Origin of the sequence: Mycobacterium talmoniae (assembly GCF_001854525.1) — a bacterium.
Taxonomy (GTDB): Bacteria; Actinomycetota; Actinomycetes; order Mycobacteriales; family Mycobacteriaceae; genus Mycobacterium; species Mycobacterium talmoniae.
Genome location: NZ_MLQM01000001.1, coordinates 1 through 57,671 on the forward strand (window position 1 = coordinate 1; position 57,671 = coordinate 57,671).

At 63.7% G+C, this 57,671-nt stretch carries 51 protein-coding genes and 2 pseudogenes (1 of these 53 running past the window's edge); 13 read left to right on the forward strand and 40 right to left on the reverse strand.

What is annotated here, in order from left to right:
- From BKN37_RS00005 to BKN37_RS30310, 3 genes and pseudogenes are all read right to left on the reverse strand, one after another.
- Positions 1 to 383: ABC transporter ATP-binding protein (locus BKN37_RS00005; RefSeq protein ID WP_131823496.1), on the reverse strand; the 383-nt coding region annotated here is incomplete at its 3' end.
- A gap of 358 nt (positions 384 to 741) precedes the next feature.
- Complete coding sequence (locus BKN37_RS30305) at positions 742 to 1,263, reverse strand: WS/DGAT domain-containing protein (protein ID WP_423212748.1); 522 nt, start codon at positions 1,261 to 1,263, stop codon at positions 742 to 744.
- Between the two features lie 132 nt (positions 1,264 to 1,395).
- Positions 1,396 to 2,179 (reverse strand): annotated as a pseudogene (locus BKN37_RS30310) (wax ester/triacylglycerol synthase domain-containing protein); the annotation flags it as partial.
- Between the two features lie 206 nt (positions 2,180 to 2,385).
- Here BKN37_RS30310 and BKN37_RS00015 point away from each other — a divergent pair.
- Positions 2,386 to 3,549, forward strand: a complete 1,164-nt coding sequence (locus BKN37_RS00015) for an acyl-CoA dehydrogenase family protein (RefSeq protein ID WP_071019484.1) — start codon at positions 2,386 to 2,388, stop codon at positions 3,547 to 3,549.
- 23 nt (positions 3,550 to 3,572) lie between these two features.
- On the opposite strand, the gene BKN37_RS00020 is transcribed toward BKN37_RS00015, so the two are convergent.
- Both BKN37_RS00020 and BKN37_RS00025 read right to left on the reverse strand, forming a co-directional pair.
- Positions 3,573 to 4,709, reverse strand: a complete 1,137-nt coding sequence (locus BKN37_RS00020) for an acetyl-CoA hydrolase/transferase C-terminal domain-containing protein (RefSeq protein WP_071019206.1) — start codon at positions 4,707 to 4,709, stop codon at positions 3,573 to 3,575.
- Between the two features lie 89 nt (positions 4,710 to 4,798).
- Positions 4,799 to 6,439 (reverse strand): FAD-dependent oxidoreductase, encoded by a 1,641-nt coding sequence (locus tag BKN37_RS00025; protein WP_071019210.1) that lies wholly within the window; start codon positions 6,437 to 6,439, stop codon positions 4,799 to 4,801.
- 396 nt (positions 6,440 to 6,835) lie between these two features.
- On the opposite strand from BKN37_RS00025, the pseudogene BKN37_RS00035 reads away from it, so the two are divergent.
- A pseudogene (locus BKN37_RS00035) lies at positions 6,836 to 8,301 on the forward strand (WS/DGAT/MGAT family O-acyltransferase).
- Positions 8,298 to 9,557, forward strand: a complete 1,260-nt coding sequence (locus BKN37_RS00040) for an alpha/beta hydrolase (protein WP_071019220.1) — start codon at positions 8,298 to 8,300, stop codon at positions 9,555 to 9,557. Before BKN37_RS00035 ends, BKN37_RS00040 begins: the two are co-directional and overlap by 4 nt.
- A 523-nt stretch (positions 9,558 to 10,080) precedes the next feature.
- Here the strand turns inward: BKN37_RS00040 and BKN37_RS29675 are convergent.
- From BKN37_RS29675 to BKN37_RS00075, 7 genes are all read right to left on the reverse strand, one after another.
- On the reverse strand, positions 10,081 to 10,410 hold the full coding sequence (locus tag BKN37_RS29675) for a hypothetical protein (protein WP_105369010.1): 330 nt from the start codon (positions 10,408 to 10,410) through the stop codon (positions 10,081 to 10,083).
- A 321-nt stretch (positions 10,411 to 10,731) separates the two neighbouring features.
- The gene (locus BKN37_RS00050) at positions 10,732 to 10,923 is read right to left on the reverse strand and encodes a ferredoxin (protein ID WP_071019224.1); all 192 of its coding nucleotides are present in this window, start codon (positions 10,921 to 10,923) and stop codon (positions 10,732 to 10,734) included.
- A complete protein-coding gene (locus BKN37_RS00055; protein WP_071019227.1) occupies positions 10,923 to 12,311 on the reverse strand; it encodes an aldehyde dehydrogenase family protein in 1,389 nt (462 codons plus the stop codon). The genes BKN37_RS00050 and BKN37_RS00055 overlap by 1 nt, the downstream gene beginning before the upstream one ends.
- 72 nt (positions 12,312 to 12,383) lie before the next feature.
- Positions 12,384 to 13,175: a coniferyl-alcohol dehydrogenase gene (locus BKN37_RS00060; RefSeq protein WP_071019231.1), complete on the reverse strand. Its 792-nt coding sequence runs from the start codon at positions 13,173 to 13,175 to the stop codon at positions 12,384 to 12,386.
- A gap of 7 nt (positions 13,176 to 13,182) precedes the next feature.
- Positions 13,183 to 14,445 carry a cytochrome P450 gene (locus BKN37_RS00065; RefSeq protein WP_071019234.1) on the reverse strand — a complete coding sequence of 421 codons (1,263 nt, stop codon included), beginning with the start codon at positions 14,443 to 14,445 and terminating at the stop codon, positions 13,183 to 13,185.
- Entirely contained in the window at positions 14,442 to 15,980 is a 1,539-nt protein-coding gene (locus tag BKN37_RS00070; RefSeq protein ID WP_071019237.1) for an acyl-CoA synthetase, read from the reverse strand. The genes BKN37_RS00065 and BKN37_RS00070 overlap by 4 nt, the downstream gene beginning before the upstream one ends.
- Positions 15,981 to 15,985: 5 nt before the next feature.
- Positions 15,986 to 16,399, reverse strand: a complete 414-nt coding sequence (locus tag BKN37_RS00075) for an SCP2 sterol-binding domain-containing protein (RefSeq protein WP_071019240.1) — start codon at positions 16,397 to 16,399, stop codon at positions 15,986 to 15,988.
- A 518-nt stretch (positions 16,400 to 16,917) separates the two neighbouring features.
- On the opposite strand from BKN37_RS00075, the gene BKN37_RS00080 reads away from it, so the two are divergent.
- Positions 16,918 to 18,651 (forward strand): phytoene desaturase family protein, encoded by a 1,734-nt coding sequence (locus tag BKN37_RS00080; protein ID WP_095406953.1) that lies wholly within the window; start codon positions 16,918 to 16,920, stop codon positions 18,649 to 18,651.
- Positions 18,652 to 18,984: 333 nt separating this feature from the next.
- Here the strand turns inward: BKN37_RS00080 and BKN37_RS00085 are convergent, their stop codons facing one another.
- From BKN37_RS00085 to BKN37_RS30125, 4 genes are all read right to left on the reverse strand, one after another.
- Positions 18,985 to 20,130, reverse strand: coding sequence for a lytic transglycosylase domain-containing protein (locus tag BKN37_RS00085; RefSeq protein WP_083341489.1), 1,146 nt, complete (start codon positions 20,128 to 20,130; stop codon positions 18,985 to 18,987).
- A 280-nt stretch (positions 20,131 to 20,410) separates the two neighbouring features.
- Positions 20,411 to 21,550: an alpha/beta hydrolase gene (locus BKN37_RS00090; RefSeq protein WP_083341478.1), complete on the reverse strand. Its 1,140-nt coding sequence runs from the start codon at positions 21,548 to 21,550 to the stop codon at positions 20,411 to 20,413.
- The gene (locus BKN37_RS00095; RefSeq protein WP_071019243.1) at positions 21,547 to 21,861 is read right to left on the reverse strand and encodes a hypothetical protein; all 315 of its coding nucleotides are present in this window, start codon (positions 21,859 to 21,861) and stop codon (positions 21,547 to 21,549) included. Before BKN37_RS00095 ends, BKN37_RS00090 begins: the two co-directional genes overlap by 4 nt.
- 5 nt (positions 21,862 to 21,866) lie before the next feature.
- Positions 21,867 to 21,998 carry a hypothetical protein gene (locus BKN37_RS30125; RefSeq protein ID WP_278184921.1) on the reverse strand — a complete coding sequence of 44 codons (132 nt, stop codon included), beginning with the start codon at positions 21,996 to 21,998 and terminating at the stop codon, positions 21,867 to 21,869.
- Positions 21,999 to 22,820: 822 nt separating this feature from the next.
- Here BKN37_RS30125 and BKN37_RS00105 point away from each other — a divergent pair.
- Positions 22,821 to 23,435, forward strand: coding sequence for a TetR/AcrR family transcriptional regulator (locus BKN37_RS00105; protein WP_071019490.1), 615 nt, complete (start codon positions 22,821 to 22,823; stop codon positions 23,433 to 23,435).
- A gap of 241 nt (positions 23,436 to 23,676) precedes the next feature.
- On the opposite strand, the gene BKN37_RS00110 is transcribed toward BKN37_RS00105, so the two are convergent.
- From BKN37_RS00110 to BKN37_RS00120, 3 genes are all read right to left on the reverse strand, one after another.
- Complete coding sequence (locus BKN37_RS00110) at positions 23,677 to 24,291, reverse strand: TetR/AcrR family transcriptional regulator (RefSeq protein WP_071019250.1); 615 nt, start codon at positions 24,289 to 24,291, stop codon at positions 23,677 to 23,679.
- A gap of 62 nt (positions 24,292 to 24,353) precedes the next feature.
- The gene (locus BKN37_RS00115; RefSeq protein WP_071019252.1) at positions 24,354 to 27,227 is read right to left on the reverse strand and encodes an MMPL/RND family transporter; all 2,874 of its coding nucleotides are present in this window, start codon (positions 27,225 to 27,227) and stop codon (positions 24,354 to 24,356) included.
- A complete protein-coding gene (locus BKN37_RS00120; protein ID WP_095406954.1) occupies positions 27,224 to 27,661 on the reverse strand; it encodes an MmpS family transport accessory protein in 438 nt (145 codons plus the stop codon). Before BKN37_RS00120 ends, BKN37_RS00115 begins: the two co-directional genes overlap by 4 nt.
- A gap of 566 nt (positions 27,662 to 28,227) precedes the next feature.
- Here BKN37_RS00120 and BKN37_RS00125 point away from each other — a divergent pair.
- Positions 28,228 to 29,169 (forward strand): hotdog family protein, encoded by a 942-nt coding sequence (locus tag BKN37_RS00125; protein ID WP_071019497.1) that lies wholly within the window; start codon positions 28,228 to 28,230, stop codon positions 29,167 to 29,169.
- Positions 29,170 to 29,345: 176 nt separating this feature from the next.
- Here the strand turns inward: BKN37_RS00125 and BKN37_RS00130 are convergent, their stop codons facing one another.
- From BKN37_RS00130 to BKN37_RS28575, 5 genes are all read right to left on the reverse strand, one after another.
- Entirely contained in the window at positions 29,346 to 30,140 is a 795-nt protein-coding gene (locus tag BKN37_RS00130; RefSeq protein ID WP_242657014.1) for an HpcH/HpaI aldolase/citrate lyase family protein, read from the reverse strand.
- A gap of 226 nt (positions 30,141 to 30,366) precedes the next feature.
- On the reverse strand, positions 30,367 to 31,023 hold the full coding sequence (locus BKN37_RS00135; RefSeq protein ID WP_071019501.1) for an HAD family hydrolase: 657 nt from the start codon (positions 31,021 to 31,023) through the stop codon (positions 30,367 to 30,369).
- Positions 31,024 to 31,163: 140 nt separating this feature from the next.
- Complete coding sequence (locus BKN37_RS00140; RefSeq protein ID WP_105369015.1) at positions 31,164 to 32,084, reverse strand: DUF7065 domain-containing protein; 921 nt, start codon at positions 32,082 to 32,084, stop codon at positions 31,164 to 31,166.
- Positions 32,081 to 33,202: a TIGR03857 family LLM class F420-dependent oxidoreductase gene (locus BKN37_RS00145; protein WP_071019261.1), complete on the reverse strand. Its 1,122-nt coding sequence runs from the start codon at positions 33,200 to 33,202 to the stop codon at positions 32,081 to 32,083. The genes BKN37_RS00140 and BKN37_RS00145 overlap by 4 nt, the downstream gene beginning before the upstream one ends.
- A 169-nt stretch (positions 33,203 to 33,371) precedes the next feature.
- Entirely contained in the window at positions 33,372 to 33,785 is a 414-nt protein-coding gene (locus BKN37_RS28575) for a TetR/AcrR family transcriptional regulator C-terminal domain-containing protein (protein ID WP_108772694.1), read from the reverse strand.
- 170 nt (positions 33,786 to 33,955) lie between these two features.
- Here BKN37_RS28575 and BKN37_RS00150 point away from each other — a divergent pair, with 170 nt between their 5' ends.
- The 5 genes from BKN37_RS00150 (at position 33,956) to BKN37_RS00170 (ending at position 39,223) form a co-directional block, all read left to right on the forward strand.
- The gene (locus BKN37_RS00150; protein ID WP_131823497.1) at positions 33,956 to 35,020 is read left to right on the forward strand and encodes an NAD(P)H-dependent amine dehydrogenase family protein; all 1,065 of its coding nucleotides are present in this window, start codon (positions 33,956 to 33,958) and stop codon (positions 35,018 to 35,020) included.
- Between the two features lie 90 nt (positions 35,021 to 35,110).
- Positions 35,111 to 35,569, forward strand: coding sequence for a limonene-1,2-epoxide hydrolase family protein (locus BKN37_RS00155; RefSeq protein ID WP_242657015.1), 459 nt, complete (start codon positions 35,111 to 35,113; stop codon positions 35,567 to 35,569).
- A gap of 57 nt (positions 35,570 to 35,626) precedes the next feature.
- Entirely contained in the window at positions 35,627 to 36,058 is a 432-nt protein-coding gene (locus BKN37_RS00160) for a limonene-1,2-epoxide hydrolase family protein (protein WP_071019267.1), read from the forward strand.
- A 13-nt stretch (positions 36,059 to 36,071) separates the two neighbouring features.
- Complete coding sequence (locus tag BKN37_RS00165) at positions 36,072 to 37,301, forward strand: cytochrome P450 (protein ID WP_242657016.1); 1,230 nt, start codon at positions 36,072 to 36,074, stop codon at positions 37,299 to 37,301.
- Positions 37,298 to 39,223 carry an oxidoreductase gene (locus tag BKN37_RS00170; protein ID WP_083341481.1) on the forward strand — a complete coding sequence of 642 codons (1,926 nt, stop codon included), beginning with the start codon at positions 37,298 to 37,300 and terminating at the stop codon, positions 39,221 to 39,223. Before BKN37_RS00165 ends, BKN37_RS00170 begins: the two co-directional genes overlap by 4 nt.
- A gap of 46 nt (positions 39,224 to 39,269) precedes the next feature.
- On the opposite strand, the gene BKN37_RS00175 is transcribed toward BKN37_RS00170, so the two are convergent.
- The 16 genes from BKN37_RS00175 to BKN37_RS00245 all read right to left on the reverse strand — a co-directional run bounded on the left by BKN37_RS00175 (position 39,270) and on the right by BKN37_RS00245 (position 54,752).
- Positions 39,270 to 40,400, reverse strand: coding sequence for a 3,4-dihydroxy-2-butanone-4-phosphate synthase (locus BKN37_RS00175; protein ID WP_071019275.1), 1,131 nt, complete (start codon positions 40,398 to 40,400; stop codon positions 39,270 to 39,272).
- A 79-nt stretch (positions 40,401 to 40,479) separates the two neighbouring features.
- Entirely contained in the window at positions 40,480 to 41,136 is a 657-nt protein-coding gene (locus tag BKN37_RS00180; RefSeq protein WP_071019279.1) for a TetR family transcriptional regulator, read from the reverse strand.
- Positions 41,137 to 41,193: 57 nt separating this feature from the next.
- On the reverse strand, positions 41,194 to 42,045 hold the full coding sequence (locus BKN37_RS00185; RefSeq protein ID WP_071019284.1) for an alpha/beta fold hydrolase: 852 nt from the start codon (positions 42,043 to 42,045) through the stop codon (positions 41,194 to 41,196).
- Positions 42,042 to 43,631, reverse strand: a complete 1,590-nt coding sequence (locus BKN37_RS00190; RefSeq protein WP_071019288.1) for a class I adenylate-forming enzyme family protein — start codon at positions 43,629 to 43,631, stop codon at positions 42,042 to 42,044. The genes BKN37_RS00185 and BKN37_RS00190 overlap by 4 nt, the downstream gene beginning before the upstream one ends.
- 17 nt (positions 43,632 to 43,648) lie before the next feature.
- Entirely contained in the window at positions 43,649 to 44,686 is a 1,038-nt protein-coding gene (locus tag BKN37_RS00195; RefSeq protein WP_071019292.1) for an LLM class flavin-dependent oxidoreductase, read from the reverse strand.
- A gap of 81 nt (positions 44,687 to 44,767) precedes the next feature.
- Complete coding sequence (locus BKN37_RS00200; protein WP_071019295.1) at positions 44,768 to 45,964, reverse strand: alpha/beta hydrolase family protein; 1,197 nt, start codon at positions 45,962 to 45,964, stop codon at positions 44,768 to 44,770.
- A 212-nt stretch (positions 45,965 to 46,176) separates the two neighbouring features.
- Positions 46,177 to 47,370 (reverse strand): cytochrome P450, encoded by a 1,194-nt coding sequence (locus BKN37_RS00205; protein WP_071019512.1) that lies wholly within the window; start codon positions 47,368 to 47,370, stop codon positions 46,177 to 46,179.
- A gap of 88 nt (positions 47,371 to 47,458) precedes the next feature.
- On the reverse strand, positions 47,459 to 48,568 hold the full coding sequence (locus BKN37_RS00210) for an NDMA-dependent alcohol dehydrogenase (protein WP_071019299.1): 1,110 nt from the start codon (positions 48,566 to 48,568) through the stop codon (positions 47,459 to 47,461).
- 82 nt (positions 48,569 to 48,650) lie between these two features.
- Positions 48,651 to 49,865, reverse strand: coding sequence for a cytochrome P450 (locus BKN37_RS00215; protein WP_071019515.1), 1,215 nt, complete (start codon positions 49,863 to 49,865; stop codon positions 48,651 to 48,653).
- 254 nt (positions 49,866 to 50,119) lie between these two features.
- A complete protein-coding gene (locus tag BKN37_RS00220) occupies positions 50,120 to 50,326 on the reverse strand; it encodes a nuclear transport factor 2 family protein (RefSeq protein WP_071019304.1) in 207 nt (68 codons plus the stop codon).
- Entirely contained in the window at positions 50,326 to 51,105 is a 780-nt protein-coding gene (locus tag BKN37_RS00225; protein ID WP_071019307.1) for an LLM class flavin-dependent oxidoreductase, read from the reverse strand. The genes BKN37_RS00220 and BKN37_RS00225 overlap by 1 nt, the downstream gene beginning before the upstream one ends.
- A 34-nt stretch (positions 51,106 to 51,139) precedes the next feature.
- Positions 51,140 to 52,192 carry a phosphotransferase gene (locus tag BKN37_RS00230; RefSeq protein ID WP_083341483.1) on the reverse strand — a complete coding sequence of 351 codons (1,053 nt, stop codon included), beginning with the start codon at positions 52,190 to 52,192 and terminating at the stop codon, positions 51,140 to 51,142.
- A gap of 73 nt (positions 52,193 to 52,265) precedes the next feature.
- Positions 52,266 to 52,913: an SDR family NAD(P)-dependent oxidoreductase gene (locus BKN37_RS00235; protein ID WP_341271920.1), complete on the reverse strand. Its 648-nt coding sequence runs from the start codon at positions 52,911 to 52,913 to the stop codon at positions 52,266 to 52,268.
- Positions 52,817 to 53,032 (reverse strand): SDR family NAD(P)-dependent oxidoreductase, encoded by a 216-nt coding sequence (locus tag BKN37_RS30255; RefSeq protein WP_341271919.1) that lies wholly within the window; start codon positions 53,030 to 53,032, stop codon positions 52,817 to 52,819. The genes BKN37_RS00235 and BKN37_RS30255 overlap by 97 nt, the downstream gene beginning before the upstream one ends.
- Before the next feature lie 5 nt (positions 53,033 to 53,037).
- Complete coding sequence (locus tag BKN37_RS00240) at positions 53,038 to 54,150, reverse strand: TIGR03857 family LLM class F420-dependent oxidoreductase (RefSeq protein WP_071019310.1); 1,113 nt, start codon at positions 54,148 to 54,150, stop codon at positions 53,038 to 53,040.
- Positions 54,147 to 54,752, reverse strand: a complete 606-nt coding sequence (locus tag BKN37_RS00245) for a TetR/AcrR family transcriptional regulator (protein WP_158260322.1) — start codon at positions 54,750 to 54,752, stop codon at positions 54,147 to 54,149. The genes BKN37_RS00240 and BKN37_RS00245 overlap by 4 nt, the downstream gene beginning before the upstream one ends.
- Before the next feature lie 310 nt (positions 54,753 to 55,062).
- Between BKN37_RS00245 and BKN37_RS00250 the strand changes: the two genes are divergently transcribed.
- Entirely contained in the window at positions 55,063 to 56,280 is a 1,218-nt protein-coding gene (locus BKN37_RS00250; RefSeq protein ID WP_071019313.1) for a cytochrome P450, read from the forward strand.
- On the forward strand, positions 56,277 to 57,671 hold the 5' portion of the coding sequence (locus BKN37_RS00255) for an oxidoreductase (protein WP_071019315.1). Its footprint extends 621 nt past the window's final position; 1,395 of the gene's 2,016 nt are visible here — the first part of the coding sequence; the start codon lies at positions 56,277 to 56,279; its stop codon lies beyond the right edge, outside the window. Before BKN37_RS00250 ends, BKN37_RS00255 begins: the two co-directional genes overlap by 4 nt.

Consider the following 57,671-nt stretch of genomic DNA (forward strand, 5'->3'; position numbering starts at 1 on the left):
ACCAGGGCGAGCTTCTCCATGACGATGTCACGGATCTCGCTCTCCTTCTTCTTGGTGTGCTCGCGCAGCGGGAACGCGGTGTTGTCGAACAGGTTCATCGACCCGAACAGCGCACCGTCCTGGAACAGCACCCCGAACAGGGTGCGGATCTCGTAGAGCTCCTTGGCCGAGCATTCGATGATGTCGGTGCCGTCGATCAGGATCGAGCCGCGCTCGGGGCGCAACAGACCGATCAGCGACTTCAAAAACACCGATTTGCCGGTACCCGACGGGCCCAGCAACACGCTGACCTCACCCGAGGGAATCGTCATCGTGACGTCTTCCCAGATTCGCGCAGAACCGAAGGACTTAGTCAGTCCTTCTACCTCGATGGCGACACCCATGGCAGATCCTTCCATCGTTCCGTTGTTGGCCTGGAACGCAATCGCCCCCCGGCACAGGATCCGCGCATGACAGTGCTGCAGCGACGGGATACCGGTCAGTGTGAAGCCAACTTCCGTGGCGTCCCGTTCGGCCGCGGAGGCTGTTGGCGGTCAGTCGATACAGCAGGCGTTCGCTCTCGTCGAAATTTTCTACCCTAGATTAGAAGCAGTCGCTACGGAGCGCAAGGCGATCTCACCGATAGCAGAGACTCACGCCACCGCGCTTTGCTTCAACAGCCAGCGGCACTTGGCCCACACTCGCGCCGACAACATGGCACCGGCAGCAGCACGGTCGGCGAACTCGACAGGTCATGGCCAGTCATGCCAGAAGGACCGGCTTCGCCGACCCGCTAGCCAGCCCCAAAACCTCGGCGAATCCGTCGCCTAAGCACGACGCGTAGAGTGCAGGGTCGGTTACGGCTGCAGCGTCCAGATTCGCTCCGATACAGCACACGCCCCGATACGTGTGCAAGCTGATCATCGCCGCGCATCCAGGCAGCGGCGCAAAGGGATAGATGCGTTCGATCCGCGCTCCAGCCAAGTAGAGATCGTCCTTAACGCCCGGGACGTTGCTGGCTTGCAGATCGTTTCCCGCCGTTGTGGCACCAGCGAGCCGGACCAGAACAGACGCGGGGAGTCGCGCCATCAAGGGGGCGACAAGTTCGGCACTCTTCAGCGCCGGTTCGCTGCGGGCCTTACGCACAAGGTCGCCAATCTCTTTGATCCTGACTGCCGGGTCGGGCAAACCGACCGGGGCCGCCAGCCGAGCCGGTGCGAAATGATTACCACCGGCTCGATCATCGTCACGGCGGACCGACACCGGTATCGACACCGGCATCATCACATCTGGACTCAATGGAGCCCCCAGCTTCTCGTGGTAGAGCCGGAAACTGGCGAGCAGCGCCGCCAGGAATGCGTCGTTGAGCGACCCACCGGCCGCCTTCGCCGCACTACGGAGATCAGCGAAGTTCACATCCAACGCGACGAACCGCCAGGATGCTCCGCGGCGGGAAAGCAGGGGCAACCCTGGCACACCCGGGGGCGACAGCACGCGTTGCGCCGAATCCAGATACCGAAGGGCGCCGCGGGCCCATCCGACCGGGCTGGGAAGGGCTTTGAGGGCCGTGGCCGCGCCGACGCGCATCAGGGTCGACACCTCACCAAGGTCGTGTCGAAGTTGCCGCGAAAGGTGCTCTACGGCAGGGCGCTCAGTACAGCGAACCGCGGCAGGTTGAGGTTTGTCGGGCTGGTGGGCTCGCTGTCGAGAGTGGATCTGCGACAGCAATTGAGTCAGCCCCACACCATCGCTGAGAACGTGGTGCAGCTTCAGCAGATATGCCGCCTTACCGCCCGGAAGGCCCTCGACCAGCAGAGCCTCCCAAGGCGGACGCGCGATCGAACGGTGTCATCGCATACTGCCCGGCCGCGGTAAGCAGCTCCGGCAACCCGCCATCGCCGCCCAAGCGCAGTCGTCGCAGGTGATAGTGCAGATCTAGACATTGGCCCCTTGCCCACACCGGCGCTCCCAGGAGACCCAGCGGTTCAATCACCCGATCCCGGAATCGCGGCACCATCCGGCTAGCCCATTCATGTGCGGCCAGCAGCCGATTCCAGTCGGGCTCGGTGTCAAGCAATTCCATCGCCATCACCGTCGACCGCATCATCGGGTCGACGTCCGCGCGCCACATGACCGTCTCCAACGGGGTCAGCTCGCCGGAGGTACCCCAACCCAAAGGGCCCTCGTCTTCGGCACTCATTGCCTGTAGGCACCTCCGTCCGAGCCGATTTCTAATTGATATTAACTTATGTTGCGCACGGCCCCAAGCGGGACCTGTGCCCACCGGGATCGCTGCACCGGAGCGTGCGGTTGTGTGGTCGACACCGCGAACCTCCGCAACCGGCGCCGCCGACGTACGCTACTATAGTTTTTATCGTGCATTAAAAATGTTGAGAGGTGGTCCGGGTGAGCTTCCACTTGAACGAGGAAGAGGCGCTGCTGGTCGACACGGTGCGGGCTTTCATCGACCGTGATGTGAAGCCTGCGGTTCGCGAGGTTGAGCACGCCAACCAATACCCGGAACAGTGGATTGACCAGATGAAACGAATCGGCATCTACGGCCTGGCGATCCCCGAGGAATACGGCGGCTCACCGGTGTCGATGCCGTGCTACGTGGACGTCACCCAGGAATTGGCCCGGGGCTGGATGAGCCTAGCCGGCGCGATGGGCGGCCATACCGTCGTAGCCAAACTCCTCACCCTGTTTGGCACCGAAGAGCAGAAACAGAAGTACCTGCCTGCCATGGCGACCGGGCAGATGCGCGCAACGATGGCGCTGACCGAGCCCGGTGGAGGGTCAGATCTGCAGAACATGAGCACGACAGCTCTGCCGGACGGCGCCAACACGTCTGAGCTCGTAATCAACGGGTCCAAGACGTGGATCAGCAATGCCCGCCGATCCGGCCTGATCGCGCTGCTGTGCAAGACCAACCCGGCAGCGACGCCGAAGCATAAGGGCATTTCCATAGTGCTGTGCGAACATGGCCAGGGACTGACGGTGTCGCGAGACCTACCCAAGCTCGGGTATAAGGGTGTGGAAACTTGCGAACTGTCGTTCGATGACTGCCGAGTACCCACATCGGCCGTGCTCGGCGCCGAACCAGGCAAGGGATTCGCGCAGATGATGAAAGGCCTTGAAACCGGCCGTATCCAAGTGGCCTCCCGAGCACTCGGGGTGGCGACCGCGGCACTGGAGGACGCACTCAAGTACGCCCAGGAGCGAGAAAGCTTCGGCAAGCCCATCTGGAAGCACCAGTCGGTGGCCAATTACCTGGCTGACATGGCCACCAAGCTCACCGCCGCCCGCCAGCTCACCCGCTACGCCGCCGAACGCTACGACAGCGGCGAGCGTGCCGATATGGAGGCTGGAATGGCCAAGCTGTTCGCCTCGGAGGTGGCGATGGAGATCGCGTTGGACGCTGTTCGCATCCATGGCGGTTACGGCTACTCCACTGAGTTCGATGTCGAACGCTACTTCCGCGACGCCCCGCTCATGATCGTCGGGGAGGGTACCAACGAGATCCAGCGCAATGTCATCGCCAGACAGCTCGTCGCCCGCGGCGGTATCTGAGAAACCAGCACCGCTTGCCGGCCTCAGTCGACGCTGCCGAAGAGTTCGCCGATGAGCTGGCGACGCTGCGACCAGCTGGCCCCGCGGAGGTCGGCATGCCCGGCCTCGGTCACGATCAGATCGACGTCGTGTGCGGGGGTCGAGGCCGGTCGGCTCAGCTGCGCCACCAGCGGTGAACGCCCATTGAAGCTGGACGGAACCGCGACGATTGACAGCCCGCCCCGGCTCATTCGCCCAGCCACACAGAAGTCGGGATGACCGCCGATGCCGCCCACAACCCGGTCGCCCACTCCCTCAACGTTGATCTGACCGGCCGGGTCGATCTCGATCGCGGTGTTAACGGCGACGAATGGCTCGCCGCGGGACAGCCGAATCAGATCGTGGGTGTAGTCGATGCCGCGCAGAATACGCCGGCCCTCACTCCACTCGTAGAGCACCTCACTGCCGATCAAATAGGTCGCGGCCGGCTCACCAACCAGCAGGCCACGTTGATCCAGTTCCACCACCGCGTCGGTCAGCAGGCCGGTGTCAATGCGCAGCGGCACCTGCACCTGACGTAACAGTGCGGTGCCAAGTTGGCCGGGCCCATACTGCAGCCGTGCTCCCGCCGGGACAAAGCGCAGTACACGCTCGGCCAACGCGTTGTGTACCGGTGCGGGCTCTTTCGGCAGCAGCGCAATTGGACCGTCATCGGTCCGCCCCACCACGCGCACCCGTCCCGGATCCAATGGCGCCTCGGCACTGGCCGCGGGCGCGACGGTGTCAATGAATGCGAGTACGGGCACACCGGCGTCGATGACCTCTCGCTGCCAGGACACCTCTGTGCCGAAATACAGCAGCCCGTCCCGCTCCACCAACCGGGTGATCAATACGCTTGGACGTAGTGGACCAGCGAGCAGAGCCGGGATGCTTGCCAGACTGGTGGGCACGAACCGCGCCTTCGGGCTCCGCAACACATCACGCATACCCCAGCCGGGCATGAGTGCGACGATGTCGGCGAAGGCAGCGGTGTCGAGACCTTCGAGCACACCGGGCAGCCACCCGAGAATCAGCCCGATCGACCCGACGTCCGCCGCGACCCTGCTGATCGCCGAACATATCGGGACCCCGTCGTCAAGACAGCGCACGGCGCCGACACCGTCGCCCAGGGCCACTGTCATCCCACGCTGGAGGAACGACCGTAGGATCGACACGAGGTCGTGCTCAGGTGCGACAAGAAGCTGCGATGACGGTAAGCGATCCATTGAAGTCAGCGGTTGGCGGCAGCCAGCATCTCGCTAATGCCGACGAACTTCACCCGCGGTCGTGATACCTCGGCACCCCTGGTACGTTCGACGTCGTCGATAGCGAGCCAGCCCTGCCAGTCGACGGGTTGGACACCGCGGTCGGCGAGCAGTTCACCCACCGCGGACCGGTGCCCCACATTGCGGGTCAGCAAGCCCGCATCGAAGTCCACCCACAGCCGGGCTACGGTCTCTTGGGCGCAGCTCCGGTTGGTTCCGATGACCCCCGACGGGCCGCGCTTAATCCAGCCCGTCACGTACACCCCGGGCACAGGTTGGCCATTACTGTCTATCACCCGCCCATCGTCGTTGGGCACCACGCCCTTGCCATCATCGAAAGGCAGGCCGTCAATGGCCGAACCCATGTAGCCGATGGAACGCAAGAACAGGGACGTCTCGATCAGTTCAGCACCGTCATCGATATCAGCGGAAACTACGGTGTCGCCGCGGCCAACACTGTTGGTGATTACCCTCACGCCCATGACCCGCTCGTCGCCGACGACCTCGACCGGTGAGGTCATGAATCGAAACACGATGCGCTTACGCTCTGGAGACGTTTCCTTCCTTGAGAATTCACGCGCCAACTCGACTTTGAGTGCGGTTTCGATGTCGTCATCACTCTTGACAGTCAGGTCGTCGCTGTCGATAACCACGTCGATTTCGGGCAAGTGACCCAATGCCAGAAACTCACCAACTGAATATGCCGCGTCGCGGGGTGTGCGCCGGCCTAGGATCACGACTTCGCGAACGCTGCTTTGGGATAACGCCGCTAGCGCATGGTCAGCGATGTCGGTCTTCGCTAGTTCGTCGGGAGACATCAGCAGAACGCGCGCCACATCGAGAGCGACATTGCCATTGCCGACGATCACCGCACGCTCGGCAGACAGGTCGAACACGTCGTGGGCGTGATCCGGATGGCCGTTGTACCAAGCGACGAAGTCCGCAGCGGCGTGGTTGCCCGGCAACTGTTCACCCGCGATCCCGAGTTCGCGGCTCTTTGACGCCCCCACCGCATAGATCACCGCGTGATAGTGCGCCAGTAGTTCGTCATGCGTAATGTCACGGCCGACCTCTACGTTGAAGTGGCAGCCGAATTGCGTATTGGCGAACGCAGCGCCGAAGACGTCGACCACCGCCTTGGTGTTCTGGTGGTCCGGCGCTACTCCTGCCCTGATCAATCCGAACGGCGTCGGTAGCCGCTCGAACAGGTCGGCCTCTACCCCGCCGATCCGACTCAACTCGCACGCCGCGTAGCAGGCCGCCGGACCCGCGCCGACGATCGCCACCCGCAACGAGCCTGGTTCGATCGCGGGATGGTCGGGACAGGCGGGCGGGATATCCATCTCCAACGGATGCTGTTCAAAGTAACGCGCATTGATATCGCGGAAGCGCTCCAACTCTGGCGGCAGTTCGTCTTCGTAATAGATCGAGTCGACCGGGCACGCCTCAGCGCACGCGCCACAGTCGATGCAGGCCACCGGATCGATGTAGAGCATTTCGGTGTCGGTGAACTCGCCGGTACCGCTGGCTGGGCGTATGCAGTCCACCGGACAGACCGACACGCAACTGGTGTCCTTGCAGCAGTTTTGCGTAATTACGTAAGCCATGGCAACCCTTCCGCAACGTGGTTGCGCGTCATGGCGCCCCGATCTGTTCGAGTAGGACTGCCGTCAGCGACGGAGGCATCAGTGAACCCTCGATTGTCGGTCCAGGCGCCCGCGTAAGATCCACCGACCCCTTGGTCCGTCGGGTGCGGAGCTGTCATGGCGATGATTTTAACATTGATTAAAATTGAGGTCCAGAGGCTTGCCGCAAACCCACGTCGACACAACCGATGAAGATCGCCGGCCGGGCGGGCGGCACATGCTATTGCCCATCTCTTTAGTCTCGATTAAAATCTTTTGATCCGACGGCGCAGCGGACGCCATGACGTTTTGCATCAGCGGCCACTGTCACGTGCAACCGCGTGACGACGTCTAGCCCACACTTTCAAAGGAGCGCGGATGCGCCATCTCGATAGTTTGGACACTCAGTTCATCGTCGCCGAGGACGGGCGTAACCACACCCACATCGTTGCCGCATCGGTGTACGACCCGTCGACTGCACCCGGTGGGACAATGACCGTCGAGGATGTCCGGGCGCTCGTCGCGGAGCGACTGCACCTGCTGCCGGTGTTCCGCTGGCGACTGGTGCCGATCCCTTCGGCATCGACTACCCGTACTGGGCTCAAAACGTAGAGTTTGACCCGGACTTTCATATCCGCGAGGCGGCCGTACCACCGCCCGGTAACATCCGCCAATTCGCGGACCTGGTGGCGCGCATCGCTTCGCTACCGCTCGACCGATCACGGCCGCTGTGGGAGTTGCATGTGGTCCACGGACTGGAGGACGGCCGGGTCGGGCTGATTACCAAGATGCACCACGCCGCCGTAGACGGCATCGCCGGCACCGAGGTCGTGACCGTCCTGCTTGACCATTCCTCCGAGCCCACGCGGCAACCGGTGTCGGCCGACCCGGTCGAACCCGGGACCGTGCCGAGCGAGTGGCGGATGTTCATGCGCGGCTTGGCCGGTGTGCCCCTGCAGCCGATGCGGGTACTGCGCTCCCTGCCGCGCGGACTGCGCCACCTCGATGACGCCCCGATGATGCGCACGATCCCCGGGGTGCGATCGCTGGCGGGGCTAGGCCGCACACTATTTCCGCCTCGACGTGACGGTGGTCTGCTCGAGCGTCCCCAGGTCCGTGCGCCGCGCATCGTCACCAACGGACGCATTTCGCCGCATCGCCGGGTGGCGTTTGGCTCGCTGTCGCTCGATGCCGTGAAGGCCATCAAGAACGCGCTGGGCCTCACAGTCAACGACGTGGTGGTGGCGGTGTGCTCAGGCGGGCTGCGGACTTGGCTGAAGGACCGGGGCGAACTCCCCGACGAGTCGCTGGTCGCACTGGTCCCGGTGTCGGTGCGGACTCCGGAGGAGCAGGGCACTTTCGGCAACCGCATATCCATGATGTGTACGCAGATCGCCACCGACGAGCCCGACCCGCGGGCCCGCGCGCTGGATGTCCACGAGAATCTGCGGTCAGCCAAAGAACGCCACCAAGCGTTGCCGGCCACGTTGATGCAGGACGCGAACAACTTTCTGCCGCCGGCGCTGTTCGCCCGCGCCGCGCGCGCCACCAGTGCCCTGCTGACCCAACCGCGAATCGAGCCGCCCGCCAACCTGCTCATCTCCAACGTGCCGGGATCGCCGACGCCACTGTACTGCGCCGGCGCCCGTCAAGTGGCGACCTATCCCGCGTCGGCCATCTTCGACGGCGTGGCGCTCAACATCACCGTGCTCAGCTATCAGCACAACATCGACGTCGGTATCGTCGTCGACCGTGATCAGGTCGATGACCCGTGGGAGTTGCTGGACGCCATCCAGGGAGCGCTCGACGAACTGGCGCGCGCGACGGGGGTGGCGGGTCAGTGAAGCGACCGCTGCTTGCCCTGGCAACGGCGTTGCTCGGCGCATTGACGACGCTCAACGCCTACCGGCCACTGTCAAACAAGGGCTATCCGTCGGTCGCGGCGGTCGCGCTCGGCGTGATCGCATCCGAACTGCCGCTTCAGACGCTGGCTACGCAGGTGGGCGCGCTGGCCGTTCAGACCCGGCGGTTGTCGCCGCGTATGCGGCTGGTTGCCTGGCTGGTCTCGATCGCCTCGGCCGTCGGGCTGGTGGGCCTTCATCGGTGCGGCCACCGTTCGCAAGCTCCGTTGTCTGCCGCGCTGGACCGTGGCTTCGGGAGTGACCGTCGCACCGACTCGGTAGGGCTGTGGGATCGGCCGGCGCCGCAAGGCGCAACAGCGAAAGCCCCGGGGGTTGTCCGGATGCTACGCATCTACCGCGACTACGCCCACGATGCGGACATCAGCTACGGGCCGTACGGCCGGGCCAACCATCTGGACATCTGGCGTCGCACCGACCTGCGTCGCGACGGCCGCTCACCGGTACTTGTGCAGGTACCGGGCGGCGCATGGGTGATGGGAAACAAACGCGGACAAGCCCATCCGTTGATGAGCCACCTGGCCGAAATAGGCTGGATCTGCGTGTCCATTAATTGCCGCCTCGGTCCGCGCAACACCTGGCCGGACCACATCGTCGATGTGAAGCAAGCGATCGCCTGGATCAAGGCACACATCACCGAATACGGCGGAGACCCCGATTTCATTGCCGTCACCGGCGGCTCGGCGGGTGGCCACCTATCCTCATTGGCGGCGCTGACGCCGAACGATCCACGGTTTCAGCCGGGATTCGAGGATGCGGACACCCGCGTGCAGGCGGCCATCCCGTTCTACGGTGTCTACGACCTGACCGGAGTGCAGGCGAGGAACCATCCGAACTTGGTGCCGCTGCTGGAGAATTCCGTCATCAAGCAGACGCTCGCCGATGATCCGGCGACATACCGGGCCGCATCGCCACTCAACTACGTCCGCGCAGACGCACCGCCGTTCTTCGTCTTGCACGGGCGCAACGACGCGTTCCTCCCAGTCGAGCAGGCGCGTGCGTTTGTCGCCAGGTTGCGTTCGGTCAGCATGCAGCCTGTGGCATACGCCGAGTTGCCCTTCGCCCAGCACGCTTTTGACATCTTCGGGTCCACCCGCGCCGCGCACGCTGCCGTAGCCGTCGAACAGTTCCTCGCCGAGGTCTCCACGAACACGTCTGGGCCACTGCGCGACAATGAGTGAATCTCCTACCCAGCGCCGGCGCCTGCCAGCGAAAAGGTTGGGTGCTGCAGCGACCACTTGCACACCCAATGCCACGGTGTCGATGGCGCGCCAGCCCTGGCAATCGACGGGCACTGCGCCGCGCTCGGCCAGCAGGCCGGCTAAAGAGTCCCGATTAGCCAACGCGCGGCCCAGCGACCCGGCGTCGAAGTACTCCCACAGTTTGGCCACCGCCTGTTCAGCCCAGCTGCGATTCGTTCCGATCACCCCACGCGGGCCGCGTTTGATCCAGCCGGTGACATAGACGCCAGGGGCGGGTTGGCCGTTCTCGTCAACGACACGCCCATTCTCGTTCTGCACCACACCTTTGGCGGCACCGAAAGGTACGCGGTCGATCGGCGAGCCGTGGTAGCCGATCGAGCGCAGGATCACCCGGTTGTCGATGACCTCGGTATCACCGTTGGGATGAGTGACACGAAGCCCTTCGACATGGTCGTCGCCGACCACCTCGGCGGGCGAGGTGAAGAACCGGAAGGTGATTCGCTTATTCCCCGGGCGGCGGGGCGCGTTCGGCGAACTCGCGTGCGATCTCCAGTTTCATCACCGTCTCGACGTCGTCGTCGGACTTCGGATCCAGATCTCCGTTGTCGATGATGACATCGACATCCCACAGGTGAGCCAACGCCAGGAACTCACCGAACGAGAACGCCGCCTCCCTCGGCCCGCGGCGGGCCACGACCACGACTTCACGAACCGTACTGTCCGACAGGTGATCCAACGCATGCTGGGCGATGTCGGTTTTCGCCAGCTCCTCGCGGTCCATCAACAAGACCCGGGCCACGTCCAACGCCACATTGCCGTTGCCGACGATCACGGCTCGTTCGGCGGATAAGTCGAAGGCATGGTGGACATGAGCGGGGTGACCGTTGTACCAGCCGACGAAGTCGGCTGCGGTGTGGCTGCCGGGAAGCTCCTCACCCGGGACGCCGAGAACACGACTCTTGGACGCCCCACCGCGTAGATCACTGCGTGATGATGTGCCAGGAGATCCTAGTGCGTGATGTCCCGGCCGACCTCGAGGGTGAGGTGACAGCTCAACCCGTGGCTGGTGAAAGCCGGGTTGAAGATGTTGACCACCGACTTGGTGTGCTGATGATCCGGAGCAGTTTTGGGTGATGACGTACGTCACTGTGTCTTAGTCCTCGATGGACAGCGCCCCGGTCGGGCAGTTGCTCACAGCCTCCTCGACTGCGGTCCGCTCTTGTTCCGACGGCTGCGGATCGACCGCGTGCGAAAGACCATCATCACCGACCTCGAATACCGCCGGTGCGGCGACTTCGCACAATCCGATCCCCCGGCATTTGGTGATGTCGACTCGTACTTTCATCAGAACAGCCTCCGCATGATGTTCAGTGCCCGCTGGGTATAGGGGGGATAGAGCAGCCTCGGGTCAGGTTTGGCGGTCTTGGCCAAGACCGCGCGCCGATGGCTGAGTGTCTCGAAGCCCCACCTGCCGTGATAGGCACCCATGCCACTGGCGCCGACGCCGCCAAACGGCAGTGACGGAACGAGACAGTGCATGGCGACGTGGTTGATTACCGCGCCACCGGAGGGGATGCGGTTGACCAGATCGCGACCGCGCGGGCCCGAGGAGGTAAAAACATAAAGCGCCAACGGCTTGGGCCGGCTGTTGACGAACTGCACCGCGTGCTCCACGGATTCGACCGTCACGATCGGAAGGAGCGGACCGAACAGCTCATCGGCCATCACCGGATCGGTTGGCGGCGGGTCGACGATCACCGTGGCTTCAATCCGCAGCGTAGCGTTGTCCGACCGGCCACCGGTGACCACCCTGCCGTCGGTAGCGTTGATCAGCGACGCCAGCCGGTCGAACTGGCGCTGGTTGACGATCGGCAACTTCGGATCAGCTTCGCCCAACCGGAAATCCCGGAGGTTAGCGACAATCTTGCCCACTAACGCGTCAACGATCCGATGGTCAGCCAGCACATAATCCGGCGCGATACAGGTCTGCCCGGAGTTCAGCAACTTTACCCAGGCAATACGCCGTGCGGCGACATCAATGTCCGCGTCGGCGGCGACAATCACCGGACTCTTGCCGCCCAGCTCCAACGTGACCGGGGTCAGCGTCGGCGCTGCCGCGGCCATGATCTTCTTTCCGATCTCCGTGCCGCCGGTGAATAGCGCATGATCGAATCCAGCCGCCAGCAACTCTTGTGTAACAGCAGCATCGCCCTCGACGACCCGCACAGCGTGTGGATCGACATATTGTGGCAACAGCCGCGCCAACAGCGCCGACGTTGCGGGTGCCAGCTCGGACGGTTTGACCACCGCACAATTACCAGCCGCAACAGCAGCCACCAGCGGCGCGAGGCTCAAATAGAGGGGATAGTTCCACGGGCCGATGACCAACACCACACCCAGCGGGTCGTACTGCACCCATGCACGCCCCGGTAGCTGCGCCAGCGGCAACGATTGTCGCTGCCCGCGCATCCACTTCTTTACATGCTTGCGCGCATACACGGCTTCGGCCTTGCTCGAAGCGACATCACCGAGCCACGCCTCTGCCGGTGAACGGCCCAGATCTTCGGCCAGCGCCGCGGCGATCTCCGGCTCCCGTTCGTCGACGAACCGCTCGATACCGCGCAACTGCGTCAGCCGCCAGTCCAACGGCCGGGTGCGTCCGGTAGCGAAAACCCGCCGCAATTCGGCGAGCACATGGTCGCTATCGGCTGTCTGCAGTGGATGAATGGTCACGGACTCTCCCAGGGTTCCTAATCTTGTCGTGGCGACCCACCACAACCGGCTTCGTCGAGTTCGCGACCGTCACTAAATTTCGGGGGGCGGCACCACGCCGCTGGCCACCGCGCCGGAGATACCGCCATCGACAGCCAGTGCCTGGCCGTTCACCCAGCCCGCCGCATCGGAGGCCAAGAACAGCACGGCGCCGGCAATATCGTCGGGACTGGCGTGGCGCCCCAGCAGGTTCTTCAGCCCGTCCAGGGTGTCTTTGCCCATCGATTCTTCGAAATCGACCAGGATCGGCGTCTGGACCGGGCCGGGCAGCACGGCATTGATGCGAAATCCCATCTCGGCCATCGCCAAGCCCATCGACAGCGTGTAGACGGTGGAGACCTCTTTGGAGAAGTTGTAGGCGTTACCCTCTTGCGGGTTGGCTTTGAACCACGCCGCCCCCTCCTCGAAGGTGTCGGTCGCCAACAGCTCGCGGATCGCTTCAAGCCGCTCCGGCCAGCCGAAACCGGCCGTGGAGGACACGATGGTCACCGAGCCTCCCGGCTTGAGCCGCTCAAAGAACGACTCGGTCAAGTAACGCACCGCCAGACTGTTGACCGCCAAGACCAGATCGGCCGGCGCCGTGCCGGGAATCCCGGCGATGTTCATCAGTCCGTCGAATTCGCCGTCGAGTTGCTCGAGTGCAGCGTCGATACTGCGCGGGTTGGCCAGGTCAACCTCGATGTGTCGCGTCACCTTTGCCGTCGGCGAGTTACGGTCCAGGGAGAATACCTCGGCGCCGGCGGCCAACAACCGCTCGGCCACCGCATGACCAATCCCCGACGCGGCCCCGGTGACGACGTAACGCTTCCCAGAATTGTCGGCCATAGCTCTCCTAGTCGAGGGTGTAGGGCAGGGATTTCACCGCGGTGATGAAGTTTCCGGTCAGGTAATTCGGTTCACCGAGCCGTAGGTTCGGCGCCCGGAAGATCAGCTCCCGGAACATCGACTCCAGCTGCATCTTCGCCATGAAGGTTCCCATGCAGTAGTGCGGTCCACCGCCGCCGAACCCAACGTGCGGGTTCGGCTTACGCCGAATATCGAAAGTGTTCGGATTGTCGAACACCCGCTCGTCGCGGTTGGCCGAGGAATAAACCATCGTCACCCAGTCGCCCTTGCGGATGTGCTGACCACGCAACTCGGTGTCCTGGGTGGCAGTACGACGGAAGGTCATCACCGGGGTGGTCCAGCGTACGAACTCATCGATAGCGACTTGAATGTGCCCGTCGAAATCCTGCTCCAGCAATGCTTTCTGCTCGGGGAACTGCTGCAACGCCAGCGAGGTGAACGTGGTCGTGGTGCGCGTGGTGTCATTACCCGCCACCGACAGGAGCACAAAGTACGGGCCGAGCTCGTCATCGGTGAGCCGCCGTCCGTCGACTTCGGCTTGCACCAGCGATGTCATCAAGTCATCCTGCGGATCCTCCCGGCGCCTCTCGGCCAGACCGATGCCGATGTTGAGCAGCCCGACTAGGGAATCCGTGAGCACTTCGGAGGGTTCACGCCCTGCGGCCACATCGGGGTCGGCCCAGGCCACCATGCCCTCTGCCAAGTGCGACGCTTCGTTGCGCTCATCTTCGGGTAGGCCGAGCATGTCGTAGATGGTCCACATCGGCAGGCGCTTTGACACCTGTTCGACAAAGTCGCCCTCTTTGGTCTTGAGCAGATCATCGACGATCGTCTTGGCCTGATGCTTGATCTGGTCCTTGATCTTGGTGACCTGTCGCGGCGTGAACACGGAGCTGACGAGCTTTCGCAAGCTCGCGTGCTTGGCACCATCCATACCCAGGAACGACTGGGTCGCATCGAGCAACTCTTCGGGAACCGCTTCGAAAGTGATCCCCTGCCCGGAACAGAAAACCTCGGGGTTCTTGCTGACATAACAGACGTCCTCGTGACGAGTCACCATCCAAACACCGTCGATCTCGGGCTCCATCATGGAGCCCTCCATCGGGCGGTGCCAGCTGACGGGGCGCTCGTCGCGCAGGATCTTGAACGCCTTCTCGCGATCGTCGAAGCTTTGCGCCCAGAATTCCTCCAACGAGACGTTGACCGGGTCGTAGGGCGGCCGGGTCGGGAGCGGAGCTTCGATCGTCATTGGTATGCCTCCACATAGCGGTTGATTAATATCCGTTTGGCGAGTTTGCCAGTGGCCAGCCTCGGCAGTTCGTCCACGAAGTCAACGGAACGTGGCGCCTTGTAGTGCGCTATGCGATCACGGACGTACGCGATGATCTCGTCGGCCAACTCATTGGACGCGGCAACACCGTCGCGAAGTTGGACGACGGCCTTGACCTGCTCACCCATCTCGGGGTCCGGTACGCCGATGATGGCGACGTCGGAAATCTTCGGATGCAATGCGAGAAGGTTCTCGATCTCCTGCGGGTAGATGTTCACCCCGCCGGAGATGATCATGAATGCCTTGCGGTCGGTGAGGAACAGGTAGCCGTCACCATCGACGTAGCCAACATCGCCAACGGTGGTCCAATTGTCGTGCTCAGGATGCCGTGACGACGCCGTCTTGTCCGGGTCGTTGTGGTATTCGAAGGGCACGATGTCACGCTCGAAGTAGACTGTGCCCACCTCACCGCTCGGCTGCTCGACACCCTCGTCATCGCAGATGTGCAGGACACCGAGTGCGGCCTTGCCCACCGAACCGCGCTTAGCCTGCCATTCCGCCGTGGTGATGATGGTCGTCCCGTGTTGCTCAGTCGCCCCGTAATACTCGACCAGAATCGGGCCCCACCAACGAATCATCGCATCTTTGACGTCGGGCGGGCATGGTGCTGCCGCATGAACCGCCAACCGCAACGAGGAGACGTCGTACTTGGCCCGAATATCATCAGGCAATTGCAGCATCCGCACGAACATGGTGGGCACCACTTGGGTGATCGTGACGCGGTAGCGCTCGATGGCCGCGAGCATTTGTTCGGCGTCGAACCGCTCCATCACCACAACCGTTGCACCCAGCGCCTGGGCCGTAGCACTCCACTTCAGTGGGGCAGTGTGATAGATCGGCGCCGGCGACAGATACACATCGCCGGGGCTGATCTTGAAGGCCCCCTCGAGTAGCGCCGTGAGCGGTTCCCCCGGTTCATCGACCTGGATGGGCAGCATCCGCGGCCTGATGCCCTTGGGCCGACCCGTGGTGCCCGAGGAGTACAGCATCTCGGTGCCCCTGGGCTGATCTGCCAGTCGCGGACCCGCCCCCGCGAGCAGCGCGGCGTAAGACTCGTAGCCGTCGAGGTGCCCCCCGAAGGAATACCAATGCTTCACGTCGGGAACGAGTTTCACCACTTGTGACGCCAACTGCTCCACCCCGGCGGATGCGATCACCGCTCGGGCGCCACTGTCGCGCACGATGTACGCCACCTCGTCCGGCGCCAGATGCCAGTTGACCGCCGTGATATAGAGTCCCGAGCGGATGGCCGACCAATAGATCTCAAACGCCTCGGCGGCGTTGTCTGAGATCATCGCGATGACATCACCTGGCCGAAGCCCGAGTCCGTGCAGCGCCGACGCCAACCGCGCCGAGCTGTCATCGAGTTCACCGTATGTCACAGTCCGGCCAGACCCGGCCATGATGACGGCAGGACGGTCCGGCGCGGACGCCGCGTGCGTACCCGGATACATCGTCGCTAGACAATCAGGTCGTCGCGGCCATCATTCTTGAGCCGGTCGATGTAGACCGGGTAGAGCTTCTTGCCCATCGGTGCCAGCTTGAGCAAGCTGGCCACGTTGCCCTCAACCTTGATCTTCTTCTTGGCCATTGCCAGCGGCAGATTCACTTTGCCCTGCCAGTAGGCGTTGCCCGTGTCTGCGGTCATCGACATGGTCGCCATCGGCTTCGGTTCGGCCGTGTCGCCCGAGCCGCTCTCCCGCACCGACTTGTTAGCCATATCGATCACCACGACGGCCTCCGGATCAGTGAAGTCGAAGGCGATCACCAGCCCGGTGTCCACCAGCTTCGGACCGATCTCTGGATCCTCAAAGGCCGACTCAAAGATCCCGCCAATGTACTTGGCGACCTCCGCCGAATTCTTGAACCCCATCGCAGCTCTCCCTCTGGTCCCTGAATCTATTTTTAATTAGATTCTGTGCAGCTACTGCACACCACTGCCAGCGCGCTATCTGCCATCTGTGTGATGTGCGCACCCGACGGTACCACATGATGCGTAGCTCACACCGCGATCGTCTGACCAGATAGGAGGCGGTTGATACCCCCGGGATGGTGTCAATCCGAACGGAGACGGCGTCCTACGAAGCAACGGGAGGGCATCACTGCACCACGACGCGCCTCACGAAAACACACCTTCAAAAATAAGATATTTACGACCAGGTTTGGCAACCAGCCGGCTGACCCGGAACTCCGGAGCGGTTCCGGGAGACGCTGCGGCCGACTGCGCGACATCGAACTCGCCGCCCGATCGGGACTCAGTTGTTGCCGCGGGATGACTCCAGACGAGCAGATCCCCCACTGACGGCCAATCAACGCGACGCACGTACGGGTTTCATATTTGGAGAATATTTTCTATCCTAGATTCAAAGTCGTCAGCTGAAGGAGACCTCTATGCCCGCACCTCGCCTGGCCTACCCCATCAACGAGTCGAACACCCCGCACGGTGCCGACGTAGTGGTGGTCGGCTCTGGACACAATGGCTTGGTGGCCGCCGCCTACCTCGCGCAGGCAGGCCTCGACGTGCTCGTAGTGGAGGCCTCGCCGACGGCGGGGGGAATGACGGCCACCAATCCGTTCCCTGGGGCGCCCGAGTACACCATGAATGAAGCATCCATCCAGGCCTCCCTGTTCCGTACCACCACGATCAACGAAGATCTGGGCCTGTCGCGCAGGTTCGGCCTCAGGCAGACCGTCATCGACCCAGCACACTTCCAGCTCGCGGCGGACGGCTCCTCGCTGGGCTTGTGGCGCGACCCGCGGAAGACAGCAGATGAGCTGAGCTACTTCTCCAAGAGGGATGCCGCCGCCCTGTTGGACCTCTACGAGGTGATCGACGCCGCCGTCGCGATCGGGCTGCCGTTGATGCAGACCAGCGTGACGCGCCCCGAGCTGCCGGCGATCTTCAAGGCGATGAAGGCGGTGGCGAAGAACCGCAGGCAGCTGGTGAATATCGGCCGCTGGATGGCGAGTTCGCAGATGGAAGCTATTGAGGAGAGCTTCGAACACGACATGATCCGTGCACCGTTGCTGACGAGTCTTCCCTTCATGCCGTTCGATGCCGACATGTCCGGTTGGTCGCTGATCTACCTCGGCGTGCTGAGCAAGTACGGGGTCGCAATGTTTCACGGCGGCACCGGATCGTTCCCCCGCGCGCTGATCGCCAGCATCGAGTCCAACGGCGGTCGCATCATCACCAGCGCTCCGGTGGAGGAGATTGTCATGACCGGTGAGCGCGCCACCGGCGTGCGCCTGGTGAACGGCCAGGAGATTGTGGCGCGGCGCGGGGTACTCACCGCGTGCAGCCCCCGGACCACACTGACGCGTCTGCTGCCCAGGGGCGTGCTGGAACACAAGAAGCAGAACGCCGCGGACCACATTCCCACCCGCAAGCGTGGCATCGCCGATGCAAAGATCAACGTCGCGCTGAGCGGCCGGATCGATATGTCCAAGCACGAGAAGTGGCGCGGCGATGGCATCGACCTGCGGTTGGCGTGCAACTGCTACCACACCTACGAGCAGGCCGCCGCGGCCGCGCGGTCCTGTGTCCGCGGTCAAGTGCCGGACGCGATCCCCGGCCTTGCGCAGGTCACCAACGCGTTCGATCCGTCGATGTCGCCCGAGGGCAAGGACTTGTGGTGGTTCTGGACCGGGCTTACACCGTCCTACCCGGAAGAGGGCTGGGACGTCGCCCGCAAGGAGATCACCGACAGCATCATCAAGGATGCTGAGTCGTACTACAAGGGCGTCGAGTCGATGCAGGTCGCCGTTCACCCACTGGTGCTCCCCGATATCGAGGAGCGGTTCTGGGCGATCGACGGCAGCGTCTATCACGTTGACCCCACCATCACCCGGTTCGGGCCCAACAAGCCGGTGGCCGGATTCGCGGGCTACAAGACACCCGTTCCAGGCCTCTACCTGACCGGCTCTGGCACCCATCCGGTGGCGGGCATCAGCGGCATGCCTGGGCAGAACGCCGCCCGCACGATGATCAAGGAGTTCGCCCTCGAGGACAAGGGCGGACGTCTTGGCGCGTTGAAGGCTAGGCTGGCCGGCGAGAAGCGGCGGGATGCAAATCCCTACACCAGTGGACAGAATGATCCGTTCCCCGCGGAGCTGCGGGGCTGAGCCCGGCAGTCACGCCTCGGGACGCAGGCCCGTCTGATGCTACAGGCGCGCCGGGCCCGCGGTGACTTTGCGTCAGCGGTCTTAGTGGCGTCGATGAGCTTGTAAGCCATCATGATTCCACCCGGTACGTAATCCCGGCCCTTGGTGACGCGCCAGCGATACCGCATCGGTGGCAGAGTCGATACTCCAGCCAGCCGCGGTAGCGGCCAAGTCGGCCCGAGTGCCAGACGCATGCTGGCGTCACCCTGTGCGACGATATTGGCCGACATCGACGGCAACGTCGTCACAATGGTGCACATCTACTCCCGAAGGGGAACAAAGAAGACAGTGTCATCACGGCGACGGAGGACCTGGTGGGCTGGTGTTCGGAGGCGCCGACGGCGGCTGCGCCGGCAGAGGGTCCTGCGGTCCGATGCAGATCACTGTACAACCGGAACTCACCGGGACCAGCGACTCGGCCGCCGGGGTCGGTTGTGGAGCGGATGTCATCGATTGACCGAGGTCGACCAGCGGGATCTGGGCTAGCGGGTCGGTGGGCGGCAGCCCATGGACGTTGAGCGGCAGGCCCGGTCCGAGCCCTTCCGGGTCGTCCAGGTGCATGTCGCCCAGCGGCGGCACGGGCCCGGCCAGCGGCGGCAGCTCCATCGGAACCACGCCGGTGGCGTAGGCTCCGGCCCAGCCCAGCACATTCCGTGCGTACGACATCGAGTTGTTGTAGCGCAATACTGCCGCCAACACCTGTGAATGGTCGTGCAAATTCAAGCCACCGCTGCACAAATAACGGGCGGCCGCAAGCGTGGAGTCGTAGAGGTTCTGCGGATCAGCCATACCGTCGCCATCACCGTCTGAGGCATAGCGCGCCCAAGTACCCGGCAGGAACTGCATCGGACCCATTGCGCGCGCGTAGCTGGCCTGGCCACCGACGCTGCTTTGGAGGATGATCTCGTTGCCGGGCAACGTACCGTCCAAGGCAGGGCCGTAGATCGGCTGTATCGCGGTGCCGCGGGTATCCGTCGCGCCGCCGTTGGCGTGCATCGACTCGATACGCCCGATACCAGCCAGGAGATTCCAGCTGATCCCGCAGTCCGGGTCGGACCCCGCCATCAGCTGCTCTGCATTGCGGTACGCAGACAACGCCATGGCCGGGATGCTCAGTGCGCCAGGAGAATGCACGGCAAGTGCTGGTGGCGGAGCCGAGACGGTGGCCTTAGCTATATGAAATGTGGTCGGCGGACGGGAGACCGTGACCACAGCCGTTCCCGGCGGGTCACTCACGACGGTCGTAACAGTCACGGCGGGAGTGACGGCGGTGTTGTGCGAAGCAGATGCGGGCAAGGTGAATCGGGGGCCTGCCGCGCCGACTGCTCCAGCGAACACAACCGTGGTGATCGCGGCGACGGTTAACGTCGGAGTCCGCAGCCGACCGACGAAGTCGGCAAACAACCTACCTGCCAAAGCCGGTTCCTTGGGCTGAGGCATCCGGCGGTGACGCGCCATCTTGTTGAGCCTTCCTTCTATGCGCCCATCGACCGGCGCCGGTGTCAGTAGGCGCGTTGGGCGTGCATCGATGCGGTGGGCGCCTGGTCTCCGGGCTCGCAGCCGGAGAACAGGTGGGCCGCATCGTTGTGCGTGCCATTCAGCGCGTCGCGGATCGACATCGTGCATAGTCATCCCGGTCGCGGCACGGGTACCGGAACCCGGCACGGCGCGCGGTCGGCGTCCGACTCGGACGCCGCCCTGATTGCTGTGATGAGTTCCATTAAGTGGCCTCGGCGGTGCGGCGTGATAGCGGCCGCACCCGACGGTGACCTCCTTGGCGCTGAAGGTTGTTCTGTGACCCCCTGATTCGTGGCGTGGCCGCACGGATGTACTCACCGATCTGGCGCAGTGAGCGAGTGGCTTCGGGCACCACCGGTGCCATGAGCTGGAAGTCGTGAACCTGACCTGGCCAGATGCACACCTCGGCAGGCACACCGGCCGCCGTCAGGTTGGCAGCGGCCAACTGAGCGTCGTGCAGCAGCGCCTCCGCCCCGGACACGTGGATCAATGTCGGCGGCAGGCCGGGTTCGATGTGCTCGAGTGGTTCGTAGGCTTCTTCGGTCTTGCCGTTAATGGTGTGCTTGGCGGTAGCGTCGGCGACCAGCGCGACCAGCGCGTCGAACGCCTTGGGCGGAAACATCGCATCGGTCTTGATGTTGGGATGCGCCCGCTTGGGTCGTTGAGCTAGCTGCAGCAACGGTGAGATCGCGACCAGGGCCGCTGGTGTTTCGCCCTCGGCCTGTAGCCGCTGGGCCAATGCAAGCGCGAGGTAGCCCCCGGCGGAATCACCGGCCAGCACGATCTGTTCCGGCTCGTAGCCGCGTCCGCGTAGCCAACGGTAGGCGTCATGGCAGTCGTCGAGGGCCATCTCGACCGAGTGCTTTGGGATGAGCCGATAGTTGGGCACCAGTACCGGCGCGTCGGCATATCGCGAGATCGCGGTGACCACCCGGCCGTGCGAGTGCGCCCCACCGGCCAGGAACGCGCCGCCGTGCAAATAGAGCACCACCCGCCGGTTGCCGTCGGCGGGCAGCACGCCGGGGGCGCGGACAAGCTGCGCAGTTGCCGTAGGCAATGTCACCGTCGTCCGGATGGCATCGGGGGTCGGAATCGCGATGCTGCAGGCGAATTCGACGACGCCGAACGGCCAGGGAAGGTGCGGTACATAGCTACCCAGCGCCAGAGCGGGCCTGATCGTCAGCCGCGACATCAGTGCCACCAATCGGCCAGCCATACTCGGCGTGGACTGATCTTCCAAAATGACCGGACCGCGGCGCGTCCCGGATACCTGCTGACCCGCGGCGCCTGCCTCACACCTTGAGTGGGTAGTCGGTGGCGGCATCGATGCGAGGATGGTCATTGGTTCGCCGCCCTCATGTACAGGCCGGCGATGAGTTCGAGCCACTGGTGGACGTCTCGTAGCGTTGGTAGCGGAATGCGGCGCGGGATCAGGTTGGTCTGCGACCGATCAAGACCATCGACGATCCTGGTCGTGACGTACATCAGCCAGTAGGGCCGGTCGACGGGTTGGAACGCGCCGCAGATTTCTGCCCGGTCGGGCCCGAATATGCTGATCCGCCGACCGCCGTCGTCGTCGACGGTGCTGACTACGGCCGCCGCCCCGGTGAGTACGCTGATTGCAGCCAGGTTTGCTTCTTGCACGTTCGGCATTGCGGTCAGGGCTCCCGGATGGTGCGCGCGGGCGCTGCCTCGGAATAGGACTCGCCGTGGCCGGCGCGCAGCCTGACAAGTTCCCACGGGCAGACCATCCGCGAGGTGCCCATTGCCGTCTCAACTTGGATGAGCATGGTACCCACGTCGGTGACCGTGCCGACCCGCCGACCTTCGCGAACCCTGTCGCCTATATAGAATTGCATTGTGCTGCCTCCAAGGGCTTCCCGTGCGTTGCTATCCCGTGCGGGAAGCGTCGATACCACCCGTCATGGCCGTCCCGGTTCGTAGTCGAGTCGCGGGACAGTTAGTTCATGACGCGTGTGCCAGCGGAGGGTGCCGGTCCCGTCGCGCCAGTAGACCTTGTACCTAATCGCCTCGGAGTCAACGATGATGCCGACGCCCCGCCGGTGGTCAGCTCGCGCCAGTACGGTGTCGCCCATCACCGGGATACTCGGGTTGCGCCCGACGATCATGGCCGAGGCCGTTCCCTGCGATGCCTGATCTCGGCGACGAAGCGACACCCGTCGTCGTCGACCACATCCCACGAAGACGGCCCACGCCACTGGGTAGTTCCCAGCGCGTGGACGGTACGGCGCGCATCCTCCTCCGAACGGATGTTCGCTAGCCGTCGTCCGTCACTAGTGATGACAGTCCACATGGCTACGGCCGATCGTGGGTGCTACCGGAACTAGGTACTGCCCGCCCCCTTGGAGCGGAGCACTAGAGGGCCGACCACCGGAGGCCGCCCCATGTGGTGTGGTCGTCATGGTGTCGGCTCCCTTCACTGGTGCCCTGGCGAGCCAATCCGCCCGATGTGACATACTGACAATTTTCGTAATATGTTATTTGACTCCGCTGCTGGCGAGATGTCAAGACTTGGCTGCAGCCAGTTCGGGCCGGGGATGCGCATCGTCACAAGTGGCGAACAATGTCAAACGTATGAGTACGATGTGTTCATGCCTCGCGGAGCCCGTACCCAGTCGGCCGCAACCGCCGTGGGGGATGACCCGCGCGATCGGATTCTGGCTGGTGCCGACCGTTGTATTGCCCGCTACGGCGTCCGCAAGACCACCATGGAGGACATTGCCTCCGAAGTGGGCATGTCACGGCCGGGCGTCTACCGCTATTTCAGCGATCGCGACGACCTGCTCCTCGCGCTGGTCACTCGGCACGCGCAGGTGCTGCGCGACCGCGCACACAAGGTCATCGCCCGCCAGGCTTGCCTTCAAGACCAGATCGTCGAGGGCCTTCTCTATACCGTGAGCGAGGCCCGCCTCGATCCCGTGGCGCGGTACATCGTCGACCCTGAGGGCTCTGGCCTCGGTCGACGATACATCGAATCACGGATGTCGGAGACGATGTCCGCCACATTCTTCGACCCTGCCCTTGACATCGCCTACGTCAACAATGAACTGCCCCGTGACCTACCACGGTCGGATGTCTATCTCTGGTTGGCCAGCCTCGCCCTGATGTTGATGCGAGGGCTCGAAGATGGTGAGGCCGACCTCGCGCGCTATCGGACGATATTGCGCCGCTTCGTCGCTCCAGCCTTCGCGAGCCCACAAAAATAGCCTCGCGTTGTTCGAGCTCATTGGGCACCTGCACAATCGGTGGCCCCGCGCGGTCGGGCAAACCCGGTGCGGACCCCCGCTACGCGTTGCGGCTATCGGCGCCTGGGCTCGTGTCGGCCAAAATGGGCGCCGACGTCGCGTTCGACGGCAAGATCCAAGTCGCGGTATCCAAACAAGCAATGCAGCTAGCCGTCGAGGTAGGCGGCTATTGCACCCGACTTGACCGCCACGCAGATCGACGCTATCTGATTGCTGCACCGACCGCGGGTAGGAGCAGTGTGTCGATGACTTGTCGGACGAAGTCTGCGTCTATGGCCTGTCCGCGGATGACCTGCAGCAGGCCCATTGCCAGTACGACGTCGGCGACCATAGACCAGTCGCGGTCGGGTAAGATTTCGCCCCGGGCCGCCGCTTGCGCCAGGATTTTCGCGACTACGCCTCTGCCTTTGAGCAGCACGAGGTCGTCGACGGCGACTGCCAGGTCGGGGTCGTGGGCGGCTTGCAGGGCGACGCGCAACACCAGATCGTTGGGGACGGGGTCATCGTTCTCGCGCCCAACCCGTTCGACGAGGGCGTCCAGATCACCGGTCAAGCTGCCGGTATCGGGGGCGTCTTTGATGAGCAGATCGGGTCGCCAGTAGATCAGTGCATCAGTGACCAGCGCCGCCTTGGACGACCACCGGCGGTATATGGCCGCCTTTCCGACGCCGGCGCGTGCGGCGATGTCGTTCATGTTGGCGGCGTCGTAGCCGTTTTCGGAGACGACGGCCAGCGCGGCGTCCAGGATCGCCGGGTCCCGGGAGCGGTCGAGCCGCCCAACGGTGCGCTGGCGCAGTGGTGGTTCCGTCTGAGCCATGTGTTCCGATCTGTCGGATGATGACGCTGCCACAGCCAGCGTGGCAGGTTTGCGCCCGCGTTTCACGACGTCGTCGGCTGCGGGATCGGCGCGGTGTTCAATTCCGCCTCAGGCTCAGGCTCAGGGGCGTCCTTCTTCATGCGGAAGGTGTTCAGCGGCCACCAGAACCAGCGGCCCAACACGGCCGCGATCGACGGGGTCATAAAGGCCCGCACGATGAAGGTGTCCACCAGTAGGCCCATAGCGATCGCGGTGCCCAACTGTCCGATCACCCGCAGGTCGCTGATCATCATCGAAGCCATGGTCGCAGCGAACACCAAACCGGCGGCGGTCACCACCCCGCCGGAGGCGCCCATACCTCGGATGATCCCGGTGTTGAGGCCGGCCGGGATTTCTTCTTTCAGCCGGGACACCAACAGCAGGTTGTAGTCCGAGCCCACCGCCAGCAGGATGATGACCGTCAGCGGTAGCACGATCCATTGCAAGCCCAGCCCCAAGATGTCCTGCCACAGCAGCACGGACAGACCGCAGGCGGTACCCAACGATGCGAGCACGGTCCCGACGATCACCAGGGCGGCCACCAGGCTGCGGGTAATCAGCAACATGATCGCGAAGATCAGGATCACGGTGGCGATGCCGGCGATCGTCAGGTCAATCTTCACCCCGTCCTGCAGGTTGCTATACATCGAGGCGGTGCCCGCCAGCGACACCTTCGCGGACGCCAACGGCGTTCCCTTGATAGCGTCAGCGACCGCCTGCTTGATGCCCTGGACGTGCTCGATGCCCTGCACCGACGCGGGATCACCCTGGTGGGTGATGATAAATCGAACGGCCGTGCCATCGGGGGACACGAACATTTTCAGCCCGCGCTTGAAGTCGGGATTCTGGAAGACCTCCGGTGGCAGGTAAAAATAGTCGTCATTGTGGGCTTCATCGTAGTAGTTTCCCATCTGCGTCGATCCCTCGGCACCCTCTTGCATATGGCGCTGGATGCCGGCCATCGCGCTGTGAGTGGACAACATGAAGCCGCGCATGTTCTTCATCGACTCGACCATTTTTGGGAGATCGGCCAATATTTTCGGCATCAGGGCGTCAAGCTTATCTACATCTTTGACCGTTAGCCCCAGATCATCGGTCATGAGGTCGATACCGTCCAGGACGTCGAATATCGACCGCAGCGACCAGCAGATCGGGATGTCGAAGCAGTGCGGTTCCCAATAGAAGTAGTTGCGGATCGGCCGCCAGAAGTCGTCGAAATCGGCAACGTGTTGACGCACTTGCTCGATGTCGTCCTGCATGATGTGCATATCGCCCGTCATCTCATGCGTGGTGTCGGTCACCTGCTGCATGACACCGTACATATGCTCCATGGTCGCGATCGTGTGGCCCATCTCGTCGGCCTGCTCAAGCATCGAGGCCATGCTGTCGTTCATGAATTTTGCGGTCTGCAAGGTGCTGGAATTATTCATAGCCATCACGAACGGCAGCGAACTGTGTTCGATCGGCGCCCCCAGGGGGCGGGTGATGGTTTGCACCCGCCCGATGCCGCGTTCGTGGAAGACACCCTTGGCGATCCGGTCGATGATCAGCATGTCCGCCGGATTCCGCACATCGTGGTCGGCTTCAACCATCAGCAATTCTGGATTCGTCCGGGCTTTCGAGAAGTGCCGCTCGGCGGCTGTTTGAGATACGTTGGCGGGAATGCTCGACGGGGTGAATTTCTCGTCGTTGTAATTCGGCACGTAGGTCGCCAGGCTGGCGAAGCCGATCACCGCGATAAAGACCGTTACGACAAGAATCGGTTTCGGCCATCTCGTCACGAAGGTACCGACTTTACGCCAGCCGCGTTGCGAGACCTTGCGTTTGGGATCGAAGATACCGAACTTTGACCCGACCACCAGTACCGCCGGGGCCAGGGTCAGCCCTGCCACCATAGTCGTCGTCAAGGCGATGGCGCACGGTAGGCCCATGCTCCAGAAATACGGCAGCCGGCACGCGGTCAGGCACAGGCAGGCGCCCACGATCGTCAGCCCCGAACCCACGATAACGTGCAACACACCGTGGAAGGCGGTGTAGTAGGCCTCTTCCCGATCTTGGCCCAGGGACCGGGCTTCGTGATAGCGACCCAACAAGAAGATGAAATAGTCAGTCCCGGCAGCGATGGTCAGCATGGTGACCATGCTCACCGCGTACGGGGTCAGCCCGATGATGTCCAGGTGGCCGGCGGTGGCCACGATCCCTTCCGCGGCATACAGTTCGAAACGGACCAATATCAAGGCAACGATCGCGCTCCGCAGCGAGCGGTAGATGCCCAGCAACATCAGGAAGATGACACCGATCGTGACCAGCGTCATGAGTTCCATGCTGTTATGGGCGGCGATCAGGGTGTCGGTGTTGAGCGCGGTGTTGCCGGCCACGTAGGCGCGCACGCCCGGCGGCGCCGGGACGCTCTTAACGAGCTTGCGGACGGCGGCGACCGACTGGTGGCTGGGGCCGGTGCCCTGGGCACCATCGAGGAACACCTGCACGTAGGCGGCCTTGCCGTCCGGGCTTTGTGAGCCGGCAGCGGTCAGTGGGTCGCTCCAGAAGTCCTGGGCGAACTGCACATGCTTGTCGGCCTTGAGTTTGGCGACGATCTTGTCGTAATACTCGTGCGCACTGTCGCCGAGCTTGTTGTCGCCTTCGAGAACGACCATCGCCGTGGAGTCCGTATCGAACTCCTGGAACTTGTGGCCGATGTTCATCATGTCCTTGAACGCCGGCGCCTCGGTCGGCGTCATCGGCACCGAGCGCTTACCCGCTACCTCGCCAAGCCCCGGGACGAACAACGTGGTACCGATCCAGACGAGCACCCAAAACAGGATGATCGGCACCGCCAGGATGCGTAGCAGATGCGCGATGCGGGAGCGTGGGGCCTTTGACGTTTCGTTGCTCATACCGATTTGACCAAGCAGTAGATGAAGGGCTCGTATTCGTTGACGCTGCGGTCATCGCGGACCTCGCCGTCGACGATGACCCGGCAGCGCAGGTGGCGCATGCCGATGTCGCCTTGGGCGACGATATTGGCTGACATCGACGGCAGGGTCGTCACGATGGTGTACGACCATGGCAGCGGGGCGTTTTCGACGAGGTGAGGTTGCCCGTCTTGATCGAGGTAGTTGACATTGACGCTGCCGACCGAGGGTGCGGTGATTTCGTAGGTGATGTGTTTGGGGTTGAACGGCTTCGTATCGTCGGCGTTCGCGTCGGCGCTCGACGCGTAAGCGTTAGCACCGAAACTGTCCCGGACCCGCAGCACGACATATGCGCCCAGCGCGACCACAACAACCAGAAGAAGTGGTATCCACAGCTTCTTGAACAGCCGAAACACCCGCGATCTCCTTAGCTGCGCGACCCAAATTCACGTCGACGAGTGGCACCCCAACCCAAACGGAACTCCAGTTCCGTGGTGGCCGTAGAAACGGTACCACACCACGGCGGGCTCCAGTCACGGGCCGCGAAGAACCCTCGATGACGTCGAGCACGCCACTATGGAGTGGGTCGGCTGGCGCCGCCCACACTGCCCACTGGAGTAAATCTCATCCCACCCGCCGAACACGGGGGACCTCGCGCACCACTCCAGTTAGCCCAAGCCGCGACACCTCAAACGTGAAGTCGGCATCAAGCTGGGGACGGCAAGCGTACCACGGTTTTTTATTATAGGATAGAATCTGAGCTGTCGGCATCATGAAATGTTCCGGCGACTTTCGGCTTGCTCTGCAAGCCCCAGAAACGCTGTCGTTCAGCACTTCTCATGCGGCTCACGGGTGACCCGGTCCCCTAGTCGGGGATTGGCCTCTGTGATTGACAGATGCGTCGGCCCGTTGAGAGCATTCTGGCGTGACTACCGCAGTCCGCGACTCAGGCGGCCCATTCTTCGACGAGCTTTGCAAGGGCATGGTGTTCGATTCGGCTCCTGCGATGTCACTTACCTCCGGCGGTGCAGCCGTGCACCAATCGATTCTCGGCGATCGCTTGCGCCTGCCACTCGATGAGATCCTCAGCCGCGCCGTGACAGGTTCGGCGTCGGTCATCGCGCACCCCGGATACGTGTGCGACGTAGCGATCGGTCAGTCGACACTCGCCACACAACGGGTCAAAGCCAATCTGTTCTATCGCGGGTTGAAGTTTCACCGCTTCCCAGAGATCGGCGACACCTTGTACACCCGCACTGAAGTTGTGGGCCTGAAACGAAACACTTCCAAACCCGGTCGTCCACCGTCCGGTCTGGCCGCGTTACGCATCACCACCGTCGACCAAGCGGAAAGGCTCGTGCTCGACTTCCACCGATGCGCCATGTTGCCGCTCCGCGGTGAGGCGGCCACCGATGGTCAGGACGACGATCTAACTGCCGCCGGAGACGATCCCGGTCCGGCACCCGATGCGACCGCAAACTGGGACCACGAAGCCTTTAGACACAGAGTACCCGGACCGCACTTCGATCCCACTCTCTCGGGCAAGACGTATCGTAGTACCGCCGACCTGGTGAGCGGTGCTACCGAACTTGCCCGGCTGACTCTCAACATCGCTGTCACGCATCACGACTCGCGAGTCTCCGGTGAGCGCTTGGTATACGGCGGTCACACTATTGGACTCGCGCTGGCCCAGGTGACGCGTGCGTTGCCGAACCTCGCAACAGTGCTTGGATGGACTTCCTGCGATCACGTGGGACCGGTACGCGAGGGTGACACACTCTACAGCGACATCCACATCGAAGACGCACGACCGCTGCCAAGTAGGCGCGGCGGTGTCCTCTTCCTCCGGTCGCTGGTCTACGCCGTCGGCACTGCGGAGGACCGGCGAGTGCTGGATTGGCGCTTCACCGCATTGCACTTCTGAGCGCTGCGGACCCGGAGTCGTGTTTAATTTGTCGAAGTCGCAAGAGATGCCGCTGCGGAGACTCAGTCGACAACCGCTGAAATCCTGGGCATCGCCAAGCAGCCCGTGTGGTCAAGAGCATCGGCCGATACGTGCGTTGAGCATACGGCGCACGCGCCGTATGGTTCGGGCGCTTCTCAACCGCGAGTCCACGTTGCTATTCGGCGGGCTCGCGCAAGCACCGGCGCGTCAACCATCTTGCCGTCCACGACGGCTACGCCTTGGCCTCTAGCCGCGTTCAAGACCCGGTGGGCCCACTCGGCCTCGTCGTCAGTCGGCGTGAAGCATTGATTGACGTGAGCGACCTGGCAGGGATGGATGCATAACTTGCCGCCGAACCCGAGGCTTCGGGCGTGGTTGAGGTCTCTTGACAGCGCGTCGATGTCGTCGACCGCGGCGGTGACACCATCTACTGGGGGCGCAATCTTGGCGGCTGCGCAGGCTAACACGAGGGCGCTACGCGCATGCAGTAGGGCTTGCCGGTCGTCTGGATCGATGCCCAGTTCTGCACCGAGGTCGAAACTGCCGAATGCCGCACGCAATACGCCCGGCATGCGGCAGATCGACGCCGCTCCGGCAACTGCCACCGCGGACTCGAGCAGCGCAATCAGCGGGGTATCGTTGGGCAAGTATCGCTGGACGGCTGCGATGTCATCCGATGACTCGACCTTGGGAATCATCACCGGGCAGCGGCTACGTGCCACCATGTCAATATCTTCTCGGTACCAGGGCGTTTCGCGGGCATTGATCCGTACTAAGCCGACGCCTCCCCCAGCTAGCCAGCGCTCGGCATTAGTCCGTGCTTGCGGCTTCTCAGCCGGAGCGACGGCATCCTCAAGGTCGAGGACCACCACGTCGACCCCGCTGTTGGCGGCCTTAGGGAAGCGTTCCGGCCGGCTTCCCGGCACGAACAACAAGCTGCGCGCCGTCACTAGTTCCCGTTGCAATCGAATTGCCTCCCTCGCGCCATCGGTTGAAAACCACCTGTCTGCGGACCTCGCGCTCGCTGGCGGCTGAACGTGATGGTCCGTATTGGCATCTTGCGCGATGATACTTAATCTATGCTAAAAATACAGAGCCCGGGTCACGTGCTACGGCAGATCGGGTCTTGAGCCCCTCGCGACCGCGAGCAACGGCGGCTCGGACGAGTTGCAGGTCTTAGGCCTCGGTCATTCCGCGATACCTCGCTGCCCCGTCCGCGATCAGACGATCCAGTTCGGCATAAGCCAAGGCAGGGTCGGCTTCCACTAGGACGGCCTCCATCCCGTAGGTCCTAGCGGCAGCCAGGTTCACTTCCAGATCGTCGAATAGGATGGCCTCGCCGGGGGCGACTTCAAGCCGCTTCAAGGCGATCTCGAAGATTTCAGGCTCCGGCTTGCGGGCGCCGACGGCACTGGAATCGACCACCACGTCAAACAACTCGTCGACGGGCAACATCGTCGGCCACACCGCGGCAAGCTCTCTGACGTTGTTGGTCACCAGTGCGGTGCGATACCCGCGCTCGCGCAAACCGCGAACCCGGCCGACCATGCCGGCTCGGACCGGCGCCGCGATGGCGGCGTAGATCAGGGGAACGAAGTCGAGCGTCCAGCCGCGGGCCGCACCTTCGGCGCGGCCCCATGCAACGACTTCATCCATGGTGAGTTCGCCGCGTTCGAATCGGCACCAAGGGTGATCCGAGCCGACACCGCCCCCGGCCACCATCTCGGTTAGCGGAGCCGGATCAGCGCCGCTCGCGTCGGCGAACTTGAGGATCTGTTCTCCGACATTCTCGGTCATCGTGCCTACATAGTCGACCAGGACTGCTCGGATCATCTTGGTGCCCCCCCCCCGAGTCACGCCGTTGCATTCCTCGCCCAGCCACGTGAGCGGGGCCGCAACCCCGTGCCAGACGACGCTGGTGACCTCCGTGCCCCCAGCTTCCGGTTGGCTCGATCTCGCCGTCTGCACGAGGGTCAGCTCACGTTTCGGATGATGCCGTGCTCCACCAGAGCGCTTGCCGGTGCATCGGCATCGGTGCGGAGTTCGAGGAACTCGTCGTAAACGCTGCAGGTTGGGCCGTGGTGGCGGCCTGGACCCAGTGGGTTCCAAAAACCTCCGAGCGTTCGAGTGGTCGTCACGGTTGCCTGACCGCTGACAGTCTCCCACGCGGCCTCCGCGAGGAGCCCACTCGCGTTCCGCACGAAGCTGAACTCTCCCAACTCATGTTGACCGCAATCGTCGATTTGCCAGGCGCGCGAACGTATCCGGCCCGATGGATCGATGACCCTATACAGCACAACGGCATGGTCGTCGAGGGTGATGCACGCGCACGTGTAGTCGACCCAGGAGACCGATTCGTTGCGAAACCCCCAGGTCCTATCCCGCCAGCCAAGACCGTTGAAATTGTGGCTCTCATCGGCCACGGTGCATGTTCCGCTAGCCCGGACCACGTGTTGGTAGTGATTCAACGGGTACTCATCGGAGAGCCCCGGTACCGCACGGCTGGTGGTGAAGTCGATCGGCGAGTACAGCGGCTCTTGCCGGAGGGTGACGCTGAGCTCCGGATGGTGAACGTACACTTCGCCGTCGAGGTCGAGGTCGACCGAAGGACTGTCGAACGAGCCGGCGTCGAGGGGCTCGATGATTTCGTGCACACGTCCTGGAATCGACACACTTACCCGCGCCCTGCGGCCGCCGCTGTTCGGTGAGGTCGAGAAATGCGCGATCCCGCAAACCCCCGAATCCACGTCCCACCAGCTCAAAAATGCGTTATCCCGCCAGGGATAGGCCGCCGAGTCCAATTCCGGGATCACGGTGTGAACCGGCGTCGACAGCGGTCCCCATTTCGCATCGGCACGGTTGGACGGTGCGCCGGCGTAGCCGTCGGACGTCATACCGGAGCACCTTCATGGGCCGACGCCCGGCTGCGCCAGGTCTGGATGAGGCCTTCGCACTGCTTCGGAGTCGCGGCGTAGAGCGCGATCTCGTCGACACCAACAGCGCGGTAGTCGCTCAGACGATCGACGCAGTGTTCAACCGTTCCAATCGCACACGACTCTTCTATCCGTTCGTCGGGGACCAGCTCGGCAGGCCCGAGGAGCTCTGCCCGGTGGAAGTCCTGATCGGCATTCTTACCGACGAGCTGCTTATGGGCTCGGAGCCGGGTGAGGACGAAGCGGTCCCGGTCCCAGCCGTTGGAGCCGGTGAGCGCCTCGCCATGACCGGGCCACTCGAGATACGTCACCGCACGCGTGTGCGCGTATGCACGTGTGGTGAAGTCGTCGAGTTCGGGAGCGACGACGGCCGGGTGGCAGATGTGTATCGAATCAGGGTCGCGCCCGCGATCGGCGCAGGCGTTGCGAATCCGCTCGACCGCCTGCCCGACAGCTTCGACCGTCAGGAACGGATCGAGCGTCACACCGTCGAAGACATCGTTGGCGGCGGCCTCGGTCGAACGTGGCCGCCCGTAGTTGCAGGTCCAAATCTCCGGCTTGGGAACATCACCGAGTGCATCGACGGTGCGCAGCGTCGTCGTCCGCCCGCCGCTGGTGTATTCGACTTCGCCGCCGGCCCAGAGTTGCTTGACTGTTCCGGCGTAGTGGACGAACTCGGAATACGAGTGCACCGGCATATCGGGCAGCGGTACACCGCGGCCAAGCCCGAGGGTGAACCACGGACCGTGTAGCGCGTTCATCGTCGCACCGAACGACGCCGCAATCATCGGGTGGCGTGACGGTGTGGCCCACACGCCGGTACCAACACCGAACCGCGAAGTCCGCGCGCCGACCCCGCCGAGAATTGCACCTGCATCCTTGCGGTCGAAGCGTTCCGAAAGCCATCCACGGCGAAATCCCAGTCGTTCGGGATCAACCGCGCCGGTCAGCACGCTCTTCACGTGGCTAAAGCCCGGCTTGGTCTCGGTCGTCACGCGACCGGCGATCAAATAGATACTGAGGTCGTCGACGCCTGGAGACAGTTCCGTGTCATCGGTGCTGGCAGAAGAGTCGTGCATGATGGCCTCGTTTCCCTAGTCGGTAGGCCGGAACCGCAACCGCGGCAGCGTCCGCACACCAGGAGTCGCAGTCAGATTTACCACGTTGAGTACATGTACTCAACCTTGCCCGCTCAATCGGTTCCGGGTCAGGCCGATGGTCCGGCCGCGCGGCGACTCAGCGCGTCGATCAGGATGTCCAGCGCGGTGACCGCGTCACCCAGCGATGCCAGGGTGGGGAACTCCACCTCATCGAGATGCCGGATGGAAGCCGCTCCTCTTGGACGGCGGCGTTGCGGCGACGCTCTGCCCTGCGCTGGACATAACCCGTCGCGTAGGCCTTCAAAACGGCGAGGCCGGACACCGCCTCGTCATCGCCGAGACCGCCCCGACGTAATGCGCTGGCGCACAACTCCAGCGCCGCGAGGACCGCCGCAGCGTCAATCGGCTGCACCGACATGATGTCCACCAACCGCGGGTGGGATTCGCCGGGAATGCCGACAGCGGCTGGTTCGACATCGACATACTCACGCCAAGTCGTGGCATCGTGGGCCCTCGCGATCCAAACAGCGGGATATTTCATGGTTGCGACCGCAGCCACCATTAAACCATCTATGTTTGGTTAATGCAATGGCAACCCTGCCGAGCGACAGGAGTTGTCCGGGATGGCCGCCCCGGCGTCCGTTTCGGTCAACGCCGGCAGGTCCATCCGCCCCTAGTGTCTGCCCGTGGCCGGCATGGCGCGCGTCCAACCACAGAGAGAGCACTCATACGATGAGCTACAAAGTAATCCAATGGGCCACTGGCGAAGTCGGCTCACTATGCCTGCGGGAAATTCTGCGCCGTCCGGATTTGGAGCTGGTTGGGCTGCGCGTCTATAACCCCGATAAGGCCGGTCGGGACGCCGGCGACCTGGTTGGTCTGCCACCGTCCGGGGTCACGGCGACCACCAGCCGGGATGAGATTTTGGCCTTGGAGGCCGATTGCGTGATCCACTCCCCGCTTTCGCAGTCCATGACCGAACTCGACGATGACGTCACCGCGTTGCTCGCATCCGGAAAGAACGTCATCTCGACCGCCGCCTACTACGCGCCCGAATTCCGCGGCGCCGAGGTGGTCGCCCGGCTACAACACGCGTGCGCAGCAGGCTCGACGACGCTGCTGGGTACCGGTGTCGAACCCGGGTTCATGTTCGAGCGGGTCATGCCGACCATCACCGGCATGTGCACCGACATCGACCAAATCACCCTCACCGAAGTGATCGACGCCGCCGATCACCCGGCCGCCGTGATGGTCACCGAAGCGCTCGGCATCGGCAAACCTCTCGATTCGGTGAGCAAGGATTCTCCTTTCGGTCAGTACTTCACCAGTTTCTTTTCCGAAATGACCACCGCGGCGGGCCGAGCGATGGGGGTCAGATTCGACAGCCTGGAAAGCGGCCTCGACGTGGCCCCCGCCTCACGCGACCTGGATATCGCGGTGGGACATGTCGCCAAGGGCACCGTCGCCGGGAACAAGTACTGGGTCAAGGGCCTGGTCAACGGCGCCGTCTTCATGACCGTCGAGGTCTACTGGCTGGTCGAACCCGGTGTCGCCGGCTCGCCCTCTCCCAGGCACCGGTACCAATGGCACATCAACATCGAAGGTCGCCCCTCGGTGAACATGACCCTCGACGCCCTACCGCCGGCCCGCGATTCCACCGGCACCTTCGACCCCGGCTTCTACGCCACGATGGCCACCGCGATCAACGCGATCCCGTTTATCTGTGATGCAGAACCAGGCATCTTCCACCAGCCGGTATTTGCGCCTTGGCGTCCGGGTACCGCCAGCGCCGGCTGATCGGATGGTGGGCTGCTCCCGGCGCGAGCTCGCGCGGGGTGGTTGGCTTGCGACCGGTCGCGATCACCGCTAATCTAACATCATTCGATAATGGCCGCGCCGAGCTCGATGACTGCGCCCCGCACCCGGGGCAGCGAAAGAAAGGCAGGCACCATGCTCGAGGAAGAGCGCCTGACGCGTCAGATGATTGCGCTGTGGGAATCCGGTGTGGACGGCATCATCGAGGCTTTCCAATGGTATTGCGCACCCGATGTCAAATGGATCAATACCGGCATCCCCAGCGTCGAGGGGCTCGACAACTGTGTTGAATTCCTGCGCGTGCAGGCGCGAGCATGGAAGTTCCACAGCACACGGGTGGACATCCGGTCGCTGCTAGCGGCACCCGGCCTCGTCATGATCGAGCGTGTCGACCGCGTTTTCGACGCCGACGGCACGGAGATTTTCGGTGCACCGGTAGTCGGAGTCCTGGAATGGGCGGACGGGAAGATCACTCAGTGGCGCGACTACTTCGACCCCGGCCCACTTCTGAGTATCGGCCAGCTTGAGTGACCCTCATGCGTCTCAGCATTCGACCCGGGTATGTGGAGCTCAAACCGACGAGAGTTGATGACCGTGAGCGGTGAAGAAGCGATGGTGCGAGATATCCTCGCGATGTGGAGCACGGGCGTCGAAGGAGTCAAGGAGTCCTTCCGACACTATGGCAGCCGGAATCTCGTGTGGTGGAACAGTGCCCGCGGTGCGCTAACTGGTCTGGATGTGTGCCTGCAGGCACTTGACCAGATGTTCGACGTCCTGGAGATCGCCGCCGTTGCCGTACCGATTCATACCTTGTTCACCGCACCGGGTCGGGCAGTCGTCGAGAGATCCGACAACCTTTATCGTGGCGACGGCACCCTGATCGCTGAAATTCCGGTCACCGGAGTCATCGGGTTCGACGGCGCCAAAATGGTCGTTTGGCGCGATTACTGCGACGACTGGATGACGAAACTTTCGCTTGGTCAACCCGTCATGCCGGTGCCGGCGTCGGCCGTACTGTGATAGGGGAAATCCGATGAGTGAACGCGCGACCAGATCCGCCGACCGACCTCCGTCGACCGGATTCGATCATGGTGATCCGGAGTCGCCATCGCGGATGCATCAGACGCTGGCGGAACTACGAACTCGGTGCCCGGTCGGCTGGAGCGACAACTATGGCGGATTTTGGACACTGACCCGCTACCACGACGTGGTCGCCGCCGCCCGCGATCACACCGTATTCACCACTACGCAAGGGATCATGATCCCGCCGACCGGGACGTCGATGCGGTTGGTGCCAGCAGAGTTCGACCCGCCCGAGCATTCCGCATACCGCAAGATGGTGATGCCGTTCTTCACCAACAAAGCGATTGCGCTCAAGCAGGACATGATCACCGGCGTGGTTCGGGAGTGCTTCGACAGCTTTGCCGCCGAAGGACACGTCGACCTGGTTCCTGCCGTCTCCGACTCCGTACCGCCAGCGATTCTGGCGCATTACCTGGGGCTGAACCCCGACCGAGCCGATGACATGCGTCGGCTGATGATGGAGTATCTGTCGTCGGCGCGGACAAGCCACGATGTGAAGGTGGCCAGCGCCCAGCGGTTTGAGGCATTCGTACAGCGGGAAATCGACGAGAGAATCGACAATCCCGGCGACGACACCTTGAGCCAGATCATCCGCGTCGCGCTGTCCGACGAGAACGGTGGCCCGCTGACACCCATCGCCATCCTGGGAATGATTCGTCTGATTATCTCGGCCGGTCACGAAACCACGGTGCACGGGATCAGCAGTCTGTGCTATCGGGTGCTGGCCGAACCGGGCCTGCGGGATCGCCTGCTGCAGGATCCATCACTGCGTACCACGGCGGTCAACGAGGCGCTGCGGCTGGACGCCCCCGTGATGCACATGGCCAGGACCCTGGTCGACGACCACGACATGCGCGGGCAACACCTTCGCGGCGGTGACAAGGTGATGCTGTGTTTCGGTGCCGCTAACCGCGACGACGAGATGTTCCCCGAACCTGACGCGTTTAGCCTGGAACGTCCACGCACACCCGCTGACGTCACGTTCGGCACCGGGCGGCACCGCTGCCTCGGCGAGCACCTGGCAATGGCCGAACTCTCCGCTGTGCTCGATGAACTACTGACCAGGTTGCCTGATGCCACGATCGCTCCGGGCACCGAGATCCGTTGGACAGGTGGCGGCAACACCAGGGGGGTCGAATCGTTGCCGGTGATTTTCACACCGGAGAAATCCACTCCGTGACCGGGTTCCCTACTCTCCTGTCCCCGCTGCGGGTCGGGAAAGTGGAGTTGCGTAACCGCGTGGTCATGACCGCAGCGAGCATTAGCGAGCCGTGGCGCAACCCACTGCTGCCTGCCGAGCCGTACATCGAGTTCGCCCGGCGGCGGGCAGCGGGTGGCCTGGGACTGCTGATCGCTCACCCGCTCTACATCAACCCGTTCGGCGAGTACCCGGCGGAGATTTTCGATCGACATGCGCGATTGGCAGCTGCTGTGCACACTGAAGGGGCACCGCTGATCGTGCAGCTGATCCACTTTGGCGCCACCTTCCGCACAGATAACGACGTTTGTCGTCCGGCGCTGTGGGGCTTCGACCACACCCAGACACCCGAGGGTGAACCCGTCCACAAAATGACCGATGAAGAGATCATGCAGGTTCTCAACGCATACCGGCGTGCCGCGCGACTGGTCGTGGATGCGGGCTGCGATGGCGCGGAAATTCATGGTGCGCATGGGTACTTGGTTCAGCAATCACTCACCCCGTGGAACAATTCGCGTGACGACGAGTGGGGGCCCACCGACACCGGCGACCGGACCCGGTTTGCGCGATGTCTGATCGAGTTGCTTCGCACGGAGATCGGCCCTGACCGGATCCTCGGATACCGGACCCCAACCGATGACTTGCGAGCAGCCGACGACGGGGGCCAAGGCCGGCAAGGTCTCACCACGGCTTTGCAAAGCCTGCTCGACACCGGCGACATCGATTTGCTCAACACCACAGTCGGCTACGGAGGACCGAGCTACGACCGGGCGATCCCCAACTACCGGCAGCCCGAGGGCGCGAACATTCCTTACCTACGGCGGCTGCGCGAAACACTGAACACGACGGTCCCGATGATCGGGACGGGGCGAATCGTCTCTCCCGGCACGGCCGAGGCGCTGCTCGCCCGAGGCGACTGTGAGCTGGTGGCAATGACCCGTGCGCACATTGCGGAACCCGATCTGGTGCGCAAGCTGCAGACACGACAAGCGCACCGCATCCGCCCCTGCGTCGGAGCGAACGTCTGTGTCGACCGCAAACTCGGCGGTTCGCCCACCACGAGCTGCTTTCACAATCCGGAGGTTCTACGCGAAGAAGAACTGCGTGTACAGCCCAGCACAAACCACAAACGGGTTCTGGTCGTCGGTGCGGGACCGGCCGGTCTCAAAGCCGCCGAGGTCGCGGTGCGGCGCGGACACCGTGTGCGCATCGTCGATGCTGGAAAACGCACCGGGGGGCGACTGCGTGCGGTCGAGCTCACCGCAGCAGCTGATCTGGCCAGCTCGCTAGATTATCTTGTCAACGAGTTAGCCGAGGCGCATGTCACGGTCGAGTTGGGTGTCGAGGTCACGGATGCCATGCTCACCGATCTCTGGCCAGATCACGTCATCCTGGCCACTGGTGCGACTTTCGCGCCGGATCTTGTCGGTGCCGCGCACATGATTAGCACTACTGCCGCGCTCACCGGCGACGTCGAGGACGATGTGCTGGTCTATGACTCGCTCGGCACCAATGAGGCTGCACTGGTCGCCGAGGCATTGGCCGTGCGCGGAAAGCGCGTCACCTTTGTCACTTGCTACGAGACAGTGATGCCCTTCGGGGGAATGCTGCATCGGTTCGAAGCTCCCCGCACCTGGCATCGGCAACTGAAACGCACCATCACTCAAGGAATACTCGGCGACCTCGACCATGGCGTGGCCACGATCGTGCGGCCAGACGGGCACACGATCACCGAACTCGAGGTCGGCTCGGTAGTTGCCGCGGTGCCGTTGCGCCCGGCGATAGGTTTGCTTCCGGTCGTGCGGGCACTGAAAATCCCCCACTCCGTGGTCGGAGACGCCGTTGCCCCGCGGACAGCATTCGACAGCTTCAAAGAAGCTCATCAGGCCGCGATGGCGATATGATCTTGAGTGACCTGCCAAGCGATCAAGCGGTACTGCCATGAATTGTTCATCGGCTGCCTGCCGGCGCTAGCGGCCTTCTCCCCCGCCCAGTCGGCGGGCAACGCCGACGTGAAGCGTTGATAGTCACCGCGTCAGACAGTTGGATGCATTCGATGACCTCCAGGCCGAGGTCACGCGCGATGGCACCGGATACGGGCGTGGATACCAGCGCCCGGAAACGCTGTACCCCCAGGTCACGCAGGATCGCGGCGGCAACGGAGAAGTCGTGTTCGCCGCGCGCAGCAACGGTGTGGGATGCCCCGCGACCCAATATGCCGCGCAGGTAGACCACGACGCCTTCGCCCGCCGCGGCGACTTCACGCAGCGACTCGTCGAGCAGGCCGCGGCATTGGCAGTGCAGCGACCTGAAAACGTCTCCGGGCAGGCACTCACGATGGACTCGCACTAGTGGCATAGCCGACGCGGTCAGGTCACCTGTCACCAGGGCGACGTGCTCGGTGCCGTCGATCCTGCAGCGGTAGTCCAACGCACGGAATGTGCCCGCCTCAGTCGGGAGCCGACAATCCGCCACCCGCTCGACCAGGGTGTCGAAGCGGCGGCGATGGGCGAGCACCTGATCGATCGTCACCACGGGGAGCCCGTGCTCGCCGGCGAAGTCGAAGACGTGCGCGTCCCGGGCGAGATCGCCGTGCGGGCCGATGAGTTCGGCGAGCACCGCGGCCGGCCGGAGCCCAGCCAGCGTACACAGGTCCACGCCCGCCTCGGCTGGGCCGACATGGTCAAGCACGCCATGCGGTCGTGCCCGCAGCGGCAACACATGTCCGGGCCGGCGCAGGTCCACAGGACCGGATCTGCGGTCAGCCAGGATGCGGATCGTGCGGGCACGGTCGGCGGCAGAAATACCCGTCGTGACACCGACGGCCGCGTCCACAGCCACGGCGCTGGCCTCATTGCGCGGCAACGTCGCCATTGGCGGCAGGTCCAGTTCGTCGCACCGGTCCGCGGTCAGCGCCGCCTGGATCATTCCGGAGGTGTGGCGGACGTAGAAGGCGATTCGACCGGTCGTCGCGTGTTCACCCGACATCAGCAGATCGGCGGTCCCGTCGGGTAGCCGTAACACGACGATGCCACCCAACTGGAGCTGCCGCAGGGTGAGGTTGAGGTCCGTGATACTCACCCAGCCAGATTACCAAACGCTGTTCGGTAATGCCATGTCCAATAATTGCCCCGCGTGGCAAACCGGGGCTCCACAGCCGCTAAGTCGTGCCGGCCTCCACCACCGTGGGCAACCAGCGCGCCTGGCGCTCCTGCACCGCTGTGTCGATCGCATCCAAGATGCTGGTGATGACCAGGTCGTAGATCTCATCGGAGGACAGACCCCGTTCGGACATCGCCTTGGCCAGCGCCGGATACTGGCCGGTGTCGATATCGTGACGGAGCTCGGGCGTGTAGCCCTGTGTCTCGTGTAGCACACTACCGATGGCGAACAGTTCGAGTGCATCCAACAATGGCATCACCGCCGCACTGGGAACACCTTCCTGCATCAAACGCTCCGCGGAAGTGTCCAGCATGCGCGCACCCATCCCCAGCGAGCGCTTGCCGACGATTAGCGGGACCAGCGCCGGATGCTGCAGTAGCGCTGCGCGCAGCTTGCGGGCATTCTCGGGCAGCCAGTGGCGCCAGTGCTCCTCAGACTTTTCTGGGGTGCGCACGTCGGCCAGGGCGAATTCCGCAGCGCCGATGAGGATCTCGTCCTTGTTTTCGAAGTGGTGGTAGAGGGATGCGCCGTTGACGCCGAGCACGCTGGCCAGCCGACGGATACTAAGTGCCTCGAGTCCGTCCTCGTCGATGATGGCCAACGCCGTTTCCAGGACGTTCCGCCGCGAGATCAGCGCTACCTTCGGCCGGCCCATACGTACCCCTCCCGTGGTTCGCTACCAGAGTAACCAAACGCGGTACGCCACCGCCACTCAACACAGCCTGCAGATAAAGTCGAGGATGGCTGATGTGAATGGGTCGTTCGCATCGCCAGCAACCATGTGTCCGGCCCCGGGTATCTCCGCATACTCGGCATGCGGTACCAAGTCACAGAAGTCGGCCACTCCGGTTCGGCTCACCACGTCACTGAGTTCGCCACGCAGAAGCAGTGTCGGTACCCGGACACCGGCGGCCGCCCGTGTCGCCCGCCCGGTCAGTTCCTTCCGCATATCGGCGGATGGGACAGTGTCCATGATGGCCGGGTCCCAATGCCAGTACATTCGCCCGTCGGAGCCTTTCCGAAGGTTCTTCGCCAGCCCCGACGTTTCAGTACGACGCGGCCTTCCGGGTAGGTAGGCGGCCACCGCCTCGGCGACGGCGTCCACGTCATCGAACCCGTCCGGGTTCGCCCGCATGAACGCTGCGATCCGGTCCACGCCGTGGCCCTCGATCCGCGGCACCACATCTACCAAAACCAGAGCCGCGATAGTGGAACGACCACCATCCGGTTGTTCGCCGACGTGGGTCAACGCCGTTATACCGCCCAACGACGCGCCAATCAGGGTCGCGGGGCGGCCCAGCTGTGCCGTCAGGGCAGCCAGGTCCGACACATGCGCATCGATGCTGTAGTCGCGGTCGAGCGCACGATCACTATCGCCGTGCCCGCGCAGATCCACACAGATGGCCTCCATGCCGATGGCCGCGATCCGCTCCGCGGTCATTCCCCAGGAATGGCGCGTCTGCCCACCTCCGTGCAGCAGCACTACCGGCGGGCCGTTGCCGAGCCGCTCGCCGACCAGGCGGATACCGTTCGCACCTATCCACCCGAACCGTTGGGCCGTCATTGCTGCAACGTCACGGTCGGTCGATCCGACCCGTACTTCCTCTTCAGCTCGGCCTTGGGGAGTTTACCGGTGACGTTGCGTTCGAATGGCTCTACCACCACAAAGTCGGCGGGCACCTTGTACTTGGCCAACCGCGTTCGACAGTGCTCGGCGATGGCCACGGTGTCGACGACCACGCCGGGTTTAGGAATGATTAGTGCGCGGCCCACTTCGCCCCAGCGCTCATCGGCGATCGAAATTACCGCGGCGTCCTCGACGTCAGGATGCTCTTGCACAACACGTTCGACCTCGGCCGGATAAACGTTCTCCCCACCGGACTTATACATGTCCTTGAACCGGTCGACCATCGTCAAAAAGCCGTCCGCATCCTGCGTGAGCGCGTCTCCGGTACGAAACCACTCCCCGACGAACGCTTCGTCCTCGTCACGGTTGCGTCGCCAGTAGCCCGGCGTGACAGCCGGACCGTGCGCCCACACCTCACCGGTCTGCCCTGGCTCGACATCCTGGCCGTCCGGACCGACAAGCCGAAGAACTGTGTATTGCACCGGAAGTCCGCAGGAACCGAATTTCGTCAGGCTAGCCGCAGGCGGGACCACACTGACGATCGGACCCATCTCGGTGGAACCATAGCCTGTACTCAACGGCCAACCCCGATCGTGGAACGCATTGAGAACCTCCCAATTGAGGGACCCACCGCCGATCTGGCCGTGCCGCAGGTGGCTGAAGTCGGCGTCGGCGAATTCAGGAACCGAGCTCATCACCTGGTACATGACGGGCGCCGCGGAGAAGTGCGTGATACCCCTGCCAGGGTCGGCAAGCAGCTCGACAACGTGAACAGGATCGAAACGGTGCGCCACCACCACCGTACCGCCCAGCGCCAGAACCGGATTCGTCATACTGTTGAGTCCGGCGGCATGGAAGAACGGCAGTACAGCGAGGTAGCAGCTTGTCGAAGACAACTCGTAGGGCTGTAACGAGTTCAAGGTCTGGTAGTGCAGCGTCTGGTGGGTGCAGATCGCGCCTTTAGGTCGGCCAGTTGTTCCCGAAGTGTAGAGCAGCTGAACGGGGTCGGTGAGGCGGCCGACCGAAGCCGCGGGACGGGGGGCGGCAATGGCCGCACCAGCGACGAGGTCGTAACAGGTATCGGGCGCAGCCCCAGTTGCAGCCGCACCTACCGCACCGTGAAACGAGGCCAGCTGCCGGACACCGGCGGCAGCCGCAACATCGACTGCGACCTCGCGCATGCCGACGTCGTAAATCAAAACAGCCGGTTCAGAGTCAATGCACAGGAATTCCAATTCCGCGCGCGCCAGCCGGAAATTCAATGGCACGAAGATAGCGCCGAGGCGCATGCACGCGAACTGCACGATCAGCACCCAGGGATCATTGTTCGCCAGTACGGCCACCCGGTCGCCCTTGCTGACGTCCAGGTCGTCGGCCAGTGCTCCGGCAAGGCCGGCAACCCTCTCTTCGAGGGCACGCCACGTCAGCACCGCACCGGTCTGGGCGTCCTCGATCGCGGGCGCATCGGGTCTGCTGCGGCGGTGATAACTCACGACATCGGCAGCAAAATGATCAATGCTCATTATTCGTCCCATACGCTTCAGTGCAGCTGCGGAATCACCGCGCTACCAATAAGTTCGACCATATCGCGGTACTCGCCGGCGAGCTGGCCGCCCATGTCCATGTAGATCAGGTTGGTGTCGGTGGACAGTAACTGCGACCACGTGTTCAGCCGGTCTGCTACCTCGGCGGGACTGCCCACAATGGCGGGGCCACGAGTGGTGAGAAACTCGAAGTCGAAAGGCTTCTTGATGAACGGCGGCGGGTCGGGGTTAACGCGAGAAATGATTGTCATCATCAACTCGAAGTAGTTGCGGTAGCGTGGTTCCCACCGCTCTCTGGCCGCCTGGCTGGTGTCGGCTACGTTCACATGCCAGCAGGCACCGATCCGTGGCGGACGCGGATGGCCGTAGGACGCGAATTTCTCCCGATAGCTGTCTACCACCGGCTTGAACATCTCGGGGTTGCCGAACGCCGAGGGCAGCATCAGGTCAAGGCCGAGCCGGGCCGCCAGTTCCGTCGAAGACTCCGATGCGCCACCACCGATCCACACCGGCAGGGGACCCACCGGCGCGGGTTGCACCGTGAAGTCGCTAATCGGCGCACGATGCCGAGACCCAGGCCAATTGATCTCCTTGCCAGCCCACAATTGGGTGAGCAGCTCGACGTTCTCGGCAAACAGCTCATGGGAGTCGGTCAACTGCTGGCCAAACAACGTGTAGGTGGAGACGAAGAAATTGCCGCGTCCCACGACGACTTCACAACGCCCACCCGACAGGGCATCCACGGTCGCGTAGTCCTCGGCCACCCGGATCGGATCAAGGTTTGCGGCCAACGTCACCGCGGTGGACAACCGCAGCCTGGTGGTCCGCTCCCCGATCGCCGATAGGATCACCGGTGGAGCCGACGTCGTGTAGTCCAACCCATGATGTTCCCCGACGTGCACACAGTGGAAGCCGACCTGGTCAGCCGCCACTGCTGCCTCCACAATCGCACGGTGTCGTTCCGCCGCGGTCTCGGTCCTACCGGTGACCGGGTCGGTGACCACATCTCCCAACGACATCAAGCTCAGTTTCATCTCACCCTCCTGTGGAATCAGATCGATAGCGGTTGCGTTAACGCGAGCACGGCCCCGGCGCGCACGGTATGCCAAGGGCGTTCACAAAGCCGCGAACCCGTGCCGTTGCATCCAGTCGTAGACGTGGTCGACGGCATCCGACAGATGCGATCGCTGGTCCTGACCGCTGAAATAGTGGTTGGCCTCCGGCAGATCGACGCGTTCCTTGTCCTGATGAGCGACGGCGTCAAACACCTGCGACTGGTGGCTGGTGGGAACGGCGTCATCGGCGCCGTTGCACATCAACAGAACCGGGATCGATACCCTCGGCGCGGCGTCGCCAGCGTCGACCTGGGCGGTGTCCAGCCCCCACTGGGACAGCCAGCTACGCGTGGTGGTGAAACGCATCAGCGCGCCCGGGCTGGTGTTGGCGACTTCGGGGTCTCCAAGGTAGCTCCAACGGGGCCTGCGCCCATTGGGTTCGATCGTGGGGTCCAACCAGCGCGGGTCAGCCATCGTGCCATGGACCACGAACGCATGCTCCGCGTGCGGGCGGCCCGCTCGACCGAACTCGTCCAGCTTTTCCTGGGCGAACGCGGTGATCCGGCGATTTCGCTCGCGCTGCCGCTCGCGGTAGGCGGCTAGGAAGTCTGCCGGGTACGGCGGCTGGTTCGGATTGGCCGGATCGTACAAGTCAAATTCGACATCCCGATTGCGCTCGGGTGTCAGCTCGTCGGTAACCGAAGCATCCAGGAACTCCGTCAGCAGGCGGTGGCGGCTGCGCGGGGCGGCCAGCAACAGCACCCCGTCTGCGGGTGCAAGCGCTGTCTCGGCCAGCGGCGTCGGCTCGCCGGCGGCAGTCTCGGTGATGGCCGGCTTCTCCGCTTCGGCCTGATAGCCCATCATCGGCGAGCCACCGCCACTCCAGCCGGCCAGCACAACCTTGGCGTATCCCAGCCGTTCCTTGGCGTCGCGGACGCAGGCCCCGACATCGAGGAGGTGGTTCTCCATCTGCAGCGCCGAGTCTCCTAACGAGTACCGGTTGGCGCACCCAATGACGTGGACCCCGGTGCGAGCCAGTTCCGAGAAGAACGGTAGGTAGCCTGGCGAGCCGATGGGGTGCGACGCCACGACCACCGTGTCGGAGTCATGTTGCCCACGCAGCAGTTGAGCCTGACGTACCACGTTGTCGCCGATGGTCCCGTACACGTCTTTGCGGACGGACTGCTCCTTTGTCACCACTAGGTACGGGGTGCGCCGGTAGCTGGTCCGCGCGACCCGGACTGGTTGGGCGCTCATGCACCCCTCGCTTCCACAACGCTGCGCATCTGATCACCTCAATCTTTCGCTACAACCGCTCGGCCAATCTTAACCATACATCGTTTGGTTCGGGAAGGCCGCTACCGCTCCGCCCCTCATCCGGGCGCTTGTCGAGAAAGCCGCGCACCACCGCGCGGAGCTGCCCGGCACCCTTCCCCGGCAGCAAACGTCACATGCTCACCTACATCTCGTCAGCCGATAACGTCGAAAGTCAGCTCCAGACTTTCGGGGCCATTGGCAATTCCTGGGGCCCAACGGACCTCGGTATCGGGGTTGGCAAAGCGCAGGTTGGTGACTCTCTTGAAGAGCTCTTCGAATGCGACCGCAATCTGGATCCGCGCGAAATGAACTCCCAGGCAACGATGCAACCCTAGCCCGAACCCGGCGTGTCCACCGCGCCGCAGGTCGAACCTCAGGTTTGCGGGATCGTCGAACTGCGCCTCGTCGCGGTTGGCCGAATCGTACCGAAGGAGTATCTGTTCGCCCTGTTTGATCTGCACCCCGCCGAGTTCGACATCCCGGGTGGCCCGTCGCCCCAGACAACCGACGGGCGACTCCAGCCGGATGAACTCATCCATGTCCTGGCGGATCCAGGCAGGGTCCCGCACCCGTTTTTCCAGCTCGGGCTGCTTGGCGAGGTGGTAGGCGATCGATCCCAACGCGCCGCGCGTGGTGTCGAGGCCACCAAGGAACAGGACGGTCACCACCCCGAGCCGCTCCGCATCCGTCAGGTGCCTGCCGCCCTCCACCGTGCCCGTGGAAATAGCGTTCAAGACGTCGTTGGCATCGGTAGGGTTTTGCGCACGTTCAGCGAGGTACTGTCCGGACAGAACAACAAGCTCGAAGTAGGCCTCGTCGGTACCCTCGATCGCCACTCGGACCACTACCTCGGCGGCATGCACCATCTTTGCCGGATCGTCTTCGTTGAAAACGGCTCTCGACAACGCGTTTCCGACGAATGGGCCGGCAAACTCCTGGATAAAGTCGAATCGGCCGTGGTGAATGAAGGACTCGATGAGGTCGACGGCGTTCTTCCGTAGTTCGGGCTCGAACTTCAGCAGGAAGTTGCGGCCGAACAGCGGGTTGAGGATCTTGCGCAGATCGGGTTGGTAGGGCGGATCGGAGTCCAGCGGATTTAGTCCCACCGGAGACGGCCGGGGCGCGACGCCGGTCGACGAGAAGAGCTCCGGGTCTTCGAGAACTCGCCGCACGTCCTCGTAGCGGCTTACGATGTACTGTCCACCGCCATCACCATCGGTATGCGCGACAGGGCATTTGCTGCGAGCATAGGAGAAGACGTCCCACTTGATCTGCTCGTGCTCCGGGTCCCACATGTTGTAGTGCGGAAGGATCTCGGCGGGGTCGACACCAAAGTTGGACTGCATCTGCCTACTCTTTCCTTCACTTGCCACTTGCGAGATGAACATGCGGCTCGCCCAGTTAACCATCGTTGTTCGGTTTGGGCAATGATCCTCAGAACGTGATCATGCCGCGCATGATGGTTCCACTGAGCAGGTCGTCATAGCCCTCGTTAACCTGGTCGAGGGTGTAGGTCTTGGTGACGAGCTCCTTGAGCTTGAGCTCCCCCCGCTTATACAACGAGAGCAGCCGGGGCAAATCGGCGTGCGGATTACATCCGCCGAATACGTTGCCGACGATCTCCTTTTGACTGAGGATCACATCCACCAGCACGACATCGACGTTGGTGACGTTCGGATTCGCAACCGACGTGAGGCATGCCCGCCCGCCCTTGCGGGTCAGCAGCATCAGCGGCAGCAACATGTCGCCGGTCATCAGGCTCGCGGTCATGATGGTCTTGTCGGCCATCACACCTTTGGTCAACTCGGTGACCAGTGGCATTGCCTCCTCCATCGACGCGGCCGAATGGGTGGCGCCAAGCAATTCAGACTGTTGTCGGCGGAACGGAACAGGATCGACCGCAACGATGACCTCCGCGCCAGCGATCCGAGACCCCTGGATCGCACTCGACCCAAGTCCACCGCAACCGACCACAACCACGGTATCTCCTGGACCGACCTGGGCGCGGTTGACCGCCGCGCCGAATCCCGTTGCCACACCGCACCCCACGAGCGAGGCCAATTCCAGCGGGATGTCGTCATCGATCTTCACGCACGAGTCTTGGTGGACGACGGCATACGGGCTGAAGGTTCCCAGTAGCGACATCCGACCCAGTCCCTGCCCGCGGGCATGGGTACGTGGTTTGCCGTCCGCGATGGGCAATCCAGCCATGATGACGGCGCCGTGGTCACACAACACGGAGTTGCCGCTGGCACACCAACGGCAATGCCCACACGCCGGCATGAAGGCCATCACCACGTGGTCGCCCGGCTTGAGCCGTGTCACCCCGGCGCCGACCTCCTCAACAACCCCCGCGCCCTCGTGGCCGCCGACGAGCGGAAGACCGATCGGCATGTCCCCCTTCACCCCATGGTCGTCGGAATGACACAGGCCGCTGGAGGCCAGCCTCACACGCACCTCGCCGGGCATCGGATCGTCGAGTTCGACTTCCTCGACACTCCACCTCTGTCCGACCTCCCACAGGATGGCCGCTGTTGTCTTCACTGGTTCTCCTTATATGAGTAGGGAAGCTACGAGCGCCAAGCAACTGCAGGCCGGCGGGTAAGACACCTTCCAATGCTGCCCTCTACCGGATATCGAATTCGATCGGCAGTGCGTTGAGGAGACGACTCATTCCAGGTCGTCTGGACAGTTCCGTCCCCGGAGCGAGTCGGATGTTCGTGATCCGTTCGAGTAGGGTGTCGATCGCGATCCGAATCTGTTGTCGTGCAAGGTGCATGCCGATGCAGCGGTGCACGCCCATTCCGAACGCGACATGCGGATTTCGTTCTCGGTCGAAGCGGACTTCGTCTGGGCGCTCGAAAACGTCGGCGTCCCGGTTGGCGCTGGCAAAATACACGAGCACCCGGTCACCCGCGTGCAGCTGGGCACCGTTGAGGTCCACATCGCGAGTCACGATGCGTCCCATCGCGCCCACCGGTGAGCTGTGCCGGAGAAATTCGTCCAAGACAGTGCGCTCCCATCCGGGCCTACGAAGTCGCTGCTCGAACGAAGCATCGACAGCGAGTTGTAGCAGCATGTCACCAATCGCCACCTTCGTGGTATCCAAGCCGCCGATGAACAGAACTTGCACCACGCCGACGCGTTCGGCATCGGTCAGCGGACGGCCGGCCACCGTACCGGTCGTGATGGCTTCGACGATGTCTCCTGGTCGGGAACTGACGGTGCGTTCCTCGACGAATCCGACCATGAGCTGATAGAAATCCACGACCCCTGAGATGTCGCCGGTGATGAAGCGCTCGTTGCAGGCCGCGGCCTCGCGGAAGAGTCCCCCATCGTCATCTTCGAAGATCACTGATGCCAACACGTTCGTGACGAACGGGTTGCTGAAGTCCTGCATGGCTTCGCACCGACCTGACCCCATCCAGGGGTCCATAGCGGCGACCGCGATATCGCGTACCCGCCCATCGTTGGCCGCAAGCCGCTTCGGATGGAAGAACGGGTTCAGCAACTGCCGGAAGTCATGCTGCAGTGGAGGGTCCGTGTCGAGAGGAGGCAGCAACACACCCCCGTTGCCGGTGATGTTGGTGTACTGCGTGGACGAGAAGGTCTCAGGATCGGTGAGGACGCGTCGAACGTCCTCGTACCGGGTCGCGATGTAATAACCACCGGTGGCCGAAGTGTGTGGCACGGGGCAGTGCTGGCGCGCGTAGCCGAGTATTTCCTCCCAGCGGTCACTGTGCTCCGGCTGGAAGAAGTCGAAGTCCGGCAAGAGGCCAGCGATCTCACCTTCGTCGGGCAACTGCGGATGCTCAGCCTGGCGGCTCGTGGTGTCGGTCATTGCGCGGTCCTCCCTGAGGTGCTGCATCGCCGGAGTCGCTACCGCCAACGAGCTGGCTGTGGCGCATCCTTGCGTCCCGGATAACGTGGATCACATAGCGCATTAATCTAACGGCGATTGTCTATGCAGACAACCCGTGCCGGGTGCGTCGTTTTGTGACCCCACAGTCGCGTCTGCGGTCCCGGCAGAATTAGTCGGTCGCGACCACTACGGTAGCGGTCAGGATCGCGTTCGAACTCGACGACATGGTCGGCTTACACCACCGGTTGCGGCGGCACGAACCCGACCGGGGTACGACGGGCGAACCGCCGCTGGCCGTCGACCTTGATGTATTCGTCGTCGTAGTAGCCGTGCGCGTCCAGCGGGGTGCCATTGACCGTGCCGGCGGTGCGTAGGTGGCAGGTGCCTTTCGCGCGGTTGCCGTCGAGTTCGGTGATGCGCTCATTGCTGACGATGTGCATCACAAGCGGGCGGCTTCGAGCTTGGCCTCGTCGGGATGGAGCAGGACGCAGACCCACAGCGCGATGCGGAACTGGTCGGGGTCGCGGCCCTTCTGCTCGACCTGCCGGCGGACCGCCCGGATCGCCTCCGCGGTTTGCTCCGGCGAGGTGAGCGCGTTGGGTGCCGCGATCGCGAGACCGTCAGCCCAGGAGGTAGCGTAGTCGAGGAGCTGCGGACCGCCGCCCAGCACCCACAGCGTCGGTCGATATTGCTTTGCACCGCCGAGGTATGCGCGCTTGAACTTCCAGCGCCGGCCGTCGAAGTCGATGGGCCCGTCGGTGTCGAGGATCTGCCGGTAGATCTGGAACAGGTCCTTCATCCGCGACATCCCCTGGTTGGTGGGACGTCCGAACGGCCCGGTCTGTTTGAGCTCTCCGCTGCCGATCTGGAAGTTCGCACGCCCTTCGGTCAAGTGCGCGAGCGTCAGCATCGACTGCACCAGCTCTGCTGGTCCACGTCGGACGCTGTCGGACGTCAGATGCAGGTTCAGCTTCGGTGCCGCCGCGTGGATATACGGCGCGACCATGAACGCGTCCATCGCCGAATCGGGGTCCCCGATCAACCCTGCGAGCGGGGTGTTCTCCGGGGTCCACAGTTGTTGTGGCGCAAAGCCGGCAAGCTGGTCGGGTATGAGCACGCCATCGACGTGGCCGCTGTCTTGCAGGGCGCAGCATTGGTCGGCGATGGCACCGGCCGGGAAGTGGCTATCGGTCCAGACACCGACACAGGTTTCGAGCATGAGCGGATTCCTCCTCCGTCTTGCGGGAGCGTGGTCAGGCTTCGGTGTGCGCGGCGAATGCGTCAAGCTCGGCGACGTGCGCCAGCGCGCGCATGACATTCTTCGGGCCGACACCGCGGGTGTCGTTGGTCTTCAGCGCGCCGATCAATGCCAGGCCTTGTCCGAGGGGCCAGATGAGGTTCTGGCGGTAGTGCAACAGCAGCTCGTCGAAGCTGTAGCCCTCGACCCCTCCCTGCACAAGTCCGTCGTGATAGCGGCGGAGCAGCCGTTCCCAGTTGGTCGACAGGTCATCGGGTTCCATACTGCCGCCGAGCAGGTTGGCAACATCCATGCTGGCGCGCGCGGTGGCAAGCGTCTGCCAGTCGACCACCACCGGCCGGCCATCGTGGCGGAAAAAGATGTTGTCCAACCGGCAGTCGTTGTGGACCAGCGTGTGTGGGCCGTCGCCGAGCCTCGCGATCAACTTCTCCCAGCGGGCCGGGTCGGTCGGAATCTGGCCGCGCTGGCCAGACGACGCGTAGGCGTCGAGTGCACCGACGCCGCTGACCATAAGCTGCGCCGTCATCTGACGGAACATGCCCTCGCAGGGGTTGGTCAGCCAGGGGGTCTGCAACGTGGGCGACTGCCAGTACGCGGCGTGCAGCGCGGCGAGCGCATCCAGGCACTGCTCGGCGTCGGAGACGCTCAGCCCGGCCGCCTGGTCACCGAGCCGCAGTCCGGCCAGATCCTCGAGCAGCAGCGGTGTCTGGTGGCCATCGCCGGTGTGGAAGACCGCAGCGGTGTCGACCGGCAGATCGCCGGCGAGCCCACGGTAGAAGCGCACCTCGCGATCGAACAGGCCCATCGCCGCGTCGATCTGGCGGCGCAGGTCGTCTTGGCCGCGGAGCTTGCCGACAAGTGACGCCGGTCCAGGCTCACCGTCGGCGTACTCGAGCCGCAGGCGCGCCATTTCGGTGGTCGCGCCGCTGGAGGCCAATGGCTCGGGCGTCACCGCGGTGACCCTCGCGCCGGTGTGGCCGCCCTCGCGCAGTACCCGGTCCACCCAGCTCGCGTCGAGCCGGGTAAAGCGTGAGTCGACGGGACTCATCGCGTCAGCTGCCCAGGAACGGGGGCAATGATCACGTCGTAGGTTCCACCCTCGAGGGTCTCGTTCCTCATCGTCATGCCGCCGTGTATCCGCCGTCTACGGCCAACGCCGCACCGGTCAGGAAGGACGACTCGTCGCTGGCCAGGAACACCGCCATCGTCGCGATCTCGCCGGGACTGCCCAGTCGGCCGAGCGGGGTCATCGCTTCGGCGTTGGCGATCAGCCCTTGGGCCGTTTCCGGGTCACGGTGCTGAATCGACTCCAGAAGCGCAGTGCGCACGACGCCGGGGCAGATCGCGTTGCTGCGGATGCCTTGCGTCCCGTATTCAATGGCCACCGACCGTGTCAGGGCGAGCACGGCCGCCTTGCTCGCGCAGTAGGCCGCCAGGAACGGAAACGACACCTGCCCGCCGACCGATGCGGTGTTGATCACCGACCCACCGCCACGTTCGAGCATGGCGGGGATCGCGTGCCGCAGCCCATGGAACACGCCGCGAGTGTTGACGGCGAGGACTCGCTCGAAGTTCTCCAGCGAGCAGTCCGCGGTCGGCACGATGTCGCCGTCCACCCCGGCGTTGTTGCACAAGACGTCGACGCCGCCGAAGGCATCACGGGCCGCGGTGATCATCGCGGCAACCGAGTCGTCGTCGCTGACGTCGACGTGGACGGCGATCGCGCCGTGGCCGAGTTCGCGGGCGACGTCGTTCTGTTGTCCGCTGATGTCACGACCACGCGTGCGCCTTGCGCGCGCATGGCCGCGGCCATCGCGGCGCCGATCCCGCTGCCCGCGCCGGTGATCACCGTCACCTTGCCGAGCAACCGGTCACCGACGGGTGTCATTGCACTCATGCTTTCCGTCCTCGGTTTCTCCAGGCCTCGGCCAGCGCGGCGTTCTGCGCGGGCGTCGAGCCGTATGTGACGATCTCGTCGGCACCGGCATCGCGGTAGACGCGCAACCGGTCGACGCAGTGCGCGACCGACCCGATCGCGCACGACTCCTCCATCCAGGTGTCCGGCACGGCCCGGGCCGGCTCTTTCATCTGCGCGCGGTGGAAGACCGAGTCGGCAATCGAGTCGTGGCCCTGCAGTACGTCCTGCGACCGGATCCGCTCAAGCGTCCCGAGGTCCCAACCGTTCATGTCGCACAACGTGTCACCCCAGCCGGGCGCCTGGAGGTAGGTAAGCGTCCGCGCGTGGCAGATCTGCCGCGTCTCGGTGTCATCGAGCTCGGGCGCGGTGATCACGCACTGCGCGACCCGCAGGGTTGCAGGGTCGCGACCCACTGCCGCACACGCCTCGCGGAGGCGTGCCACGGCATCGCGGGTCGCGTCCGGCGTCAGGTTGGGGATCAGCAAGACGCCGTCCATGACCCGCGCGGCAGCCATCGCGCCGCGCGGCAGCCCGAACGTCCCGAACCACACCTGTGGATCGGGTCCATCGTGCCGGTCGTCCATCTTCAGGCGGGTAAACGACCCGGCGGGACCGTCGTAGTCGACCTGCTCCCCCGCCCACAGTCGCCGCACGATGCGCACGTAATCCTCCAGTGCGCCAAAGCCGTTCCGATGCTCGTACCCGGCACCGCCACCGCCACCGCGGCCGAGGCCAAGGACGAACCGCGGCCCGTACGCCGCCTGCATCGTCGACGCAAACGCCGCAGCATGCATCGGATGCCGCGCGAATGCTGGCACCACACCGGTGCCGAGCTCAACGCGCGACGTCAGTGCGCCGACGCCGCCAAGGATGGCGCCGGCCTCCTTCAAATTCCACCGCTCCGAGAGGAAAATGCGCCGGAAGCCGAGCCGCTCGGCCTCCGCGCCGTCGGCGACGCCCTGCCGAGGCGAGCGCTCATCGGTCTCATAGCGGCCTTGTGGGGACGCTTTCACACGACCCGCGATCACGAACGCGCTGAGATCCTCGATCACCTCGTCCCGTTCGGTAACGGGCCACAGCTCAGTCATCGGCGCGACTCCTTCCCCAGGGTTGCGACCCCGGCCAGCACCACACGCAGCGCCGACTCGAAATCCCGATCCGACAGCCCACCTGTGTACATCGCGGCGATCTCGTGGAAGTGCTCGAACTCCTCACGCGGAAGCGCACCGATGCGACGGCGACGTCCGCCGTCGCGATCCCGGTCCGCGTGCTCGGTCGCGCGCCGGTAGGAGAACCCCGCGGTGAAGAATGTCAGCGCGTACCACGCACTGACTGCCTGCTCCGAGTCCAGCCCAGCCTCGCGTAGTGCGCCAAGCACCATCTCCACCCCGCGAAATGCCGACGTCGAGTTGAGGTGCTGTCGTGTGGAAATCTCCGCCAATTCGGGGTGGCGCTGGAAGAGCTGCTCGACGTTGACGAAGTACTCAATGATCCGGGTGTCCCATGCGGCCTCGCGATCCGGCAGCTCGATCTCTGCGACCAGTTGATCGGCCAGCACGCTCAGCAGCTCCTCCTTGGTCGCGAAGTACCGGTACAGCGACATCGCCGCGCAGCCCAGCCGGTCGCCCAGCTTGCGCATGCTTAACCCACGGAACCCCTCGGCCGCGATCAGGTCCGATGCCGCGTCCACGATCCGCTCGTGAGTCAGTCCCGTGGCGGTCGTGTCCGGCGATTCGGCCACGGGTACGTGCTCCTGCACGCCGGTAAACTTACGGGTAGCTTACGCGTAAGTCAACGCTACGGCTGGGACAGAAGCACCACCTGAAAGCCGCGCCCTGATCGGGCCGAAATAACCCAGCTTCACCCGGCCGCCGAGATTGGTCGTCGAACTAACATCCTGGCTCACGTCACGACGCGCCGTCGGATGCCGAACGAACGATTTTCCCTTGACTCCGCTCGCCAAACACCGTTTGATTATAGCCAGGCTTAAGGAGAAATTGATGACAGCTAACGCCCCGAGGACCGTGCGCTGTCCGGCGATCGACTACGACTTCGCCGACCCCGTCGTCAAATCACGCCTGCACGAAGCCCTTGCGGACATTCGTCAGCGATGCCCGATCGGGTGGAGTGAGCAATACGGTGGTTTCTGGCTGCTCGCCACCTACGAAGGTGTCCTCGACGCGGCGCGTGATCATCAGCGCTACACCACAACCGGGGGCATCATGATCCCCCCGACAGGTGCATCGATGCCGGTCATCCCGGCCGAACTCGACCCGCCAGAGCACACGCCATACCGCAAACTGATAATGCCGTTCTTCACCAAGCCTGCGATCGCTGCCTTAGAGTCACGGCTTCGCGGCATCGTGCGGGAGTGTATCGCGGCGTTCTCGGCCGATGGGCATGCCGATCTGGTGCGTTCGGTGGCCGAGATCGTGCCGCCGCTTGCCATCGGCGCCGCCCTCGGTCTCCAGCCCGAGGAATGCACGGGCGTGCGCGAGCTCACCGGCAATTTCCTCTCGTCGGCGAAGGCTGGCATCGAGGCCAAGATGGCGGCCGCCAAGGAGCTGGAGTCATGGCTTGAAGAACTGATCAACAATCGGCGTACCCATCCACGCGACGACACGTTGAGCAAACTCGTGAACGCCCGCATCAACAACGAAGAGATCCTGCCGGCGACCGCGCTGGGCATGGTGCAACTGGTGGTGGTGGCTGGACACGAGACCACTGTGCACGGCATCGGCAGCATGTTGTTTCGTCTCGCCACTGAGCCCGGCCTGAAGGACCGTCTACTGGCCGATCCCACCATGATGAGCGCCACGGTGCACGAGTCGCTGCGCATCGACCCGCCGATCATCCATATGGCCCGCACCGCCGTCAATGACCACGCTCGATCTGGTGCACAGTTACGCCGTGGCGATAAAGTGATGCTCAACTTCGGTGCCGCCAACCGCGACCCGGCGAAATTCCCCGACCCGTTCACCTTCGATATCGATCGCCCGTCGAACCAGCACCTGACCTTTGGTTCCGGGTATCACCGGTGCCTTGGCGAGTATCTCGCGGTGACCGAGATGTTGATCGTGCTCGAGGAGATTCTCGCCACCATCCCGGACTACACCCTCTCCGGCGAGGGCGGCCCCACGGCTGTCGAATGGGGCGGGGGCGGCAACACCCGTGGGCCCGCGAAGCTCGAGGTGATGTTCACTCCGGTCCCCCGATGAGCGCTTACCAGCATGTCCTGAGCCCAATGGCGATCGGGCCCGTGCAGCTGCGCAACCGGGTGGTGCGCACCTCCCAGGGCAGTGGGCTCGCAGTGGACCAGTTGGTGAGCGACGACATGATCGCGTTCTTGCTCGCCCGTGCTCAGGGCGGTGTCGCGCTCGCCTTCGCCGACGTCGCGCAGATCCACTGGAGTTCCCCTGCGATGCTCGACCTGAGCAATGACCGCGCCCTGCCAGGGTTAACGAAGCTCACCACTGCAGTTCACGCGAAGGGGATGCGACTGTTTCAGCAGATCTGGCACGGCGGTCCGACGCAGCTGACCTTGGACAGCTCGGCGCCCTGGGCCGCGTCGCACGTCCCCGACCCGGGGCTGGGCATGCTGCCCATACCGATGACGCGCCCCATGATGGACGAGTTGACTGAATCCTTCGTCGGGGCTGCTCTCCGGGCCCGCGAAGGAGGCATCGACGGCATCGAACTGCACGCGGGACATGGCTACCTCTTCTCCAGCTTTCTGTCGCCTGCGACCAATCTGCGCAACGACGACTACGGCGGGCCGTTGGAGAATCGCGCACGCTACCTCGTGGAGGTTCTCGGGGAGGTACGCGCCGCGGTTGGACCGGATTATCCGGTTGGCCTACGGATATCCCCCGACGGTCCGGAGGACCAAACCACTCCGTCCGATCTGATCGCACTCATCTCGATGCTGGAACGTGACCGCGTGATCGACTTCGTGGACGTATCGCTCGGGTCGCATTACGCCCGCGATCTGCTGATCGGCGGCGCCCATCTAGCCCCGGGATACATGCTGCCTATCAGCGAGCGGATGACCCGCGCCACCTCGCTGCCAACGATCGTCGCCGGCCGCATCACCACGTTGCAACAGGCCGATCAGCTAGTGGCCTCTGGCGTCGCTGATCTCGTTTCGATGGTCCGCGCCACGTTGGCCGAGCCCGAACTGATCACCAAGACGGTCAGCGGGCGCAGCACCGAGATCCGCCCGTGCATCGCATGCCTGCAGAGCTGCGCTGGAGGGCTGAACACCCGTGGGCGGGCTATGTGCACCATCAACCCCGCCTCGGGCCGCGAGTTGACGCACGGTGACGCTGCCATTTCACGGCACGCACCGGGACTGCGTGTGGTCGTGGTCGGGGGCGGCCCGGCGGGCCTGGAGGCGGCACGCAGCGCCGCGATCGCCGGCCACCGTGTGACTCTGCTGGAAGCTGATGACACGCTGGGTGGGCAGCTGCGGCTGGTGCCGTCCACCCGACCCGAGGTGGCCGGCTTGCTGGCCTTCTACGCCAACGAGATGCAATTGCACGCCGTTGACGTCCGGCTGCGCACCCGCGCCGACGCCCAGGCGGTACGGGGGCTGGTACCCGATGCGGTG

Excerpts from the sequence above, each read along its gene's own strand:
- BKN37_RS30305 (WP_423212748.1), bottom strand. The coding sequence starts at position 1,263 with ATGATGCCGGTGTCGATACCGGTGTCGGTCCGCCGTGACGATGATCGA.
- BKN37_RS00020 (WP_071019206.1), bottom strand. The coding sequence starts at position 4,709 with ATGACAGTGGCCCTGGGCGACGGTGTCGGCGCCGTGCGCTGTCTTGAC.
- BKN37_RS00025 (WP_071019210.1), bottom strand. The coding sequence starts at position 6,439 with ATGGCTTACGTAATTACGCAAAACTGCTGCAAGGACACCAGTTGCGTG.
- BKN37_RS00050 (WP_071019224.1), bottom strand. The coding sequence starts at position 10,923 with ATGAAAGTACGAGTCGACATCACCAAATGCCGGGGGATCGGATTGTGC.
- BKN37_RS00060 (WP_071019231.1), bottom strand. The coding sequence starts at position 13,175 with ATGGCCGACAATTCTGGGAAGCGTTACGTCGTCACCGGGGCCGCGTCG.
- BKN37_RS00065 (WP_071019234.1), bottom strand. The coding sequence starts at position 14,445 with ATGACGATCGAAGCTCCGCTCCCGACCCGGCCGCCCTACGACCCGGTC.
- BKN37_RS00070 (WP_071019237.1), bottom strand. The coding sequence starts at position 15,980 with ATGTATCCGGGTACGCACGCGGCGTCCGCGCCGGACCGTCCTGCCGTC.
- BKN37_RS00075 (WP_071019240.1), bottom strand. The coding sequence starts at position 16,399 with ATGGGGTTCAAGAATTCGGCGGAGGTCGCCAAGTACATTGGCGGGATC.
- BKN37_RS00080 (WP_095406953.1), top strand. The coding sequence starts at position 16,918 with ATGCCCGCACCTCGCCTGGCCTACCCCATCAACGAGTCGAACACCCCG.
- BKN37_RS00085 (WP_083341489.1), bottom strand. The coding sequence starts at position 20,130 with ATGCCTCAGCCCAAGGAACCGGCTTTGGCAGGTAGGTTGTTTGCCGAC.
- BKN37_RS00090 (WP_083341478.1), bottom strand. The coding sequence starts at position 21,550 with ATGACCATCCTCGCATCGATGCCGCCACCGACTACCCACTCAAGGTGT.
- BKN37_RS00095 (WP_071019243.1), bottom strand. The coding sequence starts at position 21,861 with ATGCCGAACGTGCAAGAAGCAAACCTGGCTGCAATCAGCGTACTCACC.
- BKN37_RS30125 (WP_278184921.1), bottom strand. The coding sequence starts at position 21,998 with ATGCTCATCCAAGTTGAGACGGCAATGGGCACCTCGCGGATGGTCTGC.
- BKN37_RS00105 (WP_071019490.1), top strand. The coding sequence starts at position 22,821 with ATGCCTCGCGGAGCCCGTACCCAGTCGGCCGCAACCGCCGTGGGGGAT.
- BKN37_RS00110 (WP_071019250.1), bottom strand. The coding sequence starts at position 24,291 with ATGGCTCAGACGGAACCACCACTGCGCCAGCGCACCGTTGGGCGGCTC.
- BKN37_RS00115 (WP_071019252.1), bottom strand. The coding sequence starts at position 27,227 with ATGAGCAACGAAACGTCAAAGGCCCCACGCTCCCGCATCGCGCATCTG.
- BKN37_RS00125 (WP_071019497.1), top strand. The coding sequence starts at position 28,228 with ATGGTGTTCGATTCGGCTCCTGCGATGTCACTTACCTCCGGCGGTGCA.
- BKN37_RS00135 (WP_071019501.1), bottom strand. The coding sequence starts at position 31,023 with ATGATCCGAGCAGTCCTGGTCGACTATGTAGGCACGATGACCGAGAAT.
- BKN37_RS00140 (WP_105369015.1), bottom strand. The coding sequence starts at position 32,084 with ATGACGTCCGACGGCTACGCCGGCGCACCGTCCAACCGTGCCGATGCG.
- BKN37_RS00145 (WP_071019261.1), bottom strand. The coding sequence starts at position 33,202 with ATGCACGACTCTTCTGCCAGCACCGATGACACGGAACTGTCTCCAGGC.
- BKN37_RS28575 (WP_108772694.1), bottom strand. The coding sequence starts at position 33,785 with ATGGTGGCTGCGGTCGCAACCATGAAATATCCCGCTGTTTGGATCGCG.
- BKN37_RS00150 (WP_131823497.1), top strand. The coding sequence starts at position 33,956 with ATGAGCTACAAAGTAATCCAATGGGCCACTGGCGAAGTCGGCTCACTA.
- BKN37_RS00155 (WP_242657015.1), top strand. The coding sequence starts at position 35,111 with ATGGCCGCGCCGAGCTCGATGACTGCGCCCCGCACCCGGGGCAGCGAA.
- BKN37_RS00160 (WP_071019267.1), top strand. The coding sequence starts at position 35,627 with ATGACCGTGAGCGGTGAAGAAGCGATGGTGCGAGATATCCTCGCGATG.
- BKN37_RS00165 (WP_242657016.1), top strand. The coding sequence starts at position 36,072 with ATGAGTGAACGCGCGACCAGATCCGCCGACCGACCTCCGTCGACCGGA.
- BKN37_RS00180 (WP_071019279.1), bottom strand. The coding sequence starts at position 41,136 with ATGGGCCGGCCGAAGGTAGCGCTGATCTCGCGGCGGAACGTCCTGGAA.
- BKN37_RS00185 (WP_071019284.1), bottom strand. The coding sequence starts at position 42,045 with ATGACGGCCCAACGGTTCGGGTGGATAGGTGCGAACGGTATCCGCCTG.
- BKN37_RS00190 (WP_071019288.1), bottom strand. The coding sequence starts at position 43,631 with ATGAGCATTGATCATTTTGCTGCCGATGTCGTGAGTTATCACCGCCGC.
- BKN37_RS00195 (WP_071019292.1), bottom strand. The coding sequence starts at position 44,686 with ATGAAACTGAGCTTGATGTCGTTGGGAGATGTGGTCACCGACCCGGTC.
- BKN37_RS00200 (WP_071019295.1), bottom strand. The coding sequence starts at position 45,964 with ATGAGCGCCCAACCAGTCCGGGTCGCGCGGACCAGCTACCGGCGCACC.
- BKN37_RS00205 (WP_071019512.1), bottom strand. The coding sequence starts at position 47,370 with ATGCAGTCCAACTTTGGTGTCGACCCCGCCGAGATCCTTCCGCACTAC.
- BKN37_RS00215 (WP_071019515.1), bottom strand. The coding sequence starts at position 49,865 with ATGACCGACACCACGAGCCGCCAGGCTGAGCATCCGCAGTTGCCCGAC.
- BKN37_RS00220 (WP_071019304.1), bottom strand. The coding sequence starts at position 50,326 with ATGCACATCGTCAGCAATGAGCGCATCACCGAACTCGACGGCAACCGC.
- BKN37_RS00225 (WP_071019307.1), bottom strand. The coding sequence starts at position 51,105 with ATGCTCGAAACCTGTGTCGGTGTCTGGACCGATAGCCACTTCCCGGCC.
- BKN37_RS00230 (WP_083341483.1), bottom strand. The coding sequence starts at position 52,192 with ATGAGTCCCGTCGACTCACGCTTTACCCGGCTCGACGCGAGCTGGGTG.
- BKN37_RS30255 (WP_341271919.1), bottom strand. The coding sequence starts at position 53,032 with ATGACACCCGTCGGTGACCGGTTGCTCGGCAAGGTGACGGTGATCACC.
- BKN37_RS00240 (WP_071019310.1), bottom strand. The coding sequence starts at position 54,150 with ATGACTGAGCTGTGGCCCGTTACCGAACGGGACGAGGTGATCGAGGAT.
- BKN37_RS00250 (WP_071019313.1), top strand. The coding sequence starts at position 55,063 with ATGACAGCTAACGCCCCGAGGACCGTGCGCTGTCCGGCGATCGACTAC.